58 protein-coding genes (1 of these 58 cut by a window edge) are annotated in these 54,868 nt (G+C 64.1%); 20 read left to right on the forward strand and 38 right to left on the reverse strand.

Annotated features, from left to right (window positions below):
• Nucleotides 1-117: 117 nt before the first annotated feature.
• From AC0L3B_RS32085 to AC0L3B_RS32110, 6 genes are all read right to left on the reverse strand, one after another.
• Entirely contained in the window at nt 118-1,350 is a 1,233-nt protein-coding gene (locus AC0L3B_RS32085; RefSeq protein ID WP_473381672.1) for a hydantoinase/carbamoylase family amidase, read from the reverse strand.
• A complete protein-coding gene (locus AC0L3B_RS32090; RefSeq protein WP_018460330.1) occupies nt 1,343-2,128 on the reverse strand; it encodes an ABC transporter ATP-binding protein in 786 nt (261 codons plus the stop codon). Before AC0L3B_RS32090 ends, AC0L3B_RS32085 begins: the two co-directional genes overlap by 8 nt.
• Entirely contained in the window at nt 2,125-2,898 is a 774-nt protein-coding gene (locus tag AC0L3B_RS32095; protein ID WP_007601313.1) for an ABC transporter permease, read from the reverse strand. The genes AC0L3B_RS32090 and AC0L3B_RS32095 overlap by 4 nt, the downstream gene beginning before the upstream one ends.
• Nucleotides 2,899-2,971: 73 nt before the next feature.
• Nucleotides 2,972-3,916 carry an ABC transporter substrate-binding protein gene (locus AC0L3B_RS32100; protein ID WP_026234003.1) on the reverse strand — a complete coding sequence of 315 codons (945 nt, stop codon included), beginning with the start codon at nt 3,914-3,916 and terminating at the stop codon, nt 2,972-2,974.
• A gap of 106 nt (nt 3,917-4,022) precedes the next feature.
• Entirely contained in the window at nt 4,023-4,751 is a 729-nt protein-coding gene (gene hutC / locus AC0L3B_RS32105; RefSeq protein WP_085350550.1) for a histidine utilization repressor, read from the reverse strand.
• Nucleotides 4,748-6,106 carry a formimidoylglutamate deiminase gene (locus AC0L3B_RS32110; RefSeq protein WP_473381673.1) on the reverse strand — a complete coding sequence of 453 codons (1,359 nt, stop codon included), beginning with the start codon at nt 6,104-6,106 and terminating at the stop codon, nt 4,748-4,750. Before AC0L3B_RS32110 ends, hutC begins: the two co-directional genes overlap by 4 nt.
• 84 nt (nt 6,107-6,190) lie before the next feature.
• Here AC0L3B_RS32110 and hutI point away from each other — a divergent pair, with 84 nt between their 5' ends.
• Genes hutI through hutU form a run of 3 tightly spaced genes read left to right on the forward strand, consistent with a single transcriptional unit; the run spans nt 6,191 to nt 10,642 of the window.
• Nucleotides 6,191-7,405 (forward strand): imidazolonepropionase, encoded by a 1,215-nt coding sequence (gene hutI / locus AC0L3B_RS32115; RefSeq protein ID WP_473381674.1) that lies wholly within the window; start codon nt 6,191-6,193, stop codon nt 7,403-7,405.
• Nucleotides 7,402-8,961, forward strand: a complete 1,560-nt coding sequence (hutH, locus tag AC0L3B_RS32120; RefSeq protein ID WP_473381675.1) for a histidine ammonia-lyase — start codon at nt 7,402-7,404, stop codon at nt 8,959-8,961. Before hutI ends, hutH begins: the two co-directional genes overlap by 4 nt.
• A 13-nt stretch (nt 8,962-8,974) precedes the next feature.
• On the forward strand, nt 8,975-10,642 hold the full coding sequence (gene hutU / locus AC0L3B_RS32125) for a urocanate hydratase (RefSeq protein WP_473381676.1): 1,668 nt from the start codon (nt 8,975-8,977) through the stop codon (nt 10,640-10,642).
• A 7-nt stretch (nt 10,643-10,649) separates the two neighbouring features.
• Here hutU and AC0L3B_RS32130 read toward each other — a convergent pair whose 3' ends face one another.
• A complete protein-coding gene (locus AC0L3B_RS32130) occupies nt 10,650-10,925 on the reverse strand; it encodes a hypothetical protein (RefSeq protein ID WP_083926599.1) in 276 nt (91 codons plus the stop codon).
• Here AC0L3B_RS32130 and AC0L3B_RS32135 point away from each other — a divergent pair.
• Complete coding sequence (locus AC0L3B_RS32135; RefSeq protein ID WP_085384854.1) at nt 10,918-12,234, forward strand: alpha/beta hydrolase; 1,317 nt, start codon at nt 10,918-10,920, stop codon at nt 12,232-12,234. The genes AC0L3B_RS32130 and AC0L3B_RS32135 overlap by 8 nt on opposite strands.
• A gap of 11 nt (nt 12,235-12,245) precedes the next feature.
• Here AC0L3B_RS32135 and AC0L3B_RS32140 read toward each other — a convergent pair whose 3' ends face one another.
• From AC0L3B_RS32140 to AC0L3B_RS32150, 3 genes are all read right to left on the reverse strand, one after another.
• Nucleotides 12,246-12,512 (reverse strand): TonB-dependent receptor plug domain-containing protein, encoded by a 267-nt coding sequence (locus tag AC0L3B_RS32140; protein WP_018460323.1) that lies wholly within the window; start codon nt 12,510-12,512, stop codon nt 12,246-12,248.
• 62 nt (nt 12,513-12,574) lie between these two features.
• Entirely contained in the window at nt 12,575-13,621 is a 1,047-nt protein-coding gene (locus AC0L3B_RS32145; protein ID WP_018460322.1) for a hypothetical protein, read from the reverse strand.
• A 312-nt stretch (nt 13,622-13,933) separates the two neighbouring features.
• The gene (locus tag AC0L3B_RS32150) at nt 13,934-14,218 is read right to left on the reverse strand and encodes a hypothetical protein (protein ID WP_018460320.1); all 285 of its coding nucleotides are present in this window, start codon (nt 14,216-14,218) and stop codon (nt 13,934-13,936) included.
• Nucleotides 14,219-14,390: 172 nt separating this feature from the next.
• Here AC0L3B_RS32150 and AC0L3B_RS32155 point away from each other — a divergent pair, with 172 nt between their 5' ends.
• The gene (locus AC0L3B_RS32155) at nt 14,391-15,200 is read left to right on the forward strand and encodes an ABC transporter substrate-binding protein (RefSeq protein WP_026234000.1); all 810 of its coding nucleotides are present in this window, start codon (nt 14,391-14,393) and stop codon (nt 15,198-15,200) included.
• Here the strand turns inward: AC0L3B_RS32155 and AC0L3B_RS32160 are convergent.
• Together AC0L3B_RS32160 and hisC are read right to left on the reverse strand one after the other, a co-directional pair.
• A complete protein-coding gene (locus AC0L3B_RS32160) occupies nt 15,174-15,872 on the reverse strand; it encodes an ABC transporter permease (protein ID WP_018460318.1) in 699 nt (232 codons plus the stop codon). The genes AC0L3B_RS32155 and AC0L3B_RS32160 overlap by 27 nt on opposite strands.
• 217 nt (nt 15,873-16,089) lie before the next feature.
• Nucleotides 16,090-17,142, reverse strand: a complete 1,053-nt coding sequence (gene hisC, locus AC0L3B_RS32165) for a histidinol-phosphate transaminase (RefSeq protein ID WP_026233999.1) — start codon at nt 17,140-17,142, stop codon at nt 16,090-16,092.
• Nucleotides 17,143-17,364: 222 nt separating this feature from the next.
• Between hisC and AC0L3B_RS32170 the strand changes: the two genes are divergently transcribed.
• The 5 genes from AC0L3B_RS32170 (at nt 17,365) to AC0L3B_RS32190 (ending at nt 23,319) form a co-directional block, all read left to right on the forward strand.
• Entirely contained in the window at nt 17,365-18,843 is a 1,479-nt protein-coding gene (locus tag AC0L3B_RS32170) for an FAD-binding oxidoreductase (protein WP_026233998.1), read from the forward strand.
• Nucleotides 18,844-19,101: 258 nt separating this feature from the next.
• Complete coding sequence (locus AC0L3B_RS32175) at nt 19,102-19,953, forward strand: 3-hydroxybutyryl-CoA dehydrogenase (protein ID WP_018460315.1); 852 nt, start codon at nt 19,102-19,104, stop codon at nt 19,951-19,953.
• 139 nt (nt 19,954-20,092) lie between these two features.
• Complete coding sequence (locus AC0L3B_RS32180; protein ID WP_247295107.1) at nt 20,093-20,557, forward strand: group III truncated hemoglobin; 465 nt, start codon at nt 20,093-20,095, stop codon at nt 20,555-20,557.
• Nucleotides 20,558-20,821: 264 nt separating this feature from the next.
• Nucleotides 20,822-21,475, forward strand: coding sequence for a QcrA and Rieske domain-containing protein (locus AC0L3B_RS32185; RefSeq protein ID WP_018460312.1), 654 nt, complete (start codon nt 20,822-20,824; stop codon nt 21,473-21,475).
• A gap of 116 nt (nt 21,476-21,591) precedes the next feature.
• Nucleotides 21,592-23,319, forward strand: a complete 1,728-nt coding sequence (locus AC0L3B_RS32190; RefSeq protein ID WP_473381677.1) for a methanol/ethanol family PQQ-dependent dehydrogenase — start codon at nt 21,592-21,594, stop codon at nt 23,317-23,319.
• A gap of 305 nt (nt 23,320-23,624) precedes the next feature.
• Here AC0L3B_RS32190 and AC0L3B_RS32195 read toward each other — a convergent pair whose 3' ends face one another.
• The 7 genes from AC0L3B_RS32195 to xoxF5 form a co-directional block, all read right to left on the reverse strand.
• On the reverse strand, nt 23,625-23,885 hold the full coding sequence (locus AC0L3B_RS32195; protein ID WP_473381678.1) for a hypothetical protein: 261 nt from the start codon (nt 23,883-23,885) through the stop codon (nt 23,625-23,627).
• 57 nt (nt 23,886-23,942) lie between these two features.
• The gene (locus tag AC0L3B_RS32200; protein ID WP_473381679.1) at nt 23,943-26,255 is read right to left on the reverse strand and encodes a xanthine dehydrogenase family protein molybdopterin-binding subunit; all 2,313 of its coding nucleotides are present in this window, start codon (nt 26,253-26,255) and stop codon (nt 23,943-23,945) included.
• 1 nt (nt 26,256) lies between these two features.
• Nucleotides 26,257-26,709, reverse strand: coding sequence for a (2Fe-2S)-binding protein (locus AC0L3B_RS32205; RefSeq protein WP_007601363.1), 453 nt, complete (start codon nt 26,707-26,709; stop codon nt 26,257-26,259).
• Between the two features lie 641 nt (nt 26,710-27,350).
• A complete protein-coding gene (gene gfa, locus AC0L3B_RS32210; RefSeq protein ID WP_018460308.1) occupies nt 27,351-27,914 on the reverse strand; it encodes an S-(hydroxymethyl)glutathione synthase in 564 nt (187 codons plus the stop codon).
• Nucleotides 27,915-27,947: 33 nt separating this feature from the next.
• Nucleotides 27,948-29,057: an S-(hydroxymethyl)glutathione dehydrogenase/class III alcohol dehydrogenase gene (locus tag AC0L3B_RS32215; protein ID WP_018460307.1), complete on the reverse strand. Its 1,110-nt coding sequence runs from the start codon at nt 29,055-29,057 to the stop codon at nt 27,948-27,950.
• 59 nt (nt 29,058-29,116) lie between these two features.
• On the reverse strand, nt 29,117-29,605 hold the full coding sequence (locus AC0L3B_RS32220; protein WP_007601366.1) for a c-type cytochrome, methanol metabolism-related: 489 nt from the start codon (nt 29,603-29,605) through the stop codon (nt 29,117-29,119).
• Nucleotides 29,606-29,714: 109 nt separating this feature from the next.
• The gene (gene xoxF5 / locus AC0L3B_RS32225) at nt 29,715-31,520 is read right to left on the reverse strand and encodes a lanthanide-dependent methanol dehydrogenase XoxF5 (protein WP_018460306.1); all 1,806 of its coding nucleotides are present in this window, start codon (nt 31,518-31,520) and stop codon (nt 29,715-29,717) included.
• A gap of 513 nt (nt 31,521-32,033) precedes the next feature.
• On the opposite strand from xoxF5, the gene AC0L3B_RS32230 reads away from it, so the two are divergent.
• Nucleotides 32,034-33,002: a helix-turn-helix domain-containing protein gene (locus tag AC0L3B_RS32230; protein ID WP_007601369.1), complete on the forward strand. Its 969-nt coding sequence runs from the start codon at nt 32,034-32,036 to the stop codon at nt 33,000-33,002.
• Nucleotides 33,003-33,060: 58 nt separating this feature from the next.
• Here AC0L3B_RS32230 and AC0L3B_RS32235 read toward each other — a convergent pair whose 3' ends face one another.
• From AC0L3B_RS32235 to AC0L3B_RS32255, 5 genes are all read right to left on the reverse strand, one after another.
• A complete protein-coding gene (locus tag AC0L3B_RS32235) occupies nt 33,061-33,486 on the reverse strand; it encodes a hypothetical protein (protein ID WP_085350671.1) in 426 nt (141 codons plus the stop codon).
• A 130-nt stretch (nt 33,487-33,616) separates the two neighbouring features.
• Entirely contained in the window at nt 33,617-34,606 is a 990-nt protein-coding gene (locus AC0L3B_RS32240) for a Bug family tripartite tricarboxylate transporter substrate binding protein (RefSeq protein WP_456653724.1), read from the reverse strand.
• A 113-nt stretch (nt 34,607-34,719) separates the two neighbouring features.
• A complete protein-coding gene (locus AC0L3B_RS32245; protein WP_473381680.1) occupies nt 34,720-35,649 on the reverse strand; it encodes a substrate-binding periplasmic protein in 930 nt (309 codons plus the stop codon).
• Nucleotides 35,646-36,002, reverse strand: coding sequence for a c-type cytochrome (locus AC0L3B_RS32250; protein WP_018460302.1), 357 nt, complete (start codon nt 36,000-36,002; stop codon nt 35,646-35,648). The genes AC0L3B_RS32245 and AC0L3B_RS32250 overlap by 4 nt, the downstream gene beginning before the upstream one ends.
• A gap of 10 nt (nt 36,003-36,012) precedes the next feature.
• On the reverse strand, nt 36,013-37,677 hold the full coding sequence (locus AC0L3B_RS32255) for a methanol/ethanol family PQQ-dependent dehydrogenase (RefSeq protein WP_085350564.1): 1,665 nt from the start codon (nt 37,675-37,677) through the stop codon (nt 36,013-36,015).
• A 345-nt stretch (nt 37,678-38,022) separates the two neighbouring features.
• Between AC0L3B_RS32255 and AC0L3B_RS32260 the strand changes: the two genes are divergently transcribed.
• The 4 genes from AC0L3B_RS32260 (at nt 38,023) to AC0L3B_RS32275 (ending at nt 39,951) form a co-directional block, all read left to right on the forward strand.
• Nucleotides 38,023-38,415 (forward strand): EF-hand domain-containing protein, encoded by a 393-nt coding sequence (locus tag AC0L3B_RS32260; protein ID WP_026233996.1) that lies wholly within the window; start codon nt 38,023-38,025, stop codon nt 38,413-38,415.
• Nucleotides 38,416-38,586: 171 nt separating this feature from the next.
• On the forward strand, nt 38,587-38,667 hold the full coding sequence (pqqA, locus tag AC0L3B_RS32265; RefSeq protein WP_018460299.1) for a pyrroloquinoline quinone precursor peptide PqqA: 81 nt from the start codon (nt 38,587-38,589) through the stop codon (nt 38,665-38,667).
• 36 nt (nt 38,668-38,703) lie between these two features.
• A complete protein-coding gene (locus tag AC0L3B_RS32270) occupies nt 38,704-39,609 on the forward strand; it encodes a hypothetical protein (RefSeq protein WP_018460298.1) in 906 nt (301 codons plus the stop codon).
• A gap of 132 nt (nt 39,610-39,741) precedes the next feature.
• Nucleotides 39,742-39,951, forward strand: coding sequence for a hypothetical protein (locus tag AC0L3B_RS32275; RefSeq protein WP_027566545.1), 210 nt, complete (start codon nt 39,742-39,744; stop codon nt 39,949-39,951).
• A 10-nt stretch (nt 39,952-39,961) separates the two neighbouring features.
• Here AC0L3B_RS32275 and AC0L3B_RS32280 read toward each other — a convergent pair whose 3' ends face one another.
• Genes AC0L3B_RS32280 through AC0L3B_RS32295 form a run of 4 tightly spaced genes read right to left on the reverse strand, consistent with a single transcriptional unit; the run spans nt 39,962 to nt 42,782 of the window.
• On the reverse strand, nt 39,962-40,315 hold the full coding sequence (locus tag AC0L3B_RS32280; protein ID WP_085350566.1) for a hypothetical protein: 354 nt from the start codon (nt 40,313-40,315) through the stop codon (nt 39,962-39,964).
• A 47-nt stretch (nt 40,316-40,362) separates the two neighbouring features.
• Nucleotides 40,363-41,073, reverse strand: coding sequence for an ABC transporter ATP-binding protein (locus tag AC0L3B_RS32285; protein WP_018460295.1), 711 nt, complete (start codon nt 41,071-41,073; stop codon nt 40,363-40,365).
• Nucleotides 41,063-41,800: an ABC transporter permease gene (locus AC0L3B_RS32290; protein WP_018460294.1), complete on the reverse strand. Its 738-nt coding sequence runs from the start codon at nt 41,798-41,800 to the stop codon at nt 41,063-41,065. The genes AC0L3B_RS32285 and AC0L3B_RS32290 overlap by 11 nt, the downstream gene beginning before the upstream one ends.
• Nucleotide 41,801: 1 nt before the next feature.
• Complete coding sequence (locus tag AC0L3B_RS32295) at nt 41,802-42,782, reverse strand: ABC transporter substrate-binding protein (RefSeq protein ID WP_247475200.1); 981 nt, start codon at nt 42,780-42,782, stop codon at nt 41,802-41,804.
• 87 nt (nt 42,783-42,869) lie between these two features.
• On the opposite strand from AC0L3B_RS32295, the gene AC0L3B_RS32300 reads away from it, so the two are divergent.
• Complete coding sequence (locus AC0L3B_RS32300; protein ID WP_018460292.1) at nt 42,870-43,229, forward strand: hypothetical protein; 360 nt, start codon at nt 42,870-42,872, stop codon at nt 43,227-43,229.
• 120 nt (nt 43,230-43,349) lie between these two features.
• Here the strand turns inward: AC0L3B_RS32300 and AC0L3B_RS32305 are convergent, their stop codons facing one another.
• Both AC0L3B_RS32305 and AC0L3B_RS32310 read right to left on the reverse strand, forming a co-directional pair.
• Nucleotides 43,350-44,168, reverse strand: a complete 819-nt coding sequence (locus AC0L3B_RS32305) for a quinoprotein dehydrogenase-associated SoxYZ-like carrier (protein ID WP_247475186.1) — start codon at nt 44,166-44,168, stop codon at nt 43,350-43,352.
• A 50-nt stretch (nt 44,169-44,218) separates the two neighbouring features.
• Nucleotides 44,219-45,142, reverse strand: coding sequence for a quinoprotein relay system zinc metallohydrolase 2 (locus tag AC0L3B_RS32310; protein WP_085395382.1), 924 nt, complete (start codon nt 45,140-45,142; stop codon nt 44,219-44,221).
• 127 nt (nt 45,143-45,269) lie between these two features.
• On the opposite strand from AC0L3B_RS32310, the gene AC0L3B_RS32315 reads away from it, so the two are divergent.
• Complete coding sequence (locus tag AC0L3B_RS32315) at nt 45,270-46,151, forward strand: substrate-binding domain-containing protein (RefSeq protein ID WP_247475184.1); 882 nt, start codon at nt 45,270-45,272, stop codon at nt 46,149-46,151.
• A 10-nt stretch (nt 46,152-46,161) separates the two neighbouring features.
• The gene (locus tag AC0L3B_RS32320) at nt 46,162-46,719 is read left to right on the forward strand and encodes a PQQ-dependent catabolism-associated CXXCW motif protein (RefSeq protein WP_247475183.1); all 558 of its coding nucleotides are present in this window, start codon (nt 46,162-46,164) and stop codon (nt 46,717-46,719) included.
• Nucleotides 46,720-46,847: 128 nt separating this feature from the next.
• On the opposite strand, the gene AC0L3B_RS32325 is transcribed toward AC0L3B_RS32320, so the two are convergent.
• The 6 genes from AC0L3B_RS32325 to AC0L3B_RS32350 form a co-directional block, all read right to left on the reverse strand.
• The gene (locus tag AC0L3B_RS32325; RefSeq protein WP_007601401.1) at nt 46,848-47,147 is read right to left on the reverse strand and encodes a copper-binding protein; all 300 of its coding nucleotides are present in this window, start codon (nt 47,145-47,147) and stop codon (nt 46,848-46,850) included.
• A gap of 137 nt (nt 47,148-47,284) precedes the next feature.
• Nucleotides 47,285-47,899, reverse strand: coding sequence for a hypothetical protein (locus AC0L3B_RS32330; protein WP_026233992.1), 615 nt, complete (start codon nt 47,897-47,899; stop codon nt 47,285-47,287).
• On the reverse strand, nt 47,896-48,744 hold the full coding sequence (locus AC0L3B_RS32335; RefSeq protein ID WP_018460286.1) for an ABC transporter permease: 849 nt from the start codon (nt 48,742-48,744) through the stop codon (nt 47,896-47,898). Before AC0L3B_RS32335 ends, AC0L3B_RS32330 begins: the two co-directional genes overlap by 4 nt.
• Entirely contained in the window at nt 48,741-49,547 is an 807-nt protein-coding gene (locus AC0L3B_RS32340; RefSeq protein ID WP_473381681.1) for an ABC transporter ATP-binding protein, read from the reverse strand. The genes AC0L3B_RS32335 and AC0L3B_RS32340 overlap by 4 nt, the downstream gene beginning before the upstream one ends.
• On the reverse strand, nt 49,544-50,536 hold the full coding sequence (locus tag AC0L3B_RS32345) for a YVTN family beta-propeller repeat protein (RefSeq protein ID WP_473381682.1): 993 nt from the start codon (nt 50,534-50,536) through the stop codon (nt 49,544-49,546). Before AC0L3B_RS32345 ends, AC0L3B_RS32340 begins: the two co-directional genes overlap by 4 nt.
• Nucleotides 50,521-51,702: an ABC transporter substrate-binding protein gene (locus AC0L3B_RS32350; protein ID WP_473351773.1), complete on the reverse strand. Its 1,182-nt coding sequence runs from the start codon at nt 51,700-51,702 to the stop codon at nt 50,521-50,523. The genes AC0L3B_RS32345 and AC0L3B_RS32350 overlap by 16 nt, the downstream gene beginning before the upstream one ends.
• 127 nt (nt 51,703-51,829) lie before the next feature.
• Here AC0L3B_RS32350 and AC0L3B_RS32355 point away from each other — a divergent pair, with 127 nt between their 5' ends.
• Entirely contained in the window at nt 51,830-52,330 is a 501-nt protein-coding gene (locus AC0L3B_RS32355; RefSeq protein WP_085350576.1) for a DUF3280 domain-containing protein, read from the forward strand.
• Nucleotides 52,331-52,339: 9 nt separating this feature from the next.
• Here the strand turns inward: AC0L3B_RS32355 and fghA are convergent, their stop codons facing one another.
• Both fghA and AC0L3B_RS32365 read right to left on the reverse strand, forming a co-directional pair.
• On the reverse strand, nt 52,340-53,185 hold the full coding sequence (fghA, locus tag AC0L3B_RS32360; RefSeq protein ID WP_018460281.1) for an S-formylglutathione hydrolase: 846 nt from the start codon (nt 53,183-53,185) through the stop codon (nt 52,340-52,342).
• A 69-nt stretch (nt 53,186-53,254) separates the two neighbouring features.
• On the reverse strand, nt 53,255-53,875 hold the full coding sequence (locus AC0L3B_RS32365; protein ID WP_018460280.1) for a response regulator: 621 nt from the start codon (nt 53,873-53,875) through the stop codon (nt 53,255-53,257).
• A 146-nt stretch (nt 53,876-54,021) separates the two neighbouring features.
• On the opposite strand from AC0L3B_RS32365, the gene AC0L3B_RS32370 reads away from it, so the two are divergent.
• Nucleotides 54,022-54,868, forward strand: partial view of a histidine kinase gene (locus AC0L3B_RS32370; RefSeq protein WP_162496348.1) — the 5' portion only. Its footprint extends 512 nt past the window's final position; the window shows 847 of its 1,359 coding nt (coding positions 1-847); the start codon lies at nt 54,022-54,024; the stop codon falls past the right edge of the window.

Consider the following 54,868-nt stretch of genomic DNA (forward strand, 5'->3'; position numbering starts at 1 on the left):
GCGGGTGCCAGCCGGCACCCGGCCTTCCCTGCGCCCTCTTGGACAAGAGGGTGAAGCGACGAAGCAAAGCTCGGGCGAAACACGCCGCGAGGATGCGAAGCTGTGTCTGTAATCGTTCTAGCCGCCGAGTATCCGCTGGCAAGCGTCGACAAACACCTGGGCGCCGGTGACGATGTCGACGTCGGCGGTGTTCTCGGTCCAGTGATGACTGATGCCGCCGATCGACGGTACGAACAGCATGCCCGCGGGCATGATTGTCGCCAGCATCTGCGCGTCGTGGCCGGCGCCGCTGGGCATGCGGATGGACCGTCCGCCGGCCAGGGCCTTGCTCGCGGCTTCGATCGCGTCCTGGATGCCCGCGTTCATCATGGCCGGCGCACCGGTGCGCAGTTTGTCCACGGTGACGGTGCAGGGGCCGTTCGCGCTGACCTCGTCCGCCATGCTCCGCAGCAGTTCTTCCAGCCGTGCGACGACGGAAGGATCGTCGTCGCGGATCTGGAACAGCATTTCGGCCGCACCCGGAATGATGCTCGGTGCGCCCGGATCGAGCGTGATGCGGCCGGTGGTCCAGACCGTGCGCAGGCCGCAGCTCTCGGGGAAACGCTTGTCGATCGCGACGCAGAACTTTGCCAGCGCCAGCCCGGCATCCTTCCGTGCAGCCATGCGGGTCGTGCCGGCGTGATTCTGTTCACCGACGAAATTGATCTGGTATTGCCAGATGCCGACGATGGAGGTGACGACGCCGATCGCAAGGCGACCGCTTTCGAGCGTGTCGCCCTGCTCGATATGGGCTTCCAGATATCCGACGTGCCGGCCCGGCTCGGCGGCGATGCGTGGTCGTCCTGCGAGCCCCATGTCGGCAAGTGCGGCCCGCATGGTGCGGCCGCTGGTGCGGTCGCGTGCGGCATCGATGTCGGTCTCGGTCAATTGGCCGACATAGGAGCGCGAACCGAGAAAGTGTCCAAAGTGTCCTTCCTCGTCGCACCAGGCGGCAAGCTCGACCGCGCCTTCGAGCGAGGGATCGGCATTGAGCACGCGGGCCGCTTCGAGCGCGTAGACGACCCCGAGCGGGCCGTCGAGCCAGCCGGCGTAGTTCTGGCTTTCGAGGTGCGATCCCGCGAGCAGCTTGGGTCCCGACTTTGCGCTGGTGCCAAAGACATTGCCGATGCCGTCGATCGCGGCGGAGAGGCCTGCGTCGGGCAGCTTCTGCACCAGCCAATCCAGCGAAAGCTTGTGCGGCTCGGAGAAGGTCGGCTTGTGCACGCCGGTCTTGTACGCGCCAATGGCACGGAGCGCATTGAGATCGGCGAGAACGCGCTCGCCGTTTGCGCGTGAAAAGGTGTTAGGCATGCTCGGCAACCTTCAACGCCTCGGTGCGGATCTCCTCGACCAGCCGTTCCTTCAACTGCACAAATTCGGGCGTGGTCTTGATCTTGTAGGAGCGCGGATGCGGCAGGTCCACATTGATCTCGGCCTTGATGCGGCCGGGACGCGCGCTCATGACGATGACGCGGCTGCCGAGGAAGATCGCTTCCTCGATGTCGTGGGTCACGAACAGCACGGTCTTCTGGTCGCGCTCCCAGATCCCGAGCAGCATTTCCTGCATCAGGGCTCTCGTCTGGTTGTCGAGCGCGCCGAAGGGCTCGTCGAGCAGCAGGATCTTGGGATCATTGGCGAGCGCGCGCGCGATCGCGGTGCGCTGCTGCATGCCGCCGGAGAGCTGCTTTGGCCAATGGTTCTCAAAGCCGGACAAACCGACCTGGCGGATGAAGGCATCGGCGACCTTGTTTCGCTCCACCTCGGGCACGCCGCGCTCGCGAAGGCCGAAGGCGATGTTCTCGCGCACCGTCAGCCAGGGAAACAGCGTGTAGGACTGGAACACCATGCCGCGGTCGGCGCCCGGGCCAGTCACCTCGCGTCCGTCGAGCACCACACGTCCGCCGGTCGGGCGATCGAGGCCGGCGACGATGCGAAGCAGCGTGGACTTGCCGCAGCCGGAAGGGCCGAGGATGGTGACGAAGTCGTTGTTGCCGATCACAAGGTCGGTCGGCTCCAGCGCCCTCGTTGGCGCGTTGCCGTGGCGCGCGGGAAAAGTTCGCGAGACCTGTTCGATCTTGAGGATCGTCATGCGAGCCTCCAGGGAAACAGCCACGCGTTGAACGCCTTGAACAGGAAGTCCGAGACGAGGCCGATCAGCCCGATCACGATGATGCCGAAGATGATCTGGCCGGTGTTGAGCAGCGCCTGGCTGTCGGTGATCATGTGGCCGATGCCGGAGGAGGAGCCGATCAGTTCGGCGACGATGACATAGGTCCAGGCCCAGCCCAGCACCAGCCGCAGGATCTCGGCGATCTCCGGCGCGGAAGAGGGCAACAGCACGCGGCGGATGATGCCGCGGTCGCTGGCTCCCAGCGTATAGGCCGCCTCGACCAGGTCGCGCCGCGTGGTGCCGACGGTCACCGCGATCATCAGGATGATCTGGAACACCGAGCCGATGAAGATGACGAGCAGCTTCTGCAGCTCGCCGATGCCTGCCCACAGGATCAGGAGGGGAATGAAGGCGGAGGCCGGCAAATAGCGCGCAAAGGAAACGAACGGTTCGAGGAAGGCCTCGACCGGCTTGTACGCGCCCATCAGCACGCCGAACGGCACCGCGATGATTGCGGCCAGCACGAAGCCGCCGACGACGCGCCAGATCGTCATGCCGATGTCGAACAGGAAGCCCTGTTTGATGATCAGATCGACGCCTTCCTGCACCATGGTCAGCGGGTTGGCGAGGAACACCTTCGACACATGGCCGCCGAAGGTCGCCCAGGACCAGAGGGCTACGAACACCACGAAGAACGCAAGGCCGTAAGCCACGCGCTGCCTTGACGTCACGGGATCGAGGGGACGCATCAAACTGTCTATCCGGGCGGTGAACAAGTTTGCCGGCCCCGCGGCGAGACGGGGCCGGCGGCTCCTGGGAGATTTACTTGATATAGCTGGCGTCGAAGAGATCCTCGACCTTCGGCGCGGCCTTGATGATCCCGATCTCGAGCAGGAGGTCGGCGGCCTCCTTGTTGAAGGTCAGGAAATCGCCGGCGAAGAATTTCTGGTTCGCGGCCTTGTCCTGCCAGCGCAGATATTTTGCCGAGTTGCCGAACGCCTCGCCGCTCTGCTTCACGTCGGCACCCATGATCTCGTAGGCCTTGGCCTGGTCCTTGGCGATCATGTCGAGGGCCTCGAAATAGCTGTCGGCGAGCGCCTTGGCGGCCTTCGGGTTCTCGGTGAGGAATTTCGGCGTGCAGCCGAACGTGTCCATGACCATCGGATAGTCGAGCGTGGTCGCGATGATCTTGCCCTTGTCGGGGGCGGCACGAACCGTCGACAGATACGGCTCATAGGTCATCGCGGCATCGTTCTGGCCGGAGACAAAGGCCTGTGCCGCCGCCGCCGGCTCGAGGTTCACGACAGTGACGTCCTTCACCGACAAGCCGTTCTTCTTGAGCATCCAGGCCAGCGCGAAATAGGGCGAGGTACCGGGCGCGGAAGCAGCAACCGTCTTGCCCTTCAGATCCTTGATCGCGGCAAGCTCGTTGCGCACGGCCATGCCGTCGGCGCCGTAGCTCTTGTCGAGCTGGAAGATCTGTTTGGTCGCGACGCCGTTGGCGTTCCAGGAGATCCAGGTCTCCACGGTGGTCGCCGCGCACTGGACGTCGCCGGACGCGATCGCGAGATGGCGATCCTTCTGCGGAATCTTCTTGATGGTGACGTCGAGGCCGTTCTTCTTGAAAATGCCGGCTTCCTTCGCCAGCGTCAGCGGCGCGAACCCGGTCCATCCGGAGATGCCGACGCCGACCTTGACGTCGTCGGCGAGCACGGGGGTGGAGACCGCAAGTGCAATGACTGCCGCAAATACTTTCGAACTACGCATGATTGTCGTCCTCTTGCCGATCGATGGATTGACGTCCTGTTGATCTTGGTCGGTCCTCATGGACCGTTGCCCGAAACGTTGCACGATTTGTGCCGACATCGTCCTCTCAGCCTCCCTTGAATCGGGCGACAAGGCGGTGAGAGTCACCGGGATAGAGCAGCCGCACGGCGGTGATCGTGCGCGCGCTGCGCCAGGTATAGCGGTCGATCACGAGGCAGGGCGCGCCGACGGCGATGTCGAGCGCTTCGGCCGTGCGATCGTCCGCAACGATAGCGCTGATCGTATGCTCTGCCTCTGTCCATGGAACATGGTGAAGCAGCCATGAGCCGGGTGGCTCACGCGAAAAATCTGCGGCCGCCGCATCCGGCACCGACGCGAGATCGATCAGCCTGTCCTCGACGGCGAAAGGCACGTTGTCGGCGCTGTGGCGGCAGGTGATCGCGACCACCTTGCCGGCCTTCTTGACACCGAGGCGGTCACGGTCGGCCGCAGTCGCGGCGCGGAGCTTGCGGCCGATCAGCTCGTAGCCGTAATCGCGCCCGAGCGCGGTGATCTCGGCGCGCATGTCGGCGATCTTGAGCACGGCGGACTGGTGTTGCGGCCGGCGGACGAAGGAGCCGGCACGTCGCCGCCGCTCGATCAGGTCGGCTTGCGCGAGCTCCGACAGCGCCTTGTTCACGGTCATGCGCGAGCAGCCGTAACGCGCCACCAGTTCGTGCTCGAACGGGATGCGATGCCCGGGCGGCCACTCGCCGGTCAGAATGCGCTTCTCGATATCGGCGCGGATCCGCTTGTAGAGCGTCGGCTTGTCGCCGGCATCTGTGGCGAGGCTCATGCGACGAGCCTCCGCACCGATGCGTTGAAGTGTTCGCGCGCGGCCTGGCGCAGTCTGTGCCGCCCGCCTTCGACGACCTTGTCGCCGCCGGCCCAGACGCAATCGATCGCGCCGTTGCCCGAAGCGAAGATCCAGCCGTCGATGGCGGCATCGCGCGCGCGCCCCGCCAGCGAGGGATGCGTGATGTCGAGCGTGACGATGTCGGCGCGTGCACCTGGCGTCAGACCGACTGACATCTGGGCTAGTGCCCGCGCACCGCCTGCAAGCGCATGATCGAACAGGGCGCGTCCCGTCGAGCGGCCTGCGCCGGCAGAGAGCACGTTGCGTTCACGGTGCTTGAGCCGTTGGCCATATTCGAGCTGACGCAGCTCGTCGGCGACGCCGACCAGCACATTGGAATCCGTGCCGACGCCAAAGGCACCGCCGGCACCGACGAATTCGCGCGCCGGGAAAATGCCATCACCAAGGCTTGCCTCGGTGATGGGGCAGAGGCCGGCGACCGCGCCGGTCCTAGCGAAGGCGCGGACTTCCTCGTCCGTGGTGTGGGTGGCGTGAATGAGGCACCAGCGTTGATCGACGGGTGCGTGCTCCAGCAACCATTGCACCGGACGTCGTCCGGACCACGCCAGGCAATCCTCGACTTCCTTCACCTGCTCGGCGGCATGAATGTGCACCGGGCCGCCCTCCGCGAGTGGAATGATAGCCGCAAGCTCGGCCGGCGTTACGGCGCGCAAGCTGTGCGGCGCGATGCCGATATTTGCGCCCGGCAGTCGTTCAATGACCTTGCGCGAGGCAGCCATCAGTGCGGAAAATTGATCAACCGTACAGACGAAGCGGCGCTGGCCGCCATGCGGTGCTGCGCCTCCAAATGAGCCATGCGCATAAAAACTCGGCAGCAACGTCAGCGCAATACCCGAAGCTTCGGCGGCCTGCGCGATGCGTGCGGCCATTTCGCCGATGTCGGCGTAGGGCGAGCCGTCGCGATCATGATGCAGATAATGGAATTCGCCGACGCTGGTAAAACCCTGCTCCAGCATCTCGACATAAAGCAGTGTCGCGACCGCCGCGACGTCGTCGGGCGTCATCGCCAGCGCGAAGCGGTACATCGTCTCGCGCCAGGTCCAGAAGGTGTCGGTGCTATCGCCGCGCAGTTCCGCGAGACCCGCCATGCCGCGCTGGAAAGCGTGGCTGTGCAGGCTCGCAAGTCCCGGAAACGCGATGTCGTGGCGTTCATCGCCGGAGACCGGCGCCATGCCCGGCGTCACCTCGGCGATCGCGCCGGCGGTGATCACCACCTGCACGTCATTGGCCCAGCCCGAGGGCAGGAGCGCGGAGGCGAAATGCAGTCGTGTCATGTTTCCATGCCGGCTGGACAGAACCGCGACACGATTATATGTCTAGACATATAAGTCAAGCATCCCACGCGAAGGGACAGTTGCATGGCAGAACGCTTCGACCGGATCTGGCATAACGCCCGGCTCGCCACGATGCGAGCCGACCGTCCCGATCTCGGTGAGATCGAGCACGGCGTGATCGCCGCGCGCGGCGGTCGTATCGCTTATGCGGGTTCGCAGACCGATTTTCCGGCGAGCGCCGATGCAGCCGACCGGATCGATTGCGGAGGGCGTTGGATCACGCCCGGTCTCGTCGATTGTCACACCCATCTGGTCTATGGCGGCAACCGCGCCCATGAGTTCGAGCTGTGCCTGAAGGGCGCGAGCTACGAAGAGATCGCGCGCGCCGGCGGCGGTATCGTCTCGACGGTAGCCGCGACGCGCAAGGCAAGCGAGGCCGAGCTCGTAGCACACGCGCTGCCGCGGCTCGATGCGCTGATTGCCGAGGGTGCCACCACGGTCGAGATCAAGTCCGGCTACGGCTTGGACACCGAGACCGAGATGCGGCAGCTGGCCGCCGCGCGAAGCCTGGGCCGTCAGCGGCCGGTCGCGATCCGCACGTCGTTTCTCGGCGCGCATGCGCTGCCGCCAGAGGCCGATGGCGACAAGGATCGCTACATCGATCTCGTCTGCAGGGAGATGTTGCCGGCGGTCGCGACGGCGGGCCTCGCCGATGCCGTCGATGCCTTCATGGAGGGGATCGCATTTTCCGGCGAGCAGACGGCGCGGGTGTTCGAGACGGCGAGGCGGCTCGGACTTCCGGTTAAGCTGCATGCTGACCAGCTCTCGAACCTCGGCGGGGTTGCGCTCGCCGCAAAATTCTCGGCGCTCTCGGCCGATCACCTCGAGCACACCGACGAAGCCGGTGCAGCGGCGATAGCGAAGGCCAGAACGGTGGCCGTGCTTCTGCCCGGCGCCTTCTACTTCATCCGCGAGACGCAAAAACCGCCGGTCGAGGCGTTCCGCAAGCACGGCGTTGCCATGGCGCTCGCGACCGACTGCAATCCGGGCAGCTCGCCGCTGACCTCGCTGCTGCTCGCCATGAACATGGGCGCGACGCTGTTCCGGATGAATGTGGCCGAGTGCCTTGTGGGTGTCACCCGCGAAGGCGCGCGAGCGCTCGGCGTGCTCAATGATACCGGCACGTTAGAGGCCGGCAAATGGTGTGACCTTGCGATCTGGGACATCGAGCGCCCCGCCGAGCTGGTGTACCGCATCGGCTTCAATCCGCTTCATCGCCGGGTGTGGAGGGGACAGTGATGGAGAAGGGCGCAGCGATCGTCGTCAAGCCGGGAACGGTCAGCCTCGACGATCTCGCGCGCGTACTCGAAGGACATTCCGTGCTACTCGATCCCGCCTTCTGGCCGCACGTCGACGCGGCCGCGGAGATCGTTGCAAGGGCCGCGCGAGCCGATGCTCCCGTCTACGGCATCAACACCGGCTTCGGGAAGCTGGCGTCGAAGCGGATTCCACCTGACCAGACCGCGCTGCTCCAGCGCAATCTCATCGTCTCGCATTGCTGCGGCGTCGGTGCGGCGACGCCCGAGCCGATTGTCCGGCTGATGATGGCGCTGAAGATCATCTCGCTCGGGCGCGGTGCTTCCGGCGTGCGCCGCGAGGTGATCGAGCAGCTGCAGGCCATGCTGGCGCGGCGCGTCTCACCGCTGGTGCCGCAGCAGGGTTCGGTCGGTGCTTCTGGCGATCTCGCGCCGCTCGCGCATATGACCGCTGTGATGATCGGCGAAGGACAGGCGTTCGTCGACGGCAAGAGCGTGTCAGGCAGCGAGGCGCTCGCAGCCGCTGGCGTCGCGCCGCTGACATTGGGGCCCAAGGAAGGGCTCGCGCTGATCAACGGCACGCAATTCTCCACCGCCTACGCCGTCTCCGGCGTGCTGCGCGCATTTCGCCTGGCCCGCGCCGCGCTCGTTACCGGCGCGCTGTCGGTCGACGCGGCGATGGCCTCGACGGCGCCGTTCCGTCCCGAAATCCAGGCGCTGCGCGGCCATTCGGGACAGATCGCGGCCGCGGCAACCTTGATGGCGCTGCTCGACGGCAGCGACATCCGCCTGTCGCATCTCGAAGGCGACGAGCGCGTGCAGGACCCCTATTGCCTGCGCTGCCAGCCGCAGGTCGCAGGCGCGGCGCTCGACCTGATCCTGCAGGCGGCGCGGACGCTGATTATCGAGGCCAATGCCGTCACCGATAATCCGCTTGTCCTGGTCGAGACCGGCGAGATCGTCTCCGGCGGCAACTTCCATGCCGAACCGGTGGCTTTTGCCGCGGATACCATCGCGCTGGCGCTGTCGGAAATCGGTGCGATCAGCGAGCGGCGCATCGCGACGCTGGTCGATCCCGCGCTCAATTTCGGCCTGCCGCCGTTCCTCACTCCCGATCCCGGTATCAATTCCGGCTTCATGATCGCCGAGGTGACGGCGGCCGCACTCTATGCCGAGAACAAGCAGCGCGCGGCCGTGTGCTCGATCGATTCGACGCCGACCAGCGCCAACCAGGAAGACCATGTCTCGATGGCCGCGCATGCTGCACGGCGCCTGTCTGACATGGCGGACAATCTCGCCACCATCCTGGGCATTGAGCTGCTGGTCGCCGCCCAAGGCATCACGCTGCGCGCGCCGCATGCGACCAGCGCGCCGCTCGCCGCCGTCATCGCCGCACTGCGCGAGCAGGTGCCGCAGCTCGGCGCCGACCGCTACATGGCCGGCGATCTCGCCAGGGCTGCAGCGCTGGTCGAAGCCGACGCGCTGCCGGCTGCGGCGCTCGCCGTACTGTCAACTGACCCGTTTCCGACACTTGCCTGACGAGGTGTTCCGCATGAACCGCCGACTGGACAACGACCGCACCATCCGCGCGCCCCGCGGCAGCGAAATCAGCGCCAAGAGCTGGTTGACCGAAGCTCCCTTGCGCATGCTCATGAACAATCTCGATCCCGACGTTGCAGAACGTCCGAGCGAGCTCGTCGTCTATGGCGGCATCGGCCGCGCCGCGCGCGACTGGGAGAGCTTTGACCGGATCGTTGCTTCGCTGCGCGAGCTCGAGGACGACCAGACGCTGCTGGTCCAGTCCGGCAAGCCGGTCGGCGTTTTCCGGACCCACGCCGATGCACCGCGTGTCCTGATCGCGAACTCGAACATCGTGCCGCACTGGGCGACGCTCGATCATTTCAACGAGCTCGATCGCAAGGGCCTGATGATGTACGGCCAGATGACGGCGGGTTCCTGGATCTATATCGGCAGCCAGGGCATCGTGCAGGGCACCTACGAAACCTTCGTTGAAGTTGGCCGCCGCCACTATGGCGGCAGCCTCGCCGGCAAATGGATTTTGACGGCCGGTCTCGGCGGCATGGGCGGCGCGCAGCCGCTGGCTGCGACCATGGCCGGGGCCTCGATGCTGGCGGTCGAATGCCAGCCGAGCCGCATCGAGATGCGTCTGCGCACCGGGTATCTCGATCGCCAGGCCGCAACGCTGGACGAGGCGCTTGCGATCATGGCCGACGCAGCGAAGACGAAGAAGGCGGTCTCGGTCGGCCTGCTCGGCAATGCCGCGGAGATTTTTCCCGAGCTGGTCCGCTGTGGCGTCAGGCCCGACATCGTCACCGATCAGACCAGCGCGCACGATCCGATCAACGGCTATTTGCCGAAGGGCTGGACGCTCGCCGAGTGGGAAGCCAAGCGCGCTGCCGACCCCAAGGCCGTGGAGCGCGCCTCGAAGACCTCGATGGTTGAGCACGTCCAGGCCATGCTGGATTTCCATGCACTGGGCATTCCGACCCTCGACTATGGCAACAATATTCGCCAGATGGCGCAGGACATGGGCCTGAAGAATGCCTTCGATTTTCCCGGCTTCGTTCCCGCCTATATCCGTCCCTTGTTCTGCCGCGGCGTCGGGCCGTTCCGCTGGGCCGCGCTGTCGGGCGATCCCGAGGACATCTTCAAGACCGACGCCAAGGTCAAGGAGCTGATGCCTGACGACAAGCATCTGCACAATTGGCTCGACATGGCCAGGGAGCGCATCAAGTTCCAGGGCCTGCCGGCGCGGATCTGCTGGGTCGGGCTCGGCGATCGCGATCGCCTGGGCCTTGCCTTCAATGAGATGGTGGCGCGCGGCGAATTGAAGGCACCCATCGTGATTGGCCGCGATCATCTCGACAGCGGTTCAGTGGCGAGCCCCAACCGCGAAACCGAAGCGATGAAGGACGGGTCGGACGCTGTGTCCGACTGGCCCTTGCTCAACGCCCTGCTCAATTGCGCCAGCGGCGCGACCTGGGTGTCGCTGCATCACGGTGGCGGCGTCGGCATCGGCTATTCCCAGCATGCCGGCATGGTGATCGTCGCCGACGGTACGCCGGAAGCGGCGAAGCGGATCGCGCGCGTGCTCTGGAACGACCCTGCCAGCGGCGTCATGCGCCACGCCGACGCGGGCTACGACACCGCGATCGGCTGCGCCCGCGACAAAGGGCTCGACCTGCCGAGCCTGCGCTAGGCGCGACTTAGGCCACGACCCTGGCTTCGGCGCTGCCGAGGCGCTGGCGTTCCTTTGCGAGATACTCGTCGATCGCGTCGCCGTGCATGGGCTTTGCGAAGTAGTAGCCCTGGATGAAGTCGCATCCCAGCCGGCCTGGAGTAACCGTGCCTGCCCGTTTTGAGCATGGCGGCCATAGCCGCAACGCGGCCGGCTGAGGTTTGACCGCGCACAGTCGGCTCGTCATACTTTGCGCCAAGGCGAGCCAGAAAGACTCGTCGGTATCGGGAGCTGAAATGACCAAATCATTCTCCGTCCTTGCGGGGACGCTGATTTCCGTCGTCTCCTTCACTTCGATTGCCTTCTCGCAGCCGGCCTGCGTCACCCAGAACATGGCCGTGCCGCCTGGGGCCAACACCACCGACAAGGCGGGCCCGTTCTTCATTGATACGACGGGTCTTGACTTCAAGACGGCGCCTCCGACGCGCGATCCATCCAATCCCAATTATCCACGCGCCACAGAGCTTCCTGACGGAACGCTGCCGCCACCGGGTGCCGAGGGCAATTTCATCATCGGTCCCACCCACAATCCTGCGCCGGAGACGATCGCGAAGGAGGGCGTGCCGCGTGGGACGACAAAGTCCTTCACGCTGTCGTCGAAGGAGAGCACCATCTACAATCCTGGCCTGATCCGCGATGACGCCGCCGGCTGCACCAATTCCTCGATCATGACGACCGTCACGGCGCCGGACGACAAGTCGCACATGATCGTCACCACCAGCCATCCCGGCGTCTGGTCGCGCACCATCGACGTCTATGTGCCGGCGCAATATGTGCGCGGCAGCGAGGCGCCGTTCATCGTGGTCGGCGACGGCGGCTCCAACGCCTACAAGGACCTCGCCGTCACGCTCGACAATCTGATTGCGCAGCGCCGCGTGCCGCCGATGATCGCGATTCAGATCGGCAATGGCGGGCAGGACGCACAGGGCAGTCAGCGTGGCCGCGAATATGACGCGGTGTCAGGTGCCTACGCGCAGTTCGTCGAGCGTGAAGTGCTGCCGCTGGTCGAAAAGAACGCCGATGTCAAGCTGACCAGAAATCCCGACGGGCGTGCGACCATGGGGCTGAGTTCGAGCGGTGTGGCAGCCTTCACCATGGCGTGGTTCTATCCGGATCTCTATCACCGCGTGCTGGCGTTCTCGCCGACCATGGTCAACCAGCAATGGCCGCATGACCCGTCGCTGCGCGGCGGTGCCTGGGAGTATCACAGCGCATGGACGGGGCCGGCCACACCCAATCTCATCTCCAAGGCGGGCGTGCTCACGCCGGCCGAGCCGCCCGGCCTGCCGCTGATCGTCGCTGCGCCGACCAAGCCGATCCGGTTCTGGTTCTTCGGCGGCGACCAGGACCTGTTCTATCCGAACCCCACTATTCCCGACGGCATGCACGACTGGACCCTCTCCAACGCGCTGATGGCCAAGGTGCTGGCGGAGAAGGGCTACCACTATCAGTTTCTGTTCGTACGCAACGCCAAGCACGTCGACCGTCCCACGATCGCGCAGACGCTGCCGTCGGCGCTGGAGTGGGTCTGGAAGGGCTATCCTATCCCCTGAGCGAAAGTAGCCTAGCGCCCGATCGTCACGCCGGCGGTCGAGCGCATGGCGTCCTTGAGGCTCGTCGCGTTCTTGTCGTCGAGGACCTCTCGCGTCAGCACGGTGGTCTGGCCGGGCGTGTTGAGGATCGTCTCTCCGCGCGAAAAGGAGAGGCGGTCGGCCTTGTAGGGTGAGGCCTGATCGGTCGTGGGCGCATGGCGTTTACTGGATGCGGCGAAGGCTCCTTGCGAGACGCAGAGGACGACAATCACGACCAGTCGCAACGATCTTGCGGGCATGCGATCTCCCAAATTCAGGGCGTTAGCCTAGCATATGGGCTGCTCGTCACTGGAATAAAGGGTCAGGCGAGAGCGGCCTGGCGTTCCCGCATTAATTCGCGGACCGGATCGGGTTTCCCCGGCTCGGCGAGCCGTGTAAAACTGCGCTGGCTTGCATGCGCGGGGGCTTCGACAATCACGCCTTCGCAGACGATCTGTCCGCCGAGCATCCGGAATTCCAGCTTGTCGTAGCGCGGCATCGTCTCGCCGGGCGCGGGCGGCAGCAGCCCGACGCTGCCCTGGATGTTCAGCGTGGCATCATCGGCGCCGTGGAGGCGGGGATTCCACATCCTGATCCCGGTCTCCGCCCAGCGCTGCCGGATTAGCGCGGCGCGGTCGGCGGGCTCTGCGGCTCTCACGCGAGCTTTCGGTGCATACGGGATCTCCGGAGCCGGAGACACGAGGGCCGGAGCTGGCTCGATAGTTGTGACGACGCCGAGCGTCTCGGTGGAGTCTTCCGCGGCGCCGGGGGAAGGATCGCTCTCGATGCTATCCTCAGGGACATGCTCCGGCGAGATGTCGCGATCGGCGAACGCGACACACGTGTCGTCGAGAGTCGAGGAAGTATCCACGTCGACGACCAGAGCGATGGCGTCAACCGTGACGACCTCGACATCGACAGAAGAGGCCTTCTCCGCCACAACGGGCTCAACGTCGGCCGAAAGTTCGGAAGTTGGATCGCTGTTGATGATGAGTTCGGGGACGTCGACCGCTTCGCGCACGACGTCGATAGTCGCGACCGAAACTTCCACGACGATCGGCTCGACTTCCGTCGGCGTCTCCTGGGATGAATCGTCGCTGCCGCTGACATCGGCTGGCGTTTCCGACGGGCTCTCCGCGATGACAGGGCTGGAGGTGTTGTCTTCGGCGGCTGAAGCCGCGACCGGGACGTCGCAGTGCGACGTATCCGCGTTGATGCTGGTGTCGAGAGCCGGAGCCGTATCTGCAATTTCTGCAACAATGGCGGGTGAGGCGTCTACTGCGTCAGGCGTGACGTCGATGCTGCCACCGTGCGGCGCGGGGCGAAGCCGGGTGAACGCCCATTTCACCGCGGCGATGCGGCGCAGCAACGATATCAGTCTCGAAAGCACTGGGAGTTGTCCAAGAGGTACTCGGCTTGAGGCCATCGCTGATTCGCCAGCAATGTAAAAATCCCCGGCTGTCACACTGATGTCAATGTAGGTAGGACCAATTGCAGAACATCCACGCCTTCAGGGCGCGCGGCTGCGATTTAGCCGGCGTGACTGTAACCAAGGTGCAGCCCCGCCAATACGCTTCGTTCGACACCAACACCTTCGCACATGACATCGACAAGCTTTGACGGCACAAAGGTTCTGGAGAGGGGACGATCGCCCCTCTCAGGATTTTCGATCGATACCGGCCTACTTTCCGGCGCCGGAGCCGGAGCCAGCGCCGCCGCCGGCCTGGCTGCCCATGTTATTGGTGTTGCTGCCGCCGGCCGACGGGGTCTGCTTGCCCTTGCTGTCGGCGGCCTCGTTCTGCATGTTCGACGACGCGCCGGTTGTCATGCCCTTGGTCGCGGGGCCCCGCGACGAAGGGCCAACGTCGCCCTGGCCGGATGCGCCTGGGGCGGGTTGTGTCTGCGCAAAGGCGCCGCCGGTCGCCAGCGCCATGATGCACGCGGATGCCAAAATGATCTTCTTCATCTGGTTTCCTCCTGGGTTGCCTTGACGACAACTTGCGCGCGGAGCGGACGTTCCTCACTTAGGAGCGCCGCGAGGCTCATGACCAAGCGCATTGCGGCGCTGTCGAGGTTCCCTGTACAGCTCTATCGACGGTAAAGTTTGGAACATCGAGCATCTTGTGTAAGGACGAGGCATGAAAAGGATAATGACTCTCGGAGCGGTTCTGCTCTGGTCCACCATCGCGTTCGCACAGGAGCGCACCATTACTGTGGCCTCGACGACGTCGACGGAACAGTCGGGGCTGTTCGGTTACTTGCTGCCGCTGTTCTCGAAGGCCAGAGACGTTGACGTGAAGGTCGTTGCCGTCGGTACGGGTCAGGCGCTCGACATCGGGCGGCGCGGCGATGCAGATGTCGTGTTCGTCCATGACAGGCCTGCCGAAGACAAGTTCATGTCCGAAGGCGAGGGCGTGAAGCGCTTCGACGTCATGTACAACGACTTCGTCATTGTCGGGCCGAAGAGCGATCCCGCCAAGATCGCCGGCGGCAAGGATGTGGCCGAGGCGCTGCGCAAGATCGCGGCCGTGAAGGCGCCGTTCATCTCGCGCGGCGACAAGTCCGGCACGCACGCGGCCGAACTGCGGCTGTGGAAGGAGGCAGGCATCGACCTCGGTGCCGCCAAGGACGGCTGGTATCGCGAGATTGGCCAGGGCATGGGTCCAGCACTGAACATGGCGTCGTCGTCGAACGCCTATCTGCTGTCGGACCGCGGCACCTGGTTGTCATTCAAGAACCGCGGCGACCTTGCCGTCCTCACCGAAGGCGACAAGCGGCTGTTCAACCAGTACGGCGTCATGCTGGTCAATCCGGCCAAGCATTCGAACGTGAAGGCGCGGGACGGGCAGGCCTTCGTCGACTGGCTGATCTCTCCTGGGGGGCAGGAGGCCATCGCGGGCTACAAGGTCGGGGGCGAGCAGCTATTTTTCCCCAACGCGTCCCACTAGCAGGAAGGCGACGGTCGACACTGCGACGCTGAGTGCGAGCAGGATCAGCCCGAGCCCGAGCGCCAGCGGCAGGTCGCCCTTGCTGGTCTCCAGCGCGATCGCGGTCGTCATCGTGCGCGTGAAACCGCGAATATTGCCACCGACGATGAGGATGGCGCCGACCTCGGCGATCGCGCGCCCGAAGGCTGCGAGAAAGGCCGTCAGCAGCGAGGTCCGGCCCAGCGCGAACAGCAAGCCGATGCTGCGTAGCGTTGACAGCCCGTCGATCCGTGCGAGGTCGCCATACTCCGCCCACAGCAGGCTCGCCGGCCGGTGCACCAGTGCGACCACGATCGGTGTGGCGAGCAGCGTCTGCGCGACCACCATGGCCGCCGGCGTGAACAACAGGCCGGCGGCCCCGAGCGGGCCCGAGCGCGACAGCAGAAGATAGAGCGCGAGCCCGACCACGACCGGCGGAAGGCCAAGCAAGGCATTGGTCAGGACGATGATGACCTGCCGCCCACGGAACCGGGTGATCGCAAGCAGCGCCCCGAACGGCGCCCCGATCAGAAGCGCGAGGATGCTGGCAGTCAGGCTGACGCGCACCGACAGCCCGACGATGCCCAAAAGCTCTGCGTCGGCCTCGCCGATCAGTGTGAATGCGGCGCCGATGGATCGCGCGAAGTCGTTCATCCGTGCCCGAGCTTCGGCGCCCGCCACGATGCCTCGGGTGCGCCGATTTCGGGACTGCGGGGGTGATTCACGTATATTTCCCTGAGGGCAGCGTCGTGCAAGGCAGCGGCGGAGCGGTTTGGTAACCCGAATTTGACCGGAAATCAAAGCCTTGCGCGGCATGGGTACGAGGTGGCGTTCGGCCTCATCTTTTGCCCGATGCGGGGACGGTCGGGGCTCAGATCAAGCCGCGCAGCACTTCAACGAGCCGGGCACACTCGGCCTCCGTTCCGATCGTGATGCGCAGAAAGTCCTCGATGCGCGGCTTTCCGAAATGCCGGACCAGAACGCCACGCTGGCGAAGCGCTGCCGCGAGATCTGCTCCGCTCCGGCTTCGATGGCGCGCGAAAACGAAGTTGGCGAGCGACGGCAGCACATCGAAGCCGAGTTGTCTGAGATCGCGGGCCAAGGTTTCGCGGCTTGCGATGATACGGGCACGGGTGTCTCGGAACCAGCCGTCGTCCTCGATCGCGGCGACGGCGCCGGCGATCGCGAGGCAATCGAGCGGATAGGAGTTGAAGCTGTCCTTCACCCGTTCCAGCGCTTCGATCAGCGGTCGTTGGCCGATGGCAAAACCAACCCGCAGGCCAGCGAGCGAGCGCGACTTCGAGAAAGTCTGGATAACCAGCAGATTGTCGTGGCGTGCAACCAGCGGCACGGCGCTCTCGGCGCCGAAATCGACATAGGCCTCGTCCACCACCACCAGCCGGTCCGGCTGTTCGGCGAGCAGCCATGCGATGGCGTCGCGCTGAAGGGCGATGCCGGTTGGAGCGTTCGGATTGCAGAGCAGGATGGCGCTCGATGGTCGCCTGTAGTCGGAGATATCGATCCTCATCGCAGCATCGAGCGGCACCTCGTCATGCGTTATTCCATAGAGGCCGCAATAGACAGGGTAGAAGCTGTAGGTGACGTCGGGGAATAGAAGCGGTGGTTCGTGCTTCAGAAGTGCCTGGAAGGTGTGGGCCAGCACCTCGTCGGAGCCGTTGCCGACGAACACTTGCTCGGGCGCCACATCGCAATGGGCCGCGATGGCCTCGCGCAGGCGCGTTGCGCGCGGATCGGGATAAAGGCGCAGCCGCTCCGCGGCCGATGCGATCGCCGCCAGCACGCGCGGCGAGGGCGGGTAGGGATTCTCGTTGGTATTGAGCTTGACGATGCCGTCCTGCTTGGTCTGCTCGCCGGGGACATAGGGCGAAAGCGTGTGGACGACTGGACTCCAGAAACGGCTCATGAGCTCCAATCCGAATTTGATCGGGGCACAGTAGGGTATGCGGGAGCCCGGTGGAAGTGCGCCTGCGTTCAGCATTGCAGGCAAATCCGCACGAGGCTTACTGCCGGAGACGTTCCCGCAAGCGCGACCCCTATGCTAGGGTCATTGCACCACCGCCCAGAATGAAAAAGAACGAAGGCCGGCGCGCCCCAAGGCGCGCAACGGCCGAAAAGAGAGGAACACATGCCGGGTGCAGCCCTTCCCACCGCCCCCTCGATTCCGAGCGCGCCGGTGACGTCAGCCGTTCTCGACCGCTTGCGGGCCATCGTCGGCGACAAAGGCCTGATCGTGGACGAGCAGGACAAGCTGCCCTTCGTGACCGACTGGCGCGGCACGCTGGCGGGGCAGGCCGCGGCGATCGTGCGTCCGGCCATCACCGCGGAAGTCTCCGCTGTCGTCAAGCTCTGCTACGACAACGGCATTGCCATCGTTCCGCAAGGTGGCAACACCGGCCTGATGGGCGGTGCCACGCCGTGGCCCATGCACCGCGGCATCGTGCTGTCGCTTGGTCGCATGAACCAGGTGCTGAATATCGATCCCGTCGGCTATGCTATGACTGTGGAGGCGGGCTGCATCCTCGAGACGCTTCAGGACACAGCCGCGCGCCACGACCGCCTCTTTCCGCTCAGCCTCGGTGCTCAGGGCTCGTGCATGATCGGAGGTAATCTGTCCACCAATGCCGGCGGCGTGCAGGTGCTGCGTTATGGCAATGCGCGAAATCTGGTGTTGGGTCTCGAGGTCGTGCTGGCTAACGGCGATATCTGGGACGGCCTGCGCGCACTCAAGAAGGACAACACCGGCTATGACCTCAAGCATCTGTTCATGGGCGCCGAAGGGACGCTCGGCATCATCACCAAGGCGGTGCTGAAACTCTGGCCGGCGCCGAAAGACGTGTGCACGGCATGGCTCGCAATTCGCGATCCCAAGGCAGCCATCGACCTTCTGTCGGAGGCGCATGCCGCTTCCGATGACAATGTCGGCTCCTGTGAGCTCATCAGCCGTGCGTGCACCGACATGGTGCTGCGCCACATTCCCGGCACCCAGGATCCCCTCAAGGCTGAGACGGAATGGTATCTCCTTCTCGAATGGTCATCGGCACGGCCACGGCAGGACGGAGGCACGGGCATGTCGGACAGGATGGAGCAGTTCTTGGCCGACCAACTCGAGACGGGCCGGGTGCTGGATGCGGTGATCGCGCAAACCGAAGCGCAGTCGCGCAACATGTGGCGGATTCGCGAGAGCGTGGCCGAGGCATCGCGCACCGAAGGTCCGGGCTTGAGCTACGACGTGTCGGTCGCGGTCTCCAGGATTCCCGAGTTCATCGACAGCGGTCTCGAGGCCGTACTCGCAATCCTGCCGGCGATCCGCCCCTATCCGCTCGGCCACATCGGAGACGGCAATGTGCACTTCTCCTTCATGGGCCCGAAGGGCATGGACCGCGATACGCTCTCCCAATATTCCGCGGCGATCACACGGGCCGTCAACGACCTCGTCACCTTCATGGGCGGCTCGATCTCGGCGGAACATGGCATCGGCATCGAAAAGCTCGACGAGCTCCAGCACTACCGTTCCCGGACCGAGCTCGACATCATGCGCACGATCAAGCGGGCGCTCGATCCCAAGAACATCATGAATCCGGGCAAGGTGCTTCGTCTCGGTTGAGCTGTGCCCACCTCAAGCCCGGTGCTCCCGAACGCTCGGCGCTCACGGAGACGGATGCCGCGGATAGGCCGGGCCAAACAGCCGGGGGCGTCAAATCATGCCGTGTGGCGGCCGAAAGGCGGCTTTATTCCCGCCTTGGATGCTTTAAGGAAGGGACAGGATCAGGTCGCACCCGCCCGGGGGCGGTGCTAGACCCTGATGCAGGAACAAAGGGGCGGGCCGGCATGGCACGTCCGCAAGGATGAAGGATTTGAGGCAATGATCCAAAGCGTTGGCATCATCGGGGCAGGCACCATGGGGAACGGCATCGCGCAGATCTGTGCCGCGGCCGGGCTTTCGGTCGTGATGGTCGATATTTCCGATGCGGCGGTGAACCGCGGGATTTCGACGGTTGGCGGCAGCCTCGAGCGCCTGGTCAAGAAGGAGAAGATGTCGGCGGGCGATCGCGACGCCACGCTCAAGCGCATCACCGGCACCACCGACCGCGCCAAGCTCGTCGATTGCGATCTCGTCATCGAGGCCGCGACCGAGAACGAGGAACTCAAGGTCAAGATCCTGAAGGATCTCTGTGCGACGCTGTCGCCACGCACGCTGCTCGCCACGAACACCTCGTCGATCTCGATCACGAAGCTCGCCGCGGCGACCGACCGTCCCGACCGATTCATCGGCATGCACTTCTTCAATCCGGTTCCAGTTATGGCGCTGCTGGAGCTCATCCGCGGCTTGCAGACCTCCGACGACACCCACGCCAAGGCGCTCGATTTGGCCAAGCGCGTCGGCAAGGTGGCGATCACGGCCAAGAACAGCCCGGGCTTTGCCGTCAACCGCATCCTTTGTCCGATGATCAACGAGGCGATCTTCGCGCTGCAGGAGGGGATTGCGACGGCGGAAGAGATCGATGCCGGCATGAAGCTCGGCTGCAACCATCCGATCGGCCCGTTGGCGCTCGCCGATCTCGTCGGGCTCGACACCATGTTGTCGGTGATGGAGGTCTTTTACAAAGGCTTCAACGACCCCAAATACCGTCCGGCGCCCTTGCTCAAGGAAATGGTCGATGCCGGCCATCTCGGCCGCAAGACGGGGCAGGGCTTTTATACCTACAGCGCCTGACAACGGCGCGGGCGGCGGGCGTTGAGTGTGCTCGCCGCCAGACCCCGCGATTTGCGCTGCGACAAAGACGCCGCGCGCAATCGGCCCGACAATGTCGAACGGGCGCCGTGCGGGAACAACGGAACGGATAACAAGGGACATGTCGGATCGACTGAAGGCCGAGCGCGAGGCTGCGACCGCGCGGCGGAATTTGCTGACCCAGGATGCAATCGAGCGCACGGGGATCACCGAAGAGATGATCGGGGAACTCGTGACCCGCTTCTACGGGCGCATCCGCGAGGATGAGCTGCTGGGGCCGGTGTTCGCGAACGTGCAGAATTGGGACGAGCATCTGGCCAAGCTCCGGGATTTCTGGTCGTCGGTCGTGCTGATGAGCGGCCGCTACCATGGTTCACCGATGCGGGCGCATATGCCACTGAACCTGATCGGGGATCATTTCGACCGCTGGCTCGATTTGTTCGAACAGACGGCACGCGAGGTCTGCCCGCCGCCGGCAGCCGCGCTCTTCATCGACAGGGCGCGCCGCATCGCCGACAGTTTTGAGATGGCGTCGGCAACGTTGGCCGGACGCATCGCTGCGCCGCGTCACGTGCTCCGCTCCTAGAACACAAAACGCCTGCCTGAGAAATGCGCAGCCGCGCTGATGGCGCTACGATGGCGCCGAGCGTCGGCGCATTGCACCAATACCGGCAGCATTGATCTGATCTGCAAAATCATCATGCCGGTCGCGTAGCGTGACGTTGCAATTAGAAAAATGCGCGTAAATGCGCGTGTTCTCGTTCAATCAGTGCGAGCATAACCATGTGATGCACTGCGGGAAAAAATCTTTGCCTTTTTTTCGGCAGAGTTCCAGCGCCTGCTTGCGGGCATGTCGCGTGCATCGTTCAACACATCCTCTTCATCCTCCGACAACACAGCGGAATCCGACGCTGACGCCTGCACGGAGCAAACCCGGCGGGCGCTGTTGATGAATGCGCTGGCCACCACGGCGTGCCTCGCCTGTTCCACGCAGGTCCACGCGGGCGAGGATGCGCCCGGCTCCGACGAACGGCCTCAGAAGGGCGATCTGCTCGTGTTCTCCGAAGGCGATCAGGAGGGAAAGCCCGTCACCGCGGCCGCTCTGTCGGCCGGCGGACCGCCGGTGCATGCCTGGCCGAAAGATCCGAAGACATCGGTCGTGCGCAGCGCCTCGCGCCTCAATGAGATTCTGATCATCCGCCTTGACCCCACCGAGCTCGACGAGCAGACGAAAGCGCGCGCTGTCGACGGCATCCTCGCCTATTCGGCAATCTGCTCGCATGCCGGCTGTCCTGTCACGGCCTGGGTGAAGAGCGATGTCGGCGACAAGGAAGTGCTCAAATGCATGTGCCACAACTCCGAATACGATCCTCGCGCGGGCGCGCAGGTCGTGTTCGGGCCGGCGCCGCGACGGCTCGCTGCGCTGCCGCTGGCGCTGGCTGACGGCTCGCTCAGCGTCGCCGGGAACTTCATCGGAAAGGTAGGTGGCGCGCAGCCGGGATGATGGGCGTGCGGGTTGTGCCCGCGTCACGAGAGGCCGCATCCGCCGATGGGCGGACGACGGGACGAACGACAAGAATTCAAAACAAGAATTCAAACGGATATAAAAGGGGAACGTCCATGACCAGGAAGCAATGGTTACTGTCCGGCTTTGTCGCCTTCACGTGTCTTGCATCGACCGCCGCCATGTCAGGCCCGATCGAGAACTACGCGCCGGTTACCGCGCAGCGGTTGGAAAACCCGGAGCCCGCCAACTGGATGCTTTACCGGCGGACCTATGACGGGCAGGGCTACAGCCCACTCGACCAGATCAACACCTCGAATGTGAAGAACCTCACCCCGGTCTGGACTTTCGCGACCGGCGTGGTCGAAGGTCACGAGGCGCCGCCGATCGTCAACAACGGCGTGATGTTCGTGGCGACCCCGATGGGCCAGGTGATCGCGCTGAACGCCAAGACCGGCGACGAATATTGGCGCTACAAGCGGCAGCTCCCCGACGACCTGTTCCAGTTGCATCCGACCAGTCGCGGCGTCGGCCTCTGGGAGGACAAGCTCTATCTGGCCACTACCGACGACCATGTCGTCGCGCTCGACGCCAAGACCGGCAAGGTGGTGTGGGACACCAAGGTTCAGGATTACAAGAAGGGCCAGTACATGACCCTGATGCCGCTGATCGTCGACGGCAAGGTCATCGTGGGCGGCTCCGGCGGCGAGTTCGGCGTGCGCGGCTATGTCGCCGCCTATGACGCCAAGGACGGCAAGGAGCTCTGGCGGACCTATACGATTCCGGGCGAAGGCGAACCCGGCCACGACACCTGGCAGGGCGAGGACTGGAAGAACGGCGGCGGCTCGGCCTGGATGACCGGCAATTACGACAAGGACACCAAGACGATCTATTGGGGCGTAGGCAACGCCGCGCCCTGGCCCGGCGAGATGCATCCGGGCGACAATCTCTATACCTCGTCGGTGCTCGCGCTCGATCCGAACACCGGCAAGATCAAGACCTATCATCAGTATCACCAGAACGATTCCTGGGATTGGGATGAGGTCGAAGCGCCGATGTTGATCGACCTGCAACGCGACGGTCGCAACATCAAGAGTCTGGTCCATCCGGGACGCGATGCGATCTTCTGGATACTCGAGCGCACGCCGACCAAGATCAACTACGTCGCCGGTTGGGCGTTCGTCTCCACCGACGTCTGGAAGGGCATCGACGCCGAGAGTGGCAGGCCGATCGTCGATCCCGCGCACAAGCCGATGGTCGGCAAGCGCGTGGAGTTCTGTCCGTCGCTGTGGGGCGGCAAGGATTGGCCCTCGGCGGCCTACAGCCAGAAGACCGGCCTCGTCTACGTGCCCGCCAACGAGAATTTCTGCGGCGGGTTCACCGGCGAGAAGGTTCCGCTCAAGCCCGGCGAACTCTGGCTCGGCACCAAGCCGGAGGACATCGGGCTGAAGACGAAGCCCGGGGCGGATCATTTCGGCGAGCTCCAGGCCTGGGACCCCGTTACGGGCAAGAAGATGTGGCAACACAACTTCCCGAAATCGCAGCTGTTCGGATCGGTGACGGCGACCGCGGGCGATCTCGTCTTCGTGGGCGGCACCAACGACCGCAACTTCCGCGCCTTCAACGCCAAGAGTGGCGAGCTGCTGTGGGAGCAGAAGACCAACTCCGGTATCATGGGCATGCCGGTGTCCTATGAGATCGACGGTACGCAATACATCGCGATCCAGTCGGGATGGGGCGTGGATGCGCAGCGCATCCAGGATGCCCTCGTGACCAACAATATCGGCATCGAAGCCAACGTGCCGCAGGGCGGCGTGATCTGGGTGTTCGCGCTGAAGAAATAGGCCCCGCTGGCGGATCGAAAGAAGCGGAGTGTCAGGGGGCAAATGCGGCGGACGGTAACGTCCGCCGCATTTTGCGTGGGCGTTGTCCCTTCTTCCCCTGCGGGAGAAGGTGGCGCGAAGCGCCGGATGAGGGGTTCTATCCGCGCGTCTCAATGTGCGGACCCGCGCAGGCATACCCCCACCCACGCGTGATCGTGGCAACTGGCGTCGCTGCCCTCTCCCGCAAGGAAAGAGGGCACATCGATGCGCTTCGGCGAAGAAGTAGAGCCGATATTCGCGATGTCAAAACGCCGATGCTCAGATCGCTACTTCCCCTCGCGCTCGACCTTGTCCTTTTCCTTCTGGTTCATCTCGCGAACCTTGGGATCGGGATTGTGCTGTCCGGTAGTCTGGGTGATCGAGGGCGGCGTGGCATTGGCGTTGGGCAGCGAGTTCTGGTCCGGCGTGCTGGGGCGCGTCGCCGTTGTCGGCGGCGTGGTGTTGCTCTGGGCGTATGCGCCAGTGGCCGTCAAAAGAAAGGCGCTCGACAGCAACGAGACTGCGAGCGCCTTTGGGATATGGGTCATCGATCTGCTCCTGTCAGATCGATGCAAACGGCGCGAGGCCGCCTTGTGTTCCCGCCTTTACGCTTCCAATTGCTTGCCGAGCGGAAGGCTGCGGATGCGCTTTCCGGTCGCGGCGAAGATGGCGTTCATCAGCGCCGGCGCGAATGGCGGGACGCCAGGCTCGCCCACGCCGCTCGGCGGCGTGTCGGGTCCTGGCGGCACGATGTAGACGTTGGTCACCGCAGGGGATTCGTCGATCCTGAGGACCTGGAAGTCGTCGAAGTTCTTCTGCTGCACCTTGCCGTCCTTGAAGGTGATCTCGCCGTATTTGGCGAGACTGAGCCCCATGATCGCCGCGCCCTCGATCTGGGAGGCGATGCGCTCGGGGTTGACATAGGTGCCGCAGTCGATGGCGGTGTCCACCCGCGGCACCGCCAGCTTGCCCTTGTCGTCGACGGCCACCTCGACGATGGTCGCGATATAGCTGACGAAGCTGCGGTGCACGGCGATGCCGAGGCCATGGCCCTTCGGCACTTGACGGCCCCATTCGCCCTTCGCGGCGACCAGCTCGACCACCTTGCGCAGGCGCGCGGTGTCGATCGGATAGCTGTCCAAGGGCTCGCCGTAGTTCCACATGTCCTTCACGGCGGGCTTGACGATGCGCGGGCTCCCGATCAGCGCGAGCAGCGTCTCCTTCTGGTCGCGGCCGGTCGCATGGGCGATCTCGCCCACCATCGACTGGACCGCGAAGGCGCGCGGGATGTTCGAGACCGAGCGGAACCAGCCGATGCGGGTGAACGCCGCGGCTTCCGGGTTCTCGCAGGAGATGTTAGCGATCTCGAACGGCATGTCGACGAGGCCCATGCCGAGCTCGAAGGGCGCCTCATGCTTTGCACCCGCCGCGAACGTCGAGGCGATGCTCGGGGCCACGCTGCGATGGCGCCAAGCGATCACCTTGCCGCTCTTGTCGAGCCCCGCCTCGATCCGTTCCACGGAGACCGTGTGCAGGAAATCGTGGCGGACGTCGTCCTCGCGCGTCCACTGCACCTTGACGGGTACGCCGAGCTCCTTCGACAGCAACGCGGCCTCGAGCGCAAAGTCGCATTTCGACTTGCGGCCGAAACCGCCGCCGAGCAGCGTGACGTTGACCGTGACATTGCCCTCGGGAATGCCGAGCGTCTTCGCGACGTCCTCGCGCGTACCGCCCGGGCTTTGCACCGGCGCCCAGATCTCCGCCTTGTCACCCTTGACGTCGGCGACCGCCACCGGCGGCTCCATGCTGACATGAGCAAGATGCGGCAGATAATATTCGCCGACGACGACCTTGTCGGCGCCCTTCAGAGCAGCCTCGGCATCGCCTTCCTGGCGCACCACAAGGCCCGGCTTGCGCGAGGCCTCCTCGAGCTCCTTGCGGTAGGCGACGGAATCGTATTTGCCGTTGGCGCCATCGTCCCAGGTCAGCTTCAGCGCGTCGCGACCCTTGATCGCCGCGCCGGTATTGCGCGCGATCACGGCAACGCCGCCGAGCGGCTGGAATTTCGACGGCCACGGCCAGCCGCGCACCTCCATCACCTTCTCCACGCCCGGGACCTTCAACGCCGCGTCCGGATCGAACGAGACCAACTTGCCGCCGGTCACCGGCGGGCGCGCGATCACGGCATACTTCATGCCAGGCAGCCGCACGTCGGCGCCGTAACGCGCTTTGCCGGTGGTGATGTCATGGAGATCGACGATGCCGATCTGGCCCTTGCCGAGATAGCGGAAGTCCTTGGGGTCCTTCAGCTTGAGCCCTTCGATGCTCGGGACCGACTCCTTGGCAGCGTCGGCTGCGAGCTCGCCGAACCCGAGCTTGCGGCTCGTCGCGCTGTGGACGACTTCGTGATTGACGGCCTTGACCTCGGTTGCCGGCACACCCCAGCGTTTCGCGGCGGCCTGCTCAAGCATGGTACGGGCGGAGGCACCGATCTGGCGCATCGGCATCAGATAATGCCGCGTGCTGCGCGAGCCGTCGGTGTCCTGGTTGCCGAACTTGACCTCGTCGCCATGGGCCTGTTCCACCTTGACCCGTGACCAGTCGGCTTCCATCTCCTCGGCCACGATCAGCGGCAGGCTGGTGCGCACGCCCGTTCCCATCTCGGCGCGGTGGGCGAGGATGGTGACGGTGCCGTCGGGCGCGACCGCGACGAATACGCGCGGATCGACCACGACGCCGTGCGGCATCTTGCCGGCGCCGGTCTCGTAGGCGAACGCCTGGCGCGACATCACGGGCGCCGCGAGCACAAAGCCGCCGGTGATGCCGAGCCCCTTCAGGATGCTGCGGCGCGAAACCTTCTCGACCTTGATGTTCTTCTCGAAGCCACGAAGCTTCTTCGGGTTGTCGATGAAATTCATGTCACACTCCCGTCGATGCGAGATGGACCGCATTCTCGATGCGCTGGTAGCAGCCGCAGCGGCAGATGTTGCCGGACATCGCCTCGCGGATCTGGTCGTGCGACGGCTTCGGGTTGTCCATCAGCAGCGCAGCCGCCTGCATGATCTGGCCCGCCTGGCAGAAGCCGCACTGGGGTACGTTGACCTGACGCCAGGCCTTCTGCACCGGGTGATCGCCGTTCGGATGCAGTCCCTCGATCGTCGTGATCTCGCGGCCGGCGACGTCGTTGATCGACGTGATGCAGGCGCGCACGGCTTCCTTGTCGACGATAACGGTGCAGGCGCCGCACAGGGCCTGGCCACAGCCGAACTTGGTGCCGGTCAGCCCGGCCTCGTCGCGCAGGAACCAGAGTAGCGGGAGATCCGGGTCGCCGTCCCAGCTCTGTTCCTGGCCATTGATCTTCACCTTGATCATGATCGTCCCTCGCTCTTCATAAGCTTGCCGATTTCAGATTTTCCAGATGCCGGTCGGTGCAATGCCCGCTGCGCGGCGTCGCGTTCCAGCCGTCCTCCCGCGCGGGCAGATCCCGGCAGGACTCAGAGGAATGCCAATGTCATGTCCGGATGTGCTCGATACCTCCCGTCGTGTTCTTGATTATTGAATTTCGCGCGGCATCGTCACGACGCGATCGTAGCAGGATCGCTTCGGTCTGGCGTTCACAGCCAAGTGTTTTCCAATCAGCTGTTCTCGACGGGAAAAGATTGCAACGAAGGTTTGTCAAAAGCAGGGCGCCCCATCGCGCCGCGCGCCTCTCGAGATGGGCGCAGTAAAAAAAGAGCTTCGTCCGCCAGAAGACCTGTGCGGACGAAGCAGGATGCCTCAGTCGAGGGAGGGAGAAACGCAGGCCGCGAACTTCAAGCCGGAAGCCGGCGGCCCTGCGCAGTCATTCAGAGACCAGGACTGAGGGAGCTGACGGTCCCCACACAAGTGCAATTGAGAAGCGGCGGCATCGCCGCGATTGTCCCGGGCCGGCTCCGTCCGCTCGCTGGGGGTGGTGGAACGCGAGCGGACGGGCGCGGCAAACGTCAGGCGACCTTTGCTCAGGCGGTCTTTGCTTAAGCGGCCTTGGCTTTCGCCACGTGGGTCGCGATCGCGTCCATCAGCGCCGGCGACAGGCAATCATAGGGCTCAAGTCCAAGCTCCTTGAACCGAGCCCGTATTCCGCCCATCTGCTCCGGCTTCACGCCCGATTCGATCACGGACGAGACGAAGGCGGCGAATTGCGGCGCCTGCGAACCCTGCTCCTGGAACAGTTCGGGGTGGATGAAGTCGAGGCCGTAGAACGGGTGATCCTTGTTCTCGATGCGGCCGTACATGTGCGTGCCGCAGGCCTTGCAGGCGTAGCGTTGGATCGTCGCCGATGGATCGACGATCTGGAGCTTGTCGCCGTTCTCGAGCACGGTGACGTTCTGGCGGGGTACCACGGCGACGACGGAGAAATTCGCCCCCTGCGGTTTCCAGCACTTGGTGCAGCCACAGGCGTGATTATGCGCGACGTCGCCCTTGACGGCGACCTTGACCTGATGGTCCTTGCATTTGCATGCGAGCGTGCCGCCGGCGAAGCTGCCGCTGCCCTGTTTGATGCCGTTATCGATCGAGGGATGGAGTGCAACAGTCATGGGTCGATCCTCCTTGGGGTGACGCTTTTCGAACTAGAACACGACGACTGAACGGATGGACTTGCCCTCATGCATCAGGTCGAAGCCTTTGTTGATGTCTTCGAGCTTGAGCGTGTGGGTAATCATCGGGTCGATCTGGATCTTTCCGTTCATGTACCAGTCGACAATCTTCGGCACGTCGGTGCGGCCCCGCGCGCCGCCGAAGGCGGTGCCGCGCCAGTTTCGCCCGGTGACGAGCTGGAACGGGCGGGTCGCGATCTCCTTGCCGGATTCGGCAACGCCGATGATGATCGAGGTGCCCCAGCCGCGATGGCAGGCTTCCAGCGCCTGGCGCATCACTGTGGTGTTGCCGGTGCAGTCGAAGGTATAGTCGGCGCCGCCGTCGGTCAGGGTCACGAGATGCGGGACGATGTCGCCGGTGATCTTCTTGGGATTGACGAAATCGGTCATGCCGAACCGGCGCCCCCATTCCTCCTTGGAGTCGTTGATGTCGACGCCGATGATCTTGTCCGCGCCAGCCATCTTGGCGCCCTGGATCACGTTCAGGCCGATGCCGCCGAGGCCGAACACGACCACGTTGGAGCCCGGCTCGACCTTGGCGGTGTTGACGACGGCGCCGACGCCCGTGGTGACGCCGCAGCCGATGTAGCAGCTCTTGTCGAACGGCGCGTCCTCGCGGATCTTGGCGACCGCGATCTCCGGCAGCACGGTGAAGTTCGAGAAGGTCGAGCAGCCCATGTAGTGGTAGATCGGCTTGCCTTTGTAGGAGAAGCGGCTGGTACCATCGGGCATGACGCCTTTGCCCTGCGTCGCGCGAATCGCGGTGCAGAGATTGGTCTTCTGGCTGAGGCAGCTTTTGCATTGCCGGCATTCCGGCGTGTAGAGCGGGATGACATGGTCGCCCGGCTTCACCGAGGTCACGCCAGCACCGATCTCGCGGATGATGCCCGCGCCCTCATGGCCCAGGATCGACGGGAAAATTCCCTCGCTGTCGAAGCCGTCGAGCGTGTAGGCGTCGGTATGGCAGATGCCCGTCGCCTTGATCTCGACCAGGACTTCGCCGACCTTTGGTCCTTCCAGATCGACTTCGACGATCTCGAGCGGCTTCTTGGCTTCGAAAGCGACGGCGGCACGTGTCTTCATCTTAAGCTCCTCAATTCCAGCAGGGCGCCCAGATCCAGGTCTGGTCGGGCTCCGCACGTTCATTTCTTGCCCATGCACGAATCTTCGTTCTTGGTATAGGCGTCGTTCTTGTCCTCGTGCTTGCCGGGTCTTGTGCGGCCCCAGGCCTCGTTGGAGCGGGCGCGCAGGTAGACGTAGAGATCGTCCATGTAGCAGGCGACGTTCGGGTTATCGCCGAAGGCCGGCATCACGTTCTCTGCGGCAGTCGAGATGTTCTTGCGGCCGGAGGCGACGACGCCGAGAAAATCGGCATAGCTCATCGTCTTCAGCGAATCCTTCAACGCCGGGGCGTAGGTCGAGCCCATGCCATCTGGGCCGTGACACACATGGCAGTCCGAGTGATAGCGGCGGTATCCGGAATAGGTGTACCAATCGACGGATCCGTCGGTGATCTTGTAGGTTGGGTTGCCTTCCTTGTCGGACCATTCGCCGGTTTCGTTCTGCTTGACGGCGGTCGGGTCACCTGAGCCGTCCGCGACGGCAATTCCCCCGGACGCGACCAAGAACATCGCAGCAATGGCAGAGCAGATTTTACGCAAGAGATTTTCCTCGGAAGGCATTCGGTGAGACGAGCCGGCGCGTGGAGTTGATCCACGCGCCGGAGCGATGCTGAGAGGCCTAGTTGGGCAGCGAGAACACGGTCAGCGTACCGCCGAGTGCCGTGTAGTTGCTGAGCGCCGCGTAGCCGCCGACTGCGCCGAGACCGGCGGTCGGATCGGTCAGGCCTGCCGCCAGACCGATGCCGGCCCAGCCGCCCACGCCGGAGAGCACTGCGACATACTGCTTGCCGCCGTTCTCATAGGTGGTGACGTTGCCGATGATGCCGGAGGGAGTCTTGAACTTGTAGAGCTCCTTGCCGGTCTTGGCGTCGACTGCCTTCAGGTAGCCTTCGAGCGTTCCGTAGAACACCACATTGCCCGCGGTTGCGAGCGCACCCGACCAGACCGAGAACTGCTCCTTGTTCGACCAGACGATCTTGCCGGTCTTGCCGTCCCAGGCGATGAAGTTGCCCATGTGGGTTTCACCCTGCGGCGGATACATCGAGAGCGTTGCGCCCACGTAGGGCTGACCCGCGGTGTAGCTCACCTTGAACGGTTCGTAGTCCATGCAGACGTGGTTGGTCGGAACGTAGAACAGCTGCGTGTCCGGCGAGTAGGCTGCCGGCTGCTCGTCCTTGGTGCCGAGCGCGGCCGGGCAGATGCCCTTCACGTTGTGGTCCTCGCCCGCCTTGTCGGTCGAAGCTGCATCGAGCACCTTCGGGCGGCCGTAGGTCGGCGAGTTCTTGTCCATGTCGACGCCGGAGGTCCAGTTCACCTTCGGATCGTACTTTTCGGCGACCAGAAGCTCACCGGTGGCGCGATCGAGCGTGTAGCCGAGGCCGTTACGATCGAAATGCGTCAGCAGCTTGCGCGGCTGGCCGTTGATGGCCTGGTCCGAGAGGATCATCTCGTTGACGCCGTCATAGTCCCACTCGTCGTGGGGCGTCATCTGATAAACCCACTTGGCCTGGCCGGTGTCAGGGTTGCGAGCCCAGATCGTCATCGACCATTTGTTGTCGCCGGGACGCTGCTTCGGATTCCAGGTCGAGGGATTGCCCGACCCGTAATAGACGAGGTTCAGCTCGGGGTCGTAGGAGATCCAGCCCCAGGTGGCGCCGCCGCCGATCTTCCACTGATCGCCTTGCCAGGTCTTCAGGCTCGAGTCCTTGCCGACCGGCTTGCCGAGTGCGGTGGTCTTCTCTGCGTCGACCAGGATCTGATCATCCGGTCCTTCAGAGTAGCCGCGCCAAGCCAGCTTGCCCGTCTTGATGTCGTAGGCGGTCATATGGGCTTGAACACCGAACTCGCCGCCGGAGATGCCGATCAGCACCTTGTCCTTGACGACCATGGGGGCCGAAGTACCGGTCTCGCCCTTGCTGGCGTCGCCGTTCTTCGCGGTCCATGCCACCTGACCGCTCTTGGCATCGAGCGCGACAAGCGTGGTGTCGGCTTGATGCAGGAAGATCTTGCCGTCGCCATAGGCCAGGCCGCGGTTGACCGTGTCGCAGCACATCACTGGAATGACGTTCGGATCCTGCTTCGGCTCGTACTTCCAGACGATCTTGTTCTCGTTGGAAAGGTCAATAGCGTAGACCTTGTTCGGGAACGGCGTGTGGACGTACATCATGTTGCCGATGATCAGTGGGCCGCCTTCGTGGCCGCGCAGCACGCCGGTCGAGAAGGTCCAGGCGACCTGGAGCTTGCCTACGTTTTGTGCGTTGATCTGGTTCAGCTTGGAATAGCGGGTGTTGGCGTAGTCGCCGGTCGGCATCACCCAGTCTTTCGGGTTCTGCGACATCTTGAGCACTTCGTCGTTGGCCGACGCGCTGCCGACGGCGAGAGCCGCCGCGGAGCCAAGATAGGCCGCGAGTAGTACCTTGCGCATAGTCATTCCTCCATTGGTCTCGTTTATTGTTTCCGAAGCATTGCTTAATCGCCGGGCTTTTCGTCCGGCGTCTGCTCGTGCAGGGCGGTCACGATTGGGACCAGAAACGATGCTGTGGTGTTTCCTCCTCCTGATGAGAGCCACGGGTCCACGTGCGGAGCGGCCCGTTCTTGTTGTTCCTGATACAATCCCTAACGACTTCGTCATCGGGAAACTTGCCCAAGAGAGAAGCTGGTTTGCTTGACAGCGCACGGGTCGGAAGTTTTTGATTTTGCAGTAGCGAATTCAGCGGCTTCCGCAACGCTTTGGCAGCGCCTTCACCGCTCAGGTTCCCCTTGACGGCGCTGCAACTAAGGCGGAGGATTAACTTACAAGGGTGGCAATGGAACGATGGCGCTCGTTCTAGAAGATCGCTCAAAATCGAGGTAAACGTCACGCAATCACGGTTCAGGGCTCCGGCAGCGCGGCTCGCGATTCGCGTCAAATCTCCGGATCAAACCAGTGGCTGGATTAATGTCCGACACGATTCACACGCTCTCGACGACGGGCATGACGCCGAAACGTCAGATCCAAAGCTGGATCGACGGGCTGACCAGCCTGTGTGGGCATTTCGACGTCGATCCGCTGGAAGCGTCTTCGCTCGAAGGCCGCATCGACTACACCAGCGTCTCGCGTCTGAAGCTCTGCCAGATCGAGGTCAGCCAACATCGCATCGCGCACACGCTGGCGCGCGCCAAGGCCAATGAACACCCGTATATCAAGATCCACTTCCAGACTTACGGCGTGTCCTATTTCGAGCAGGAAGGCCGCCACATCGAGCTGAACCCGGGCGACATCATCGCCTATGACGTCTCCTGTCCGCATTCGATCATCAGTCCCGCTTTCACGCGCCATGACGTGGTGATCGTGCCGAAGGCGCTGCTGCGCGACCGTGGATTCCCGTCGCAGCGAATGCCCGCCTGCAAATTGACCTCACGCACGGGGACGGGGCGCATCGCCCATGATTTCGTCCATGCGACCTTCGACGAGGCGGCCAAGCTGTCGGCGAACAGTGCGGTCGGCGTCGCCGATTCGCTGATCGACCTCTTGCTGCTGCCGCTGCGCGAGGCCGACACGATGCTCGATCGCGTCGGACCCGAAGCGACCTATGTGCGCGCGCAATTCTTCATCCGCGAGCATTTGCGCGATCCGGATCTGTGCATCGACCAGATCTCCGGCGAACTGGGCTGCTCCAAGCGTTATCTGCACATGCTGTTCTCGGAGCGCGGCACCACGGTGAGCGACTACATCTGGCAGGCGCGTCTTCAGAATTGCCGCCAGGAGCTCGAGGCCCACGCCGGCAAGACCATTACCGACGTCGCGTTCTCCTGGGGCTTCTCCAGCTCATCGCATTTCAGCCGGGTGTTCCGGAAATATTTCGGCGTAGTGCCGTCCTCGATCCACAAGGCGCAACAGGGCGCGGTTGCGGCGGACGAGCACTAGGCAAACGCCAGGTTCGGAGTCGACGCGACGGTTGACCGTCACGCGCCCGCGATGTCTCTCATGCCGATATGGCGATGTAGGGAATGCTGGTCAGGAGAGCGACGAGCAACACCGCGTTGCCCAGCATTCCACTCCAATGCAGTCGGCGTAGCCGGCGCGGGGCCTCGGCATCGCCGGCGTCCCTGGCGCTGAGCTGTTCGTCCATCTGTTGCATGAACCAGCGGCGCCCATAGATCGCCAAGGCTGCAAGGAGGCCAACGCCCATCGCTGCGACCAGACGACCGTCGAGCAGGAAAGCGACCGCTCCGATGATTCCGGCAACGCGCATCACCAGAAAATGCGCATTGAACATTCCGCGCAAAAGCTGGGCGACGGGCTGGATATCCAGCTTCACCAGCAGGAAGGCCGGAGACGCCAGGGTGAAGTAGCCCATCGGAAAGAGTAGGATGATCATGACGGCTACGGCAACGCCATCCGGTGTCATGGGATCGGCCTTTCTCGTCCGCGCCGGCGAGACCTTCCCGCCAGCGTCGCACAATCATAGCGGGAAAATGCGCTTCCGGCACTAGGCTTTGGTCGGATGCCGCGCTGCGAAGGGCGTCATGCCTCGCGGTTCAGGCGGGTTCGAGGCCGAGCGATCGCGCGCTCTCGATCCAGATCGGCAGCTCGCGCTGATACAGGGCGTTGGTTTCCTTGAAGCCGATCGCGGGTTCGAGCACGAACGTGTTGAGAACCTCCTTCACCTTCGGATCGCTGTTGGCAGCGACGCAAAGCTCCGCCAGGCGATCGACGACCGGCTGCGGTGTCGCTTTCGGCACGGCCCAACCGGAGAAGCCGCTGACGGTGAAGAATTTCGACGTCGCGCCCTGCTCGGGGAGGGTTTTGATATCAGGGATGGCGTCGACCTTCTTCGAATGCACCGCGAACACGGTGCCGCGATCGCTTTGCAAGACCGATTGCGCTGCGGTGTAGCTGCCCATGGCCACATCGAGCGTACCTTCCAGCATGCCCGTCCACATCGGGGCTTCGCCGCGATAGTGGATCGGCTCGATGGCAAGGCCATACTGCTTGTTGAGCTCGTGGACCGTCATATGCGGGGCCGAGCCCGCGCTATAGGTGCCGAAGTTGACCTTGCCGCTCTTGCGCGCAAAGGCGACGAAATCCTCCAGCGTCTTGACGCCGGTTTTCGGGTTCGCCACCAGCAACAGGCCGGCGCCCGGAATGACGCTGACCAGCGTCAAATCCTTGTCCATGTCGTAGCCGGGAGTCTTCATCACCACCCGGTTCATGATGTAGGTGGTCGAGATCGAGCACAGGATTGTGTGGCCGTCGGGCTCTGCGCGGGCGACCTCCGCCGTCCCGATCGCGCCGGCGGCACCGGGCTTGTTCTCGACGACGACGGTCTTTCCGACCTGCTTGGCAATGAATTCACTATAGGCGCGCGCGAGCAGATCGGTCTGTCCGCCGGCGGGATAGCTGCAAATCATGCGGATCTGCCGCGATGGCCACGCAGCCTGCGCCGAGGCGCCACGCGAGACGAAAGGCATCGCGAGTGTGGTGGTGCCGGCGGCGATGAAGCGGCGGCGATCGAGTTTTGCGGACATGATTCTCTCCCGGGTTGTCGCCGACGGTACTGCATCGGGTCGCCTCTGCCATGGGTGGCTGGCGAGACAGATTGGCGCATTCGAAGGGCCGCGCTGGGTGCGCCAGCTGTCCACTAGCGCTGAATGATCTTCAACCAGACGTCGCCAAGGATCGCAGGCTCCCGCGGCGGCAGATAGCTCAGCCCCGCCTGTGTGCCGAATTCGGCGATCTTGCCCTCGGCAGCAAGCCCAGTCAGCGCCTTGTTGACGGCGTCGAGCAGTGCGGGATCGCTGGCCAGCCCGACATAGCCGCGATTGGCCCCGATCGGATAGTAATAGCCGGACGCGGTGATCGCCGTGTCGGGGTGCGCGGCGCGATGGGCGTCGAAGCGGCCGAGGTCGATCAGCGTCGCGTCATAATCGCCACGGGCAAGTGCGCCGAGGAGATCATCGCGGCCGGGGACGAGATGCGTGATGTCGTCGATCAGGCGCCCCTTGTCGAAGGTCATGAGGATCGCATCGCCGAGCGAGCCGCTCTCGATGACGAGGCGCAGGCCGGCGAGATCTCCGATATCGCCGATGTTGCGACCCCGCGCCTTCGGCCCGAGCACGACCGTCATCGGCGAGTAGACATAGGGCTGGCTCGGCGCGAGCACGCCGAGCGCGACGCGGCGGCGCCGGTCGTCGCGCGTGGCGCCGGCAAAATCCGGCAAGCGCGCCGTTTTCATGCCGGGCTTGACGAGGGAGTCCGTCGTCAGCGCGTAGCCGCCGACGAGCGAGCAACGCCCATCGGACAGCAGCGCATTGGCCTCGAGCTGCGGGCTCGAATCCTCGTCCAGCTTGCTCTCGAACCACTGGATCGTCAGCGGCCGTCCGAGCCGGTCGGCGATCGCCTGCGCCAGCAGCACGTCGAAACCCGAGCCGGGCTTGCCCTTGTGATGCACGGAGAGCGGCGGCCTGTCCTCGTCGAGACAAATCTTGAGCGGATCGTCGGCCGCGCGTGCAGCTGCGACCGCCGCCGCGAGAATCGCGGCAATGCTCCAAACGGCCAGCCAGCGCCTCATGGTTTTCTCCGGCTCGAGATGAAGGCCCAGAGATTCCCGATCTCCTCGTCGCTGAGAATGTCAGCCCAGGGCGGCATCTTGTTGTTCTTGCCGTTCTTCACGGTGGTGACGAAGCGCGTCTTGTCGTCGGGGAAGGCGCGCAGGTCCGGCGTGATGGTGCCGGGGTTCATCATGTTGGGGCCGTGGCAGTGCGAGCATTTCTCGGCATAGGTCGACTTGCCGTGGTCGATCTGTGCCTGCACGGGATTGCCGGTTGAATCATCCGCGGCACGAACGGTCGCCGCAAGCGCGACCGTCAGCACCGCGACGGCGGCGAGGATCGCCACCGTCTTGTGAGATAGCTTTCTCAGCATCGTGCCGTGGTTATTGCTTGACCGCAAAAACCCAAAGTGAGCCGCCGGGCGGGACTTTGGCCAGCCGTTCGTCGCCGGAGAACAGCGAGTAGACGCCGCCATAGCCGCTCGTCACGGCGACATACTGCACGCCGTCCTGCTGCCAGGTCACCGGTTGTCCCTCGATGCCCGAGCCGGTCTGGAACTGCCAGAGCTTCTTGCCGGTATCGGCATCGAAGGCCTCGAACTCGCCGGTCAGCGCGCCCGAGAACACGACACCGCCCGCGGTCGACAGCACGCCGGAGAAGCGCGGGATGTCGCTGGGTGCTTCCCACTTCGCCTTGCCGGTCATGGGATCGATCGCCTTCAGATGACCGCGCGGGCCGTCACCCCATTCCCAGAGATCGGTGAGGTCCATGCCGAGATACCATTCACCCTGCTTGAAGGTGGCGGGTTCGGTCTTGTACCTGCCGCCGAAGGCGAGCGTGTTGGCGTAGGCGAGGCCGGTCTGCGGATTGAACGACATCGGCTCCCAGTTCTTGCCGCCGAGGATCGACGGATAGACGGTCACCTTCTTGCCCTCACGCGCATCCTTCGAGACGTCGGTCTCGATGGGACGTCCGGTCTTCATGTCGATTCCCGTCGCCCAGTTGACCTTCACGTAAGGATTGGCCGCGAGCAGCTTTCCGTTGGTGCGGTCGAGCACGTAGAAGAAGCCGTTGCGGTTGGCGTCCATCAACACCTTGGTCGGCTTGCCCTCGACGTTCATATCGGCGAGGACCATCTCGGCCACGCTGTCATAGTCGAACGGATTGTTGGGCGAGAACTGGTAGTGCCACTTGATCTTGCCGGTCTTGGGATCCATCGCCAGCACGGAGCAGGTGTAGAGGTTGTCGCCCGGGCGTACCGCCGAGTTGAACGGTCCGGGATTGCCGATACCCCAGTAAACCGTGTTCAGCTCGGGATCATAGGAGCCCGTAATCCAGGTCGAGCCACCGCCGAGCTTCCAGGTATCGCCCTTCCAGGTGTCGCCGCCGGGCTCATCCGGAGAGGGGATCGAATGGGTGCGCCACAGGTGCTTGCCCGTTGCGGGATCCCAGCCGTCGATGAAGCCGCGGGTGCCGAACTCGGCGCCGGAGATGCCGGTGATCACGACGCCGTCGGCGACCAGCGGCGCCACCGTCATCGAATAGCCTTCCTTGATATCGGCCGCCTTCTGCCGCCACAGCTCTTTGCCGTCCTTGGCGTCGAGCGCGATCACGTTGGCGTCCAGCGTGGTGCGGAACACCTTGCCCTCATAGAGTGCTGCGCCGCGATTGATGATGCCGCAGCAGACGATGCGCGGCGTTTCGGCAGGATACTCGACCTTGGATTTCCAGATCTGCTTGCCGGTCTTGGCGTCGACCGCCATGGTCGCGTTGTGCGACGTCACGTAGATCACGCCCTGGTACACCAGCGGCTGCGATTCCTCGCTGCGATCGTCGTTGAAAGAGTAGTTCCAGACCGGGACAAGGTTCTTGACGCTGTCCTTGTTGATCTGGTTCAGCGTCGAGAAACGCTGAAGATTGTAGCCCATCCCGTAGTTGAGAACGTTCGATGTATCGGTCGCGCCTTTGACCAGCTGCTCGCTGGTTTGTGCACTTGCACAAGTCGATGCAAGCATGACGAGGCTCGCGGCCATCGCAAAGCGTTTCATCCGTCCCTCCCAATATGCGCGCCTATTGACGCTGCGACAGCAACACTCCGCCCGAATGCAAAACGCGTCAATACGAAAGTCGTAATTGCGATGCCGATATGGTAGGCGGCGCGGGATGCCGTCACCTGACGGAGACCTGACAAAGCAACTCTCACTTGTGCGGAGGCGCTGAAGAAATTCCGCGGCATGGAGCAGAGCGCGTGCGCCACGGCTGCGGTCGCGCCGACGGGTTCTGCAAGTTGTGCGGTGCGCAGGCTGCAATTCGGGACTTGAACCCAGGCTCGCTTGTGGACTTATGTCGTTTCGATCCGGTTCGAATCGGAGCTCTTGGTGAGGGAGGTTTTCATGATATCGCGTCGCTCTGTTGCACTTGCGCTCACGATTGCGCTGCTATCCGGTCCGGCATGGTCGGCCTCCGGCAACGCGGTCAAGACGTTCGATACCGACAATGACGGCACCCTCGATCTTGCCGAGGTGAAGAAGGCGGCGGCGGCGTTGTTCGCCAAGCTCGATCCCGATCACGACGGCACGCTCGACGCCCGCGAATTGCGCGGACGGTTAACAGCGAAAGAACTCGCCGCCGCCGATCCCGATCGCGACGGGACTCTCACGCTCGACGAATATCTCTCGGTGGTGGAGCAGCGCTTCAACGCGGCGAATCCCGACAAGGATGGAACGCTGGATGCGAAGGAGCTGAACTCGCGCGCCGGTCGCGCGCTGCTGCGCTTGTTGCGGTGAGAACCGCGCTGCTTGACTGGGAGCGAAGGCGAGTTGCCCGAGAGAGAAATTTGCAAGCGCGATGCGACAGTTCGCTGTGTCAACGGTGCGATTCCAGACTTGCGCTGTGGCTGACGCAGCCCTAGGTTTTCGCCGGCGCGATGTCGCGCTCAATCCCTTGGGAGTCCCCGAATGGCCTGGAAAGCTCCGAAGATCGTGGAAGTGCCGGTCGGCATGGAAATCAACATGTACGCCTGCGCTTTGCGCAAGTAAGACCACAAGTAAGACTGACGACCTGCCGCGGCTTCGATGGCAACCACCGTCGAAGCCGTGGTAGTGTCGGGGATGCGCGCGAGAGCCCTTACATTCTGGACCATAGCCGCCTGCACCGTCGCGCTCGCGCCGGCATGCGTCCGCGCCGAAGAGGGCTTCGATACCGAACACATCTTCGGCTTCATGATCGGTACCGATGTCGGCAATCCCGGGGAGCGCGAATTCCAGACTCAGACGACAGGCCGATTCGGCAAAGGAGGCGGGACCTATCGCGCCCTCTCGCAGGAGGTCGAGATCGAGATCGTGCCGCTGCCGAACTTTCGCATCGAGGTCGGCGGCACCGCCACCCTGCACGACATCACCGGCGTCCCCGACATCGGCGACCGCCGCCAGTTCAATTTTCAGGGCGCTTCGCTCGACCTGCGCTATCGCCTGCTCGATCGCGAGCGCGCGCCATTCGGGTTGACCGTCGCCGCCGAACTCCATGGCGACCGCATCGACGAGACCTCTGGCGCAAAAGGGCGGATGTACGGTACCGATTTCACGCTCGCCTTCGATCGCGAACTGATCCCGAACTTCGCCATCGGGGCGCTCAACCTGATCTATCAACCCGAATGGGCGCGCTTCGAGATGGCGGGACTGTCCGAAAAGAGCTCAACCATCGGCGCGGCCTTCGCGGGCCTCGTGCGCGTGCGGCCCGATGTGCTGCTCGGCGGCGAGGTGCGCTACTTCCGGCAGTACGAAGGCATTGGCCTCGGCGAGTTCGCAGGCCAGGCCCTCTTCGTCGGTCCGACCGCTTACTTCCAGCTTTCCGAGCGCTCGCGCCTGACCATGAGCTGGAGCATGCAGGCCTGGGGCCGTCCGGCCGGATCGGGTGGAAATCTTGACCTCGTCAATTTCGAGCGCCATCAGGCGAGGCTGGTGTTTGGGGTCAATTTCTAGCGCTCGCTCCCGGTTGCGGGGAGAGGCGACGGGGCAATTCCCGCTCCATTTCGCGCGGCAGGATTGAAACTTCCCGCTCCTGGGAACGTAATCTTTTGTGCTAATCTTCATCGCCTCTGCGAGGATCCCGGCATGAATCCGATCGACCTGGTGGTGACTGTGTGTGCGGTGCTCTCGCCTGCGACCTGCGAGGAGCAGCATCTAGTGTTCAACTATGCGGGGTCGCCGACGCAATGCGCGATGGCTGCCCCGCCCTATATCGCGCAATGGGTTGGCGACCATCCGAAGTGGCAGGCAGTGCGGTGGCGCTGCGAATATCCTCACCCGAACGACAAAGCGTGAGTCGCCGGCGTTATTTCGTGCAGTCCTTCAGATCCTTGTCGGCGATCGAGAACACCGCATCCGCCTTGATCTCGATGTCGCGCACGATGCATTGCCGCGCATTGGGATAGCTGACCCTGGCGTCGTAGCGGCCGGGCTCGACGCCGGTGATGCGCAGCCGCTCGTCGTGGTCGACCTCCTTGTCTTTGTCGTTCAGGCACTGGTTCGGCCCCCACTCGGTCTTCCCGGCCGGGGAGAGCTGGAAGCCGGAGATCGTCTCCGTCGTCAGATTCCAGAGCCGGATACCCTTGCCCTTGGCCTGGGCGAGCGCCGCGCCCGGCATCGCAACCAACAGGATGCCGATCGCAATCAGCGTACGCCGCATGATGACCCTCCCGCGAAGATGTCGTTGGTCCAATTGACCATGAGTTCTCATTGCGATTCAAGCTGCAACGCCGCGAGCTCGGCCCTGATCTTGCCGAGTTCGGCCTCGCTGCGCTCCGCGCGCGGGATGGCAATCGGCACCTCGCGCACGATGCGCGCCGGTCGCGGCGACAGCAAGAACAGGCGGTCGCCGAGCCGGATCGCGTCATCCAGGCTGTGGGTGACGAGCAACGTCATCACCGGACGGCGCGCCACCAGCGTCGCGATCTCGTCGCGCAAACGGCCGGCGAGTGCGTCGTCGAGCGAGGCGAGGGGCTCGTCGAGCACGAGCAGGTCAGGCTCGACGGCAAAGGCGCGAGCGAGCGCGACGCGCCGGGCGAGGCCAAGCGACAGCTCGCCTGGAAAATGACTGCGATGCGCGTCCAGCTCCAGGATCCTGAACAGCTCGGCGAGCTTGGCGTCGGTGACATCGGGTGCCGCAAGCCGCACATTCTGCTCGACCGAGCGCCATGGCAGCAGCCGCGGCTCCTGGAAAACCATGCCGATCCGCGCTTCCGGCGGGCGCGAGACGCGTCCCTCGAAATCGCGGTCGAGGCCGAGGATAATGCGCAGCATCGTGCTCTTGCCGCAGCCGGACGGTCCGATCAGCACGCCGACCTCGCCGGATTGAAGCGCGAAGCTGACCGGCGCGAGCACCTCCTGCGTCCCGCCCGCGGCACTCTTGAACCTCTTGCCTGTGATATCGACCTCAAGCCGCACGGGGTCGCCATCGTGTTGCGCGGGCTTCGAACGGTTGCACCAGCGCGGTCTCGATCACGAGCACGACGGCGGCGAAGGTTAGCGAATAGGCCAGCAGCCGCGGCGTGTCGAACAGCTGGAAGGCGACGCCGATCTCGAAGCCGACGCCGTTGGGGCGCCCCAGGAGTTCGGCGACCAGCACGATCTTCCACACCAGCGACAATCCGGAGCGGGCTGAGGCTGCGATATAGGGCGCCAGTTGCGGCAGCACGACGTGGCGGAAAGCGCGCCAGCGCGGCATCGCGAACACGCTCGCCATCTCGTCGAGCGAGCGGTCGAGCGCGCGCGCGCCCTCGCGCAGGGTGACGATGGCGGTCGGCAACTTGTTGATGGCGATCGCCGCGATCGCTGCGGCTTCGGTGAGCCCGGCCCAGATATAGGCCAGCACGATCACGACCAGCGCGGGCAGGTTCAGGAGCAGGATCAGCCAGGGATCGCCGAGCCGGTCGGCGAGCTTCACCCGTCCCATCAGATAGCCGATGGCGCTGCCGAGCGACATCGCCAGCACGAAGGCGAGGCTTACGCGGGCAAGCGTTGCGCCGAGATGCAGGAACAGCGCGCCGCTCGATGCTTCCGCGACGACGACGTCGAGCACGGCGGGCGGGGAGGGCAGCTTCGCGGCGCCGACGAAGAGGGCGGCGATCCACCAGATCGCGAGCAACAGGGCAAACGACAGAAGACGCAGCACCTCAGTCCCCGGCAACTGCGTGATAGAACGTGCCGGGATCGAGCTCGGCAGCCGGGCCGACGAGGTCGCGGCCGCCGGTCTCGGCCAGCACGCGGTAGAGCACGCGCGCGTCCCTTTCTTCGTCATCGATGCTCCGGCGCGGAATGCCGTCGCGATAGCGCTCGCGATAAGTCTTGAGCAGGGTGGCATCGCTCGTGCCGGTGAGCGGTGCGATCTTGTCCCAGGCGGCATCGGAGGTCACCAGCAGCTGCTTGGCCTTGCGGGTCATCGCGATGAAGCGCGCCACCGCATCGCGATGACTTGCCGCCCAGGTTTCGTCGAAGACATAGCCGACTGCGGAGACCGCGCCCTTGGCGCCGAGTTTCGGCAATATGTCCTCGATACCGGCAAGGCGTCTAAAACCCTTGGCCTCCAGCTGTGCGCAGAAATTCCAGAAATTGAGGCTCGCATCCATCTCGCCGTCGAGCGCCTTGGCGGCGAGCAGAGGCGGAGCACCATAGACGATGGTCGCCTCCGATTTCAGGTCGATGCCGTCCTGCTTCATGCGCGCCTGGAGCAGCAGCCAGCTCTTGTCGATGGGACCGCCGCCGACGGCGAGCTTGCGGCCCTTCAAGTCGGCGAGCGACTTGATCGGCGAGGAGGCCGGCACCATCACCGCGCCGAGCGCGCTGGAATAGGGATAGAAGGTGAGCTTGGCGCCAAGCGTGCGCTCGCGAGACACCCACAGCCAGTCGGAGAGGATGATGTCGGCATTGCCGGCGCGCAGCGCGATCTTGCCGGCCTCGGGGCTCGCAAGCTCGGCGACGTCGAGCGACAGGTCGGCCTCCTTGTCGAGGCCGTTGGCGCGGATCGCGGCCAGCTCCCAGGAGAATGTTCCGGTCTTCTGCACCGCAAGGCGAATCGTATCCGCGGCGCGGCCGGGCCCGGTTAGCGTCAGCGCCAGCGCCACCGCGAGCGCCAATGATCCACCAAATGTTCTCATCACCTTGGAGCCGTTTCCTCTGACAGAAGTGCTTTTCAGGACAATACGCATAGCATAGCTTCCGTCGCAACCAGCGGGAGGACGCTCATGAATCTGGCCGGACAGCTACGACCGATTGTCGCCGCATTGGCGGTGTGGGCTGCGACCGCGCTCGCCGCGCAGGCTGAACAGGCCAATGATTATCCGACGTCGGCGCGTGCCGAGTATGTCTATGGCTGCATGAAGGCGAATGGCGAGAGCCGGCAGGCGATCGAACAATGTTCCTGCTCGATCGACGTGGTGGCCTCGATCGTGTCCTATGAGCGCTACGTTACCGCAGAAACCGCGCTCAGCATGTCCCAGGTCCGCGGCAATCTCGGCGTCCAGTTCCGCACCTCGGAGCAGGCGAACTCGGCCGTGAATGATTTGAGGCGTGCCCAGGCGGAAGCCGAGGTGAGGTGTTTCTGACCGCTTGGTTGTACGACCACCGTATTCGTCATGCCCGGGCTTGTCCCCGGGCATCCACGTCTTGGCGGCACCTAAGATCGTGGATGGCCGGGACAAGCCCGGCCATGACGACCGGGAGCCTCACGTCCCCGGCTTCTCCACGTCCCACTCGTTCCGGAACACGTGTCCGTCCGTGTCCTTGGCTTCCGCGCGAAAACGCCTGGCGCCGTTGGATACATAGGTGAAGCGCAGATTTGGATCTTCCGAGATCGAGATGCCGCCTTCCATCGACAGCACGGGGCTGTCGTCCTGCGTCAGCTTGAGCTGGTTGATGAAGAAGGCGGGAATGTAGAGCTGTGTGACCTGGTCCATCTGCAGGCCGGAATTGTTGGGATGGCCGATCATGATCTGCGCTTCCCGCATGCGGCTCGCCGGGGCCTCCTGGCGCGCGAATTGGCGGTAGCGCATCTGGCCGAGCCGGTTCTGGGCCTCCTCGGCATTCTTCCCTGCTGGTGCCGAGCAGCCGCCGGAGGCCTTCACATAGACTTTCGAGACATAGAGCTGGCCATCGCTGAGCTCGGCCACCGCATGAACGTCGGTGTAATTGTTGACGCGCACGCGGGTCGAGATTTCAGTGATGTTGGCATCCGGTCCGAGCTCGAACTTCGCCGCCATCGGCGCGGGATTACGATCGATCACCAGCGTGATCGAACGGATGCGGCGGGCATCGCCGGGCGAGAGCTTGCTGCGCAGGGTCACCGGCACGATGGCCGCGTCTTCGGCACGATACGGCATCTCGATTCCAATGACATTGCCGCCGTCATTCATCGGACGGTTGCTGAAGATGTCCTGCACCAGGCCCGGCCAGGGATCGTAAGCCTCTTCCGCCTGCGCCGGCACGGCGAATGCAATGCCGAGGAGCAGGGCGATCAGAGGCAGTCGGCGCGTGCATCCCGTCATGGTCATGGTCCCGCGGACGAAGCAACGTTTCACGCATCGTAGCGCGTCCGCTACTCCCATTCAATTTCCGAAAATGCTGCGGTTGCGTTGCGGGCGTTGTAGTCGTCGAACAGCTCCCAGTGCGGCCGTTCCGAGGCGGCGGCCTTGTCTGCAGCGGTTCGGATCGGTTCGCCCTTCTTGTTCGACGCCCGGATGTCCGCCAGCAGTGCCGTCAGATAGCGCCGTTCATCGGTCAGCGCGGCAGGCCATTCACTCACAGGTCCGTGACCGGGAACGACGCGCTGCGCCGGAATGCTCTCGAGTTCCGCGAGGATGCGAAGCCAGCCGCGAATGCTGCCGTCCATCACCGGAATATGGCGGAGGAAGATGAGGTCGCCAGTGAACAGCGTCTTCGTCATCTCATCGAACACGGTCAGGTCATTGTCGCTGTGCCCGGCCGGCCAGGCCCGCAGGGTCAGGCGGCGCGCACCGAGATCGAGCATCAGGGTGTCCGTGACGAGCATTGTGGGCGGCACGATTTTCACAGGAGATATCAATTCGTCGCCCATGATGCGCCTAAAATTGTCGAGATAGTACGGCCCGCGGGCAGCGAGCGCCCGCGGCAGTCGGCTGTGACCGACGAAAATGGTGTCCCCGGCGACGAAAGCCGCATTGCCGAAAACATGGTCGGGATGGCCGTGGGTATTGATGACGTAGCGGATCGGCTTGCTGGTGCGGGCCCGCACCGCCGCCAGCAGCGCCTCGCCCTCGCGAACGCTACCGCCGGTATCAATCACGGCCACCGCATCTTCGCCCACGATGAAGCCGACATTGGCGATGTCGCCCTCGTTCTCGCGGGTCATCAGGGCGATGGTCCCGGAGTGTACGAAGATTCCCGGCGCGACTTCGCTCACAGGCAATTCGGCCGCTGCGGCGCATGCTAGCGTCGCTGTTACCAGGGACAAGGCTGCGATCACGAGAGCGATGCGAGACACTTTTCAGCCTCAGTTCAAAGGTTGCGCGCATTGCACTGCAACAAAGAAAGCCAGCACAAAGTCTGGCAAAACATGGCGCGTCATGCGTTGCATGGCTAGCATTCAAACAAGCCTAGGAGGAAGCGCGATGACGGAGGCCGGACGACATCGTCGCTGGTTGCTTTCACTGAGTATCCTGGTTGCGTCTTGCGCGTTCGGCGACGTCGCCATAGCGCAGACCAACGAGACGGGTGACCTCTCGTTCGAGCTGGTCGACCCCAAGGTGCTGCGCGTCTGTTCCGACCCGCGCAATCTGCCGTTCTCGAATGAGAAGGGCGAGGGGTTCGAGAACAAGCTTGCCGAGCTGTTTGCGGACAAGCTCCAGAAGAAGCTCGACTATGTCTTTTTTCCGCAAGCCACCGGCTTCGTGCGCATGACGCTCGGCTCGCATCGCTGCGACGTCATCATGGGTTTTCCCCAAGGCGACGACCTCGTGCAAGGCACCAATCCCTATTACCGCACGAGCTATGCCTTGGTCGCGAAAACAGGCAGCGGGCTGGAGGAGGTCGACACGCTCGAGGATGCCAGGCTGAAGGGCAAGCATGTCGGCATCGTCGCCGGCACGCCGCCTGCGACCAACATGGCCATCGCGGGACTGATGGGTGATGCAAAGCCCTATCCGCTGATGATCGACACGCGCTACGACAATTCGGCGCAGGCAATGATCGATGATCTCACGGCGGGCAAGATCGACGCCGGCGTGCTGTGGGGACCGATGGCAGGGTTCTACGCGAAGAAGGCGGGCTCGCTTCATGTCACGCCGCTGGTGAAGGAAACCACCGGGCCAAAACTGGTCTATCGCATCGGCATGGGCGTGCGTGGCGCCGACCAGAACTGGAAGCGGCAGCTCAACAAGTTGATCCAGGAGAACCAGGGCGAGATCAACAAGATCCTGCTCGACTTCGGCGTGCCGCTGCTGGACGAGAACGATCGGCCGCTCGGCGCGGAGACGGCCAAGAAGGCACCATGAGGCAGACGCCATGAGGCGGCACCTTGCCGCCGGGCTGGTCGCCGCCGTGCTGGTGGCGCAGGTCGTTGCGCAGCAGCAGGAGCCGTTCGAGCCCGAGGGCTATCGCACCGACAACTACCGCGCGCCCGTGCCGGCGACGCTCGGCGGCGCGCGCGTGCTGTCGACGTCAGAAGCCGAGGCGATCTGGCAGGCGAAGAGCGGCGCCTTCATCGACGTGCTGCCGCGCGCGCCGAAGCCGAAGAACCTTCCCGCGGGTACCGTTTGGCGCGAGGCGCCGCGCAAAAATATTCCGGGCAGCATCTGGCTGCCGGATACCGGCTACGGCACGCTGCCGCCCGCCATGGACGACTATTTCCAGCGCGGCCTGGCGCGTGCATCACACGGCGATAAGAACGCGCTGCTCGTGATCTATTGCCTGGCCGATTGCTGGATGTCCTGGAACGCCGCCAAGCGCGCGCTCGCGTATGGCTACTCCAACATCGCCTGGTATCCCGATGGCACCGACGGCTGGGAGCGTGCAAAGCTTCCGACCGAGGAGGCGCAGCCCGAGCCGCGGCCGGAGCAGTAGGCAAGAGATCGTCATGCCTGGGCTTGTCCCGGGCATCCACGTTCTTCGTGCCTCGTGGCTGTGCGTGGATGGCCGAGACAAGCCCGGCCATGACGCCCTGTCGCACGTGGGAAGAGGCGAGGAAAAGCTTACTGCTTCTGCAACTTCGTCAGCGTGCCCGTCCCGTTATTGTCGGTCGCAGAGTAGCTCACCCTGTCGCCGGCGTGGACGGCGTCGAGCATCGCGGCATCCTTGGCCTTGTACTCCTGGAGCGCGCCGGCGCCGCCTGCGCTGCCGCCGACTGTGCCCTTCTGCGTCTGCTGGATCGAAATCGTGCTGTTGAGCCGATCTATCCGTGTGACCATTCCGGTCAGATCGTCAGCGAATGCGCTGCTTGCGAGCATGCTGATGGCTGCAGCGCCTGCGAGGATGAATTTCGTGGTTCCCATCGAGGCCTCCCGATGCCTTGGATTACCCGTCGACAAGACATCCTAGACCGATTTGGTTCCGGCATATAGCACGGCGGCAGGTTAATGATCGCCATGGAGGCGCGGGAACCGGCCGCAAGCGGTCAATGAGGCTGACTCTATTCCATTTCCTGCTGGATCACGCGTCCAAGCGCAAACAGCCGCTGGTCGATGGTGGTGGGAACCTCGCAGACGAATCGCACCACCTTGTGGCGGTCCTCGAAAATGCGAGTCTTCCAGATCAGCTCGTTGCTGAGCGCATCGACCTTAGCCTCGTCGCGCGGCGTGGCGCCTTGGAGCGCCTGAAGCTGGACGCTCTCCTCGCGGATCTTGTCGGCGGCTTCGCGCTGCTTGCGGCTGACGCGTTCCAGCCCGCTCATGACCTGCGAGCGCTGAGCGTTGAGCGTGTCGAACAGGCCTGCGAACAGCAGTTTTGCGTTCGTGGTCTTGTCGGCCGCGGAGCCCGCCAAAAACTCCTTCACCAACTTCTCGCCCTCGTCCAGCGGCGTCTTGCGTGCCGACAGTTTGGCGACCAGCGCGCTGACCTTGGCGTCGTCCTTCCATTTGTTCTGCACGTCGTCGAGCGGAGGACCAGCCCATACGGCGGCGAGCGAAATTTCCGGCACTTTGGCCTGAGTGCAGGGCCAATCCGGATAGCGCGGATCGGCCGCGCGTGCCGCCGTGCTCGCGGCTGCGAGCATCAGAGCGGCCATGGCCAGAACCCGAACCGTCATCCTTCGCCTCCCGCAGGCCCCCGTCGCGCCAGCCCGCGCGAGGGATCATAGGCCAGAATCGCGCCGATCATGAAGACGATTGTGCAGGTCGCGACCACCGCCAGCGAGATCCAGTTGATCTGTCCGTACAGCGCGAAGCGGATCAGCTCGACCGCATGGGTGAACGGATTGGCCTCGCAAACATAGTAGAGATATGGGCTGCCCTCCTGCACCCGCCAGAGCGGGTAGAGTGCCGATGAAGCGAAGAACATCGGGAAAATGACAAAATTCATCACGCCGGCAAAGTTCTCCAGCTGCTTGATGCCGGAGGAGATCAGCATGCCGAGCGAGCCCAGCATCAGTCCGGACAGGATCAGTGCCGGCAGCACGGTGAGATAGCCTGACAGAGGAGGGGTGATGTCCCAGAACCAGGCGATCAGCAGGAACGCATAGACCTGGAGCAGCGACACCGCGGTGCCCGCGAGCAGCTTGCAGAACAACAGGTAGCCGCGCGGCAGTGGGCTCACCAGCAGCGTGCGCATGTTCCCCATCTCACGGTCATAGACCATCGAGAGCGAGGACTGCATGCCGTTGAAGAGCTGGATCATGGCCATCAGCCCCGGCGCGATGAAGACCTCGTAGAGGATGTAGGTCTCGTAGGGCGGGATGATGGAGATGCCGAGCACTTGGCGGAAACCGGCGGCGAAGATGAACAGCCAGACCAGCGGCCGCACCAGCGCCGAGACGAACCGCTCGCGCTGGTGCAGGAAGCGCAGTCCCTCGCGCCAGACAATGCCCGTGAGGCAGGTCATGTATTCGGCGGCCGAGAAGCCGCGCTGCGCCTCGCGCGTGGTGATGCTGCTCATGCGCCGCCGCCCGGCAGGGTCTGCGCGCCGGTCAGGCGCATGAAGGCGGTGTTGACGTCCTGCGCGCCGGCTTCCGCGACGACGCGGCTCATCGGTCCCTGCGCCAGCACCTTGCCCTGATGCAGCACCACGAGATCGTCACCGGCCATGATTTCGTCGAACAGATGCGTGGCCCAGAGCACGCCGATGCCTTGCTCGCTCACGAGCTGGCGCACATGGCTGATGATGTCGGCGCGCGCCTTGACGTCGAGGCCGACGGTGGGCTCGTCCAGCAACAGCAGGCGTGGCCGATGCAGCAGCGCACGGGCGATCTCCAGCCGCCGCATCTGCCCGCCCGAGAGATCGCGCACCTTGCTGCCGGCGCGCTCGGTAAGCCCGATGCGATCGAGCAGCTCGGCGGCTCGCGCCCGAGCCTCGCGGCGGCTGATGCCGTGGAGTGCGGCGTGATAGAGTAGGTTTTGCGTCAGCGACAGGTCGAGATCGAGCGTGCGCGGCTGGAACACGACGCCGAGCAACCGCAGCGCTTCGCCGGGACTCTTGCTGATGTCATGGCCGAAAATGCCGACGCGGCCGGACTGGATGCCGAACAGGCGCGTGATCAGCGAGAACAGCGTGCTCTTGCCCGCCCCGTTGAGGCCAAGCAGGGCCGTGAAGCTCGCGGGCTGCACGTTGAAGGACACGTCCATCAGCGCGCGGCGCGGTCCATAGGCGTGGCTGACGTCGTCGATCGATAGCGCGGGCACGGTCGCCGGATCGGGCCTTGGTGTTTCGCGTTGTTCGGCGATGGGAACAGGGATGGTCATGGCGCGATCGTGATACCCCAGGGCAGTTCGCCCACTTGAATGGTCTTGATCACCTTTTGCGCGGCGACGTCGATGACGGAGACGTCGTTCGAGACGCCATTGGTGGTGAGCAGAAATTTTTCGTCCGGCGTGAATGCCATGTGCCAGACCCGCTGTCCCACCAGCAGATATTTCGTCACCTTGCGCGAGGCGGTATCGACCACGGCGACGCGATTGGCGGGACCGAGCGCGATGAAGGCGGTCTTGTCGTCCCGGGTCATGCCGATGCCAACGGGCTGGATCGCCTCTTTCCTCAACCCCGGAATCTCGAAATTGATCTTGCCGGTCACCTCGTGCTTTCCGGGGTCGATGATCGAGACGGTGCCGCCGATCTCCGAGGACACCCACAATTCGGAAGCGTCGTGCTTGAATTCGGCAAAGCGCGGCCGCGCGTCGACCAGCACGTTGGCGACGATCTGGCGCGACGACGTGTCGATGAAATGCGCCATGTTGGTGGTCTCGGACGTGTTGATCAGCGTCTTGCCGTCCGGGCTGATGGTCATGCCCTCGGGCTCGACACCGACCTGGATGTCGCCAAGGCGGGCGCGCTTCTCGAGGTCGATCACGGTCACTGTGTTGTCGTTCTCGTTGGCGACATAGAGGACCTTGCCGGCGGCATCCTGGGCGAACAATTCAGGGTCGGGCCCGGAGGGCAGGCTGTCCACCACGGTTTGCGTCTTCGCGTCGATCATCTGGATGGTGTCGTCGTCGCCGACCGCGACCATCACGAACTTGCCGTCGCGCGTGAAGTCGATGCCGCGCGGGCGCTGGCCGACCTTGATGGTTTTGGTCACCGTCCAGCTATCGGTATCGATCACCGACACCGTGTTGCTCTTCTCGTTCGAGACATAGGCGATGAACGCATGCGCCGGCGCCGCCGCCAGCGCTAGTCCGGACAGCAATCCAACGCGCCACAAGCGCAACATCGTCTTCCTCACTTCAGCTTGCATTTGCTCTCCGGGCGGTCATAGCCGAGCGTGTCGAGCTCGGAGACCTGGTGCAGGAAACCTTCTTGCGGCGACACCGACACCACCATGCGGCCATCGACCAGCAGGATCGGCTGGCGCAGCTGCAGGTTCCAGTCGCGCAAGGTCAGCTTCGTGCCCTTGAAGGCGGCGACCGAGAACTCCGGGCCCTTGATGAAATCGGTGACCTTCTTGACGTCGCCGGAATTGGTGCGCGACGTGGCCTCTCCGATCATGCGCACGGCGGTCCACGCCTGCATGTCGAGCGCAGTCATCCGCCGCGCGTTGAGCTTGACGAAGCGGTTCTGCATCTGGATCGCGCCCCACTGGTCCTGCGCAGCGTCCCAGCTCCGCGGCACGAGGCCGGCCGAGCCCGCGACAGGCCGTGGATCCCAGGTGCGATAGGGCAGGTAGGCGCCGAACACCTCGCTCTCGTCAGCGGCGACCAGTACATCATAGGCCGGAGCTTGTTGCGTGAACACCGGCATCTGCCGCTGGATCAGCGTCACGCCGGAGTCCGTGCGGCGCGCGCCGCCTTTGTCTTCGAAGCTGCGCTCCTGCACGATCTTGGCGCCGAACCGCGTCGCGGTGCGCCGGAGCGCATCGGCGAACAGTCTGTCCTCGTCATGCGAGCCAACCACGAGCAGCCAGCGCTTCCATTGCTTCCACACCAGATACTGACCGAGCGCATCGGCCAGCATTGCGCGCGTCGGCGCGGTGTGGATGACGTTGGCACGGCAATCGGCCTCGCGCAGCCGCTCGTCGATCGCGCCGGCGTTGAACAGCAACGTGCCGCGCTCGCGCAGGGCGTCGGCGACCTTCAGCAGCGTGTCGGCCGGCAGGTCGGCGATGATGAAGCCGTTGCGTGCGGCGAGCTCTGTCGCGGCCTGCACGGCATCTTCGCCCTCCTTGATACGACGCTCCTCCAGCGCAAATCGCTGGTTGAGGAATTTGCCGGTAGTGTTGTTGTCCTCGATGGCCAGGCGTGCGCCGGCGACGCCGTCATTCTCCGCGGGCTGCTCGACCAGCGACAGCGTTGATCTGGTGCCGGCGATTCCGAGATAGCCGACGCCGATCATGACAGGGTCGGCTGCGAGCGCACTCGTCGCAGCAAAACCCAGGCAGATCAGGCCGACCAACCATCGGATCATGTTTCCTCCAGATGTTCTCCCCGGCTTGACCGCCGATGGAGAATTGTCTCTGCTAAAGCATGACCGATTTGTCAGGGCATGCAACCCCGCATTTCGTCCTCACGCCGCCACGCCGGGAATCACGATCATGCGAGCGCTGATATGTTTCGCCGCTTTGCTGTTGACGGGCTCGGCCGCATTCGCCGATCCGCCGAAACTCGCGGTGTTCGATTTCGAACTGATCGACACCAGCCTGCCTGGCGAGTTCTACGGCTCCAAGCCCGAGGAAGCGCGGCTCGACCTCATCAGCGAGCAGTTGCGCAAGGCACTGGTTGAGTCAGGCAGGTTCCAGCTGCTCGATATCGCGCCGGTCCGGGACGCGGCCCGTCACGCCAATCTGCAGGCCTGCGGCGGCTGCGACCTCAAGCTTGCCGGGCAGCTGGGTGCCGATTTGGAAATCACCGGCATGGTGCAGAAGGTCTCGAACCTGATCATCAATCTGAACATCTACCTGCGCGACGTGAAGACCGGCAACATGATCACGGCCGCCAGCGCCGATATGCGCGGCAACACCGATGAATCCTGGACGCGCACGATGAGCTATCTGATCCGCAACCGCTTGCTGGCGCCGAACTACGGCAAGCCGTGAGGGAGATATTTACCCCTTCAATCGCTCCGCATGCCAGTGCAGGTGATCGCCCATGAAGGTCGAGATGAAGTAATAGCTGTGGTCGTAGCCCGCCTGCCGCCGCAGCGTCAGCGGAATGTTGGCCTTGGCACAGGCCGCCTGCAGCAATTCAGGACGAAGCTGCTCTTTCAAAAAGTTATCGGCCTCGCCGACGTCGACGAGGAAGCCTGAAAACTTCGCGCCGTCCTCGATCAGCGCCACCGTGTCGTGGCTGCGCCAAATGTCCTTGTTCGGCCCGAGATAGCCGGTCAACGCCTTGATGCCCCAGGGCACGAGCGACGGCGCGACGATCGGCGCAAAGGCGCTGGCCGCGCGAAAACGGTGCGGGTTGCGCAGCGCGACCGTCAGCGCGCCATGGCCGCCCATCGAATGGCCCATCACCGATTGGCGCTTCGCATCGACCGGAAAATTTTCCGCCACGAGTTTCGGCAGTTCGTCGGTGACGTAGCTCCACATGCGATAATTGCTTGAAAACGGCGCTTCCGTCGCGTCGACATAGAAGCCGGCGCCAAGACCGAAATCATAGGCATTATTGGCATCGCCGGGCACGTCGGGGCCTCGCGGGCTGGTGTCGGGCGCGACGAAGATCAAGCCGAGCTCGGCGCAGGCTTTGCGGAATTCGCCCTTCTCGGTGACGTTGGCGTGCGTGCAGGTGAGGCCGGAGAGATACCAGACCACAGGCAGCTTGGCGCCCTGTGCGTGCGGGGGAACATAGACCGAGAACGTCATGTCGGTTCCGGTCGCCTGGCTGGCATGGCGATACACGCCCTGCACGCCGCCATAGGATGTATTGGTCGAGACAGTCTGGATCGTCATGCCGTTATGCTCCGTGGCATCAACCACATCAGGATTGCAACGCTTGTGTGACCGAATTCGCGGCGGCCGTCAGGCCACGCCGCTGTCGATCGCCAGCCGCACCAGCTCGACAGAGGTTTTCACCCCGAGCTTCTGGCGCATGATGGACGAGGTGTTGGCGACAGTCTTGTAGGACGACTGCACCAGCCAGGCGATCTCGGATAGGCTCTTTCCGGCGCTGAGCAGCCGCAAAATCTCCATCTCGCGCGCGTTCAGCTTCGACAGCGGGCTTTGCGCCAGCGCGGGTCCCGCAAAGGCGATGCTGCGCGCGATCGCGCTCGGCAGATAGGTGCCGCCGCCGCCGACGGTGCGAATCGCCTCGACGAGATCGTCGGGGTCACCGGTCTTGGAGACATAGCCCTTGGCGCCGCACTCGATCGCCCGCGCGGCAAAAGCAGGGTCGTCGTTCATGCTGAACATGATGATCCGGGCCTCGGGCGCGCGCTCGAGGATGCGGCGCGCGAGCTCGAAGCCGGACACGGTCGGCAGGTTGATGTCGATGATCGAGAGGTCGGGGCGCTCGACGATGAAGACGCACTCGCCGTCTTCGGCGTCGGCGGCCTCCAAAATCTCGATCTCGCCCTCGTCCGCCAGCACGGCACGGCAGCCGGAGGCGACGATGGGATGATCGTCGACGATCAAAATGCGCATAGGCGTTCCTCGCGACAGCGTCTTGGCCTGTTTCGCGCCCGGCCGGGATTGCTGTACGCTTTCGATTAGATATCGGGCGCTTCGCCTCTGTCAACGTTATCGGACAAGGGGCAGGCCAATCCTTCGCGGGGGCACGGGCGATACCAATGTGGCAAAATCTATCCTTGCGCGGGCGCATCAACCTGCTGCTGGCGCTGCTGCTGGCGCTGGGACTCGCCGTGAATATCGGCCGCCAGGTCGCGGAAGCCGGGCCGCGCGTGCAGGCCGAGGACCAGAGCGTGATCCGGCTCGCGCGCGAATTCATCGAGATGATCGTTGCGGATCTCAACGAGGCGCCCGATCCGGAAGCCAGGCTGAACCAGATCGCACGCGACCTCAGCCGCCTGCGCCATGTCAGCATCGCGCTTCGGGACGAAGCCGGCCGTCCGCTGACGCAGCCCCGGACCGACGCCGATGACGACACCCGCGCGCCGCCGGCCTGGTTCGTCAGCCTGGTTCATCCCGAGCAGACCGCGGTGAGCGTGCCCGTCTCGATCCATGGCAAGCCGGGTTCGCTGCTGATCACCTCCCATCCCGATGACGAGATCGCCGAGATCTGGGACGCCATCGTGACCCAGCTCGAGGTCGGCTCGGTGATCGCGCTGGCGCTGTTCCTGGTGATGATGAATGTGATCGGCCGGGCATTGGCGCCGCTCCAATCCCTTGCGGACGTGATGGCCGAGCTCGAAGACGGGCGTTATCAGGCGCGCGTCGCGCCGGGCGGCGCGCCGGAACTCGCCGCGATCTGCACCAAGCTCAACCATCTTGCGGCAACGCTCAGTGACGCCATCGAGGACAAGCGGCGCCTCGCCGAGCGAACGGTGTCGCTCCAGGACGTCGAGCGCAAGGAGATCGCGCGCGAGCTCCATGACGAGTTCGGGCCATACTTGTTCTCGCTACGCGCGCATGCCAGCGCGCTGGCGAAGCAGGCGGACGGACGCGCCCCGAATGCGG

It is taken from the genome of Bradyrhizobium sp. Kon56 (genome assembly GCF_055807635.1).

Coding starts and splice junctions, on each gene's coding strand:
- AC0L3B_RS32085 (WP_473381672.1), bottom strand. CDS start 1,350: ATGCCTAACACCTTTTCACGCGCAAACGGCGAGCGCGTTCTCGCCGAT.
- AC0L3B_RS32090 (WP_018460330.1), bottom strand. CDS start 2,128: ATGACGATCCTCAAGATCGAACAGGTCTCGCGAACTTTTCCCGCGCGC.
- AC0L3B_RS32095 (WP_007601313.1), bottom strand. CDS start 2,898: ATGCGTCCCCTCGATCCCGTGACGTCAAGGCAGCGCGTGGCTTACGGC.
- AC0L3B_RS32100 (WP_026234003.1), bottom strand. CDS start 3,916: ATGCGTAGTTCGAAAGTATTTGCGGCAGTCATTGCACTTGCGGTCTCC.
- hutC (WP_085350550.1), bottom strand. CDS start 4,751: ATGAGCCTCGCCACAGATGCCGGCGACAAGCCGACGCTCTACAAGCGG.
- AC0L3B_RS32110 (WP_473381673.1), bottom strand. CDS start 6,106: ATGACACGACTGCATTTCGCCTCCGCGCTCCTGCCCTCGGGCTGGGCC.
- hutI (WP_473381674.1), top strand. CDS start 6,191: ATGGCAGAACGCTTCGACCGGATCTGGCATAACGCCCGGCTCGCCACG.
- hutU (WP_473381676.1), top strand. CDS start 8,975: ATGAACCGCCGACTGGACAACGACCGCACCATCCGCGCGCCCCGCGGC.
- AC0L3B_RS32135 (WP_085384854.1), top strand. CDS start 10,918: ATGACCAAATCATTCTCCGTCCTTGCGGGGACGCTGATTTCCGTCGTC.
- AC0L3B_RS32140 (WP_018460323.1), bottom strand. CDS start 12,512: ATGCCCGCAAGATCGTTGCGACTGGTCGTGATTGTCGTCCTCTGCGTC.
- AC0L3B_RS32150 (WP_018460320.1), bottom strand. CDS start 14,218: ATGAAGAAGATCATTTTGGCATCCGCGTGCATCATGGCGCTGGCGACC.
- AC0L3B_RS32155 (WP_026234000.1), top strand. CDS start 14,391: ATGAAAAGGATAATGACTCTCGGAGCGGTTCTGCTCTGGTCCACCATC.
- AC0L3B_RS32160 (WP_018460318.1), bottom strand. CDS start 15,872: ATGAACGACTTCGCGCGATCCATCGGCGCCGCATTCACACTGATCGGC.
- hisC (WP_026233999.1), bottom strand. CDS start 17,142: ATGAGCCGTTTCTGGAGTCCAGTCGTCCACACGCTTTCGCCCTATGTC.
- AC0L3B_RS32170 (WP_026233998.1), top strand. CDS start 17,365: ATGCCGGGTGCAGCCCTTCCCACCGCCCCCTCGATTCCGAGCGCGCCG.
- AC0L3B_RS32175 (WP_018460315.1), top strand. CDS start 19,102: ATGATCCAAAGCGTTGGCATCATCGGGGCAGGCACCATGGGGAACGGC.
- AC0L3B_RS32180 (WP_247295107.1), top strand. CDS start 20,093: ATGTCGGATCGACTGAAGGCCGAGCGCGAGGCTGCGACCGCGCGGCGG.
- AC0L3B_RS32185 (WP_018460312.1), top strand. CDS start 20,822: ATGTCGCGTGCATCGTTCAACACATCCTCTTCATCCTCCGACAACACA.
- AC0L3B_RS32190 (WP_473381677.1), top strand. CDS start 21,592: ATGACCAGGAAGCAATGGTTACTGTCCGGCTTTGTCGCCTTCACGTGT.
- AC0L3B_RS32195 (WP_473381678.1), bottom strand. CDS start 23,885: ATGACCCATATCCCAAAGGCGCTCGCAGTCTCGTTGCTGTCGAGCGCC.
- AC0L3B_RS32200 (WP_473381679.1), bottom strand. CDS start 26,255: ATGAATTTCATCGACAACCCGAAGAAGCTTCGTGGCTTCGAGAAGAAC.
- AC0L3B_RS32205 (WP_007601363.1), bottom strand. CDS start 26,709: ATGATCAAGGTGAAGATCAATGGCCAGGAACAGAGCTGGGACGGCGAC.
- gfa (WP_018460308.1), bottom strand. CDS start 27,914: ATGACTGTTGCACTCCATCCCTCGATCGATAACGGCATCAAACAGGGC.
- AC0L3B_RS32215 (WP_018460307.1), bottom strand. CDS start 29,057: ATGAAGACACGTGCCGCCGTCGCTTTCGAAGCCAAGAAGCCGCTCGAG.
- AC0L3B_RS32220 (WP_007601366.1), bottom strand. CDS start 29,605: ATGTTCTTGGTCGCGTCCGGGGGAATTGCCGTCGCGGACGGCTCAGGT.
- xoxF5 (WP_018460306.1), bottom strand. CDS start 31,520: ATGCGCAAGGTACTACTCGCGGCCTATCTTGGCTCCGCGGCGGCTCTC.
- AC0L3B_RS32230 (WP_007601369.1), top strand. CDS start 32,034: ATGTCCGACACGATTCACACGCTCTCGACGACGGGCATGACGCCGAAA.
- AC0L3B_RS32235 (WP_085350671.1), bottom strand. CDS start 33,486: ATGACACCGGATGGCGTTGCCGTAGCCGTCATGATCATCCTACTCTTT.
- AC0L3B_RS32240 (WP_456653724.1), bottom strand. CDS start 34,606: ATGTCCGCAAAACTCGATCGCCGCCGCTTCATCGCCGCCGGCACCACC.
- AC0L3B_RS32245 (WP_473381680.1), bottom strand. CDS start 35,649: ATGAGGCGCTGGCTGGCCGTTTGGAGCATTGCCGCGATTCTCGCGGCG.
- AC0L3B_RS32250 (WP_018460302.1), bottom strand. CDS start 36,002: ATGCTGAGAAAGCTATCTCACAAGACGGTGGCGATCCTCGCCGCCGTC.
- AC0L3B_RS32255 (WP_085350564.1), bottom strand. CDS start 37,677: ATGAAACGCTTTGCGATGGCCGCGAGCCTCGTCATGCTTGCATCGACT.
- AC0L3B_RS32260 (WP_026233996.1), top strand. CDS start 38,023: ATGATATCGCGTCGCTCTGTTGCACTTGCGCTCACGATTGCGCTGCTA.
- pqqA (WP_018460299.1), top strand. CDS start 38,587: ATGGCCTGGAAAGCTCCGAAGATCGTGGAAGTGCCGGTCGGCATGGAA.
- AC0L3B_RS32270 (WP_018460298.1), top strand. CDS start 38,704: ATGGCAACCACCGTCGAAGCCGTGGTAGTGTCGGGGATGCGCGCGAGA.
- AC0L3B_RS32275 (WP_027566545.1), top strand. CDS start 39,742: ATGAATCCGATCGACCTGGTGGTGACTGTGTGTGCGGTGCTCTCGCCT.
- AC0L3B_RS32280 (WP_085350566.1), bottom strand. CDS start 40,315: ATGCGGCGTACGCTGATTGCGATCGGCATCCTGTTGGTTGCGATGCCG.
- AC0L3B_RS32295 (WP_247475200.1), bottom strand. CDS start 42,782: ATGAGAACATTTGGTGGATCATTGGCGCTCGCGGTGGCGCTGGCGCTG.
- AC0L3B_RS32300 (WP_018460292.1), top strand. CDS start 42,870: ATGAATCTGGCCGGACAGCTACGACCGATTGTCGCCGCATTGGCGGTG.
- AC0L3B_RS32305 (WP_247475186.1), bottom strand. CDS start 44,168: ATGACGGGATGCACGCGCCGACTGCCTCTGATCGCCCTGCTCCTCGGC.
- AC0L3B_RS32315 (WP_247475184.1), top strand. CDS start 45,270: ATGACGGAGGCCGGACGACATCGTCGCTGGTTGCTTTCACTGAGTATC.
- AC0L3B_RS32320 (WP_247475183.1), top strand. CDS start 46,162: ATGAGGCGGCACCTTGCCGCCGGGCTGGTCGCCGCCGTGCTGGTGGCG.
- AC0L3B_RS32325 (WP_007601401.1), bottom strand. CDS start 47,147: ATGGGAACCACGAAATTCATCCTCGCAGGCGCTGCAGCCATCAGCATG.
- AC0L3B_RS32330 (WP_026233992.1), bottom strand. CDS start 47,899: ATGACGGTTCGGGTTCTGGCCATGGCCGCTCTGATGCTCGCAGCCGCG.
- AC0L3B_RS32335 (WP_018460286.1), bottom strand. CDS start 48,744: ATGAGCAGCATCACCACGCGCGAGGCGCAGCGCGGCTTCTCGGCCGCC.
- AC0L3B_RS32340 (WP_473381681.1), bottom strand. CDS start 49,547: ATGACCATCCCTGTTCCCATCGCCGAACAACGCGAAACACCAAGGCCC.
- AC0L3B_RS32345 (WP_473381682.1), bottom strand. CDS start 50,536: ATGCAAGCTGAAGTGAGGAAGACGATGTTGCGCTTGTGGCGCGTTGGA.
- AC0L3B_RS32350 (WP_473351773.1), bottom strand. CDS start 51,702: ATGATCCGATGGTTGGTCGGCCTGATCTGCCTGGGTTTTGCTGCGACG.
- AC0L3B_RS32355 (WP_085350576.1), top strand. CDS start 51,830: ATGCGAGCGCTGATATGTTTCGCCGCTTTGCTGTTGACGGGCTCGGCC.
- fghA (WP_018460281.1), bottom strand. CDS start 53,185: ATGACGATCCAGACTGTCTCGACCAATACATCCTATGGCGGCGTGCAG.
- AC0L3B_RS32365 (WP_018460280.1), bottom strand. CDS start 53,875: ATGCGCATTTTGATCGTCGACGATCATCCCATCGTCGCCTCCGGCTGC.